Below are 57,671 nucleotides of genomic sequence, written 5' to 3'. Positions count from 1 at the left end.
AGTACTACAAAGAGCTGATCGAAGCTGAAGGTACTGAAGTTGAAGTTATTTTCTCTAACAATCCTAAAACGATTCTAGACTATACGAAGAGCGTATTAACTTGTGATATTCACTCTCGCTTCCGTACAAAACGAATTTTAACAGCAAACGGCGTTGAAAAGATTTTCGGTTTAGATAATATTTTAGCTGAATCTCACAACGGCTCAGGCTTTAACTCTGCATACGGTTTACTTGGTTCAAACAAATCAACTGAAGATAGCGTGAAATTATTCCCGGATAACTGCCAACCAATCGTCGATGACATCCAAGCAAAAATTTTAGCAGCTACAGGTAAATTAGTAGAAGTTATGATCTATGGTGATGGTGCATTTAAAGATCCAGTTGGACAAATTTGGGAGCTTGCTGACCCTGTTGTGTCACCAGCGTATACACCAGGTCTTGATGGCACACCAAACGAAATCAAGCTTAAATACTTAGCTGATAACGACTTTGCCAACCTTCGCGGCGAAGAATTAAAGGCTGCAATCTCTGAATACATTACCAACAAAGACGAAGACTTAACTGGTCAAATGGCTGCACAAGGTACAACACCTCGTAAATTAACTGACCTAATCGGTTCACTTTCAGATTTAACTTCTGGTAGTGGCGATAAAGGTACACCAATGATTTATATCCAAGGTTACTTCGATAACTATACAAAATAATTATCTTCCTATATCAAAAAGTGCGAGCTCATTGCTCGCACTTTTTTTATATATAAAATGTATAGTCTTCTGGCGTGACACGCTTTAAAAATTTCTTCGTACGTTCTTCCTTTGGCTTAACAAAAATATCTTGTGGGCTACCTTCCTCAACAACAACACCACCATCCATGAAAATGACACGGTTCGCAACATCCTTCGCAAAGCTCATTTCATGCGTTACGACAAGCATCGTTGTACCTTCAGCTGCGATATTTTTCATAACCGTTAGGACTTCCCCTACAAGTTCTGGATCAAGTGCCGATGTTGGTTCATCAAATAAAATAATATCTGGATTTAAAGCCACTGCACGTGCAATACCAACACGTTGTTGCTGACCGCCTGACAATTGGCTCGGATATGCATCATATTTTTCTGACAACCCAACTTTATCGAGCGCTTTTTTACCGATTTCAATCGCTTCCGCCTTAGCTACTTTACGACCAACTATAAGCCCCTCTGTGACGTTCTCTAAAGCTGTTTTATTTGTAAATAGATTATAGTTTTGGAATACGAAAGCGACGCGCTGACGAATGGCGTGGATGTCTTTTTTCTTAGCATTATGTAGATACACATCGATATCACCAAATGTTGCATGCCCTTCATCCGCTTTTTCTAAAAAGTTAATGCATCGCAGTAGTGTTGTTTTCCCCGAACCACTTGGGCCTAAAATTACGACCACATCGCCCTTATCAATCGACAAATCGACACCTTTTAGTATTTCATTATCACCAAATGATTTGTGTATATTTTTTATTTCTAACATAACTCCACCCCAGTTTAGGCATTCGCCGCTTTGTATTTGCTCAAATGTTTTTCATATAATTTAAATAAGTACTCCACTGTACTACATAAAATTAAATACACTATAAAAATATCAATATACGCTTCAACATAGTTGTAACCTACGTTCGCAGCAACCTTTGCCTTTAGCGTAATTTCCGGTAATGACATTGCATAACCCAAAGATGTTGCTTTAATAAGATTGACTGTCGCTGTGCAAATATTCGGCATTGCGACCACTAATGCTTGTGGAATAATAATGCGGCGATATGCTTGGAATGTCGTTAAACCAACTGCATGCGCTGCCTCTAACTGACCTTTTTCAATCGTACCCAGCGCCGAGCGGAATACTTCAATTAAGATAGCCGTCGTACTAAAGGCAAATACAATAAATGCATACCAAATGGGATGTATTTTATAAATGTCATAGGCAATATTATATTTTTCAAAAATAATTTTTAATAATAACGGAACACTGCTATAAATAATGAAAATCTGAATGATTATCGGTGTACCACGTACAAATGATACATAAATTTTCGCTAACTGCTGTATGACTGGAATTTTATTGATGCGTGTTAAAGCTAATAAAAATCCTAGTGGTAAAGCAACAAGTAAAGCGACGATCGTCACAAGGAGCGCGATTGGCACACCTGATAATGCCACAAAAAACGTGTCGAATAAAAATTGATAATTTAGTCCATCTGACATAATTCACGCCTCCTCACGTCGTCTCTAACGTCTTTTTACCCTTACTAAAATACTTTTCTAGCATAGCAAATAATTTCTCAATAATAATTGAAAGCACCCAATAAACTAGTGCTAATGCAATGAAAATTTCTAAAGCATGTGCATTAATATTGCTCGCAATAATTAAGTTGGCCTTACCCACGATATCGATCAAACCAATTGTATAAGCAAGTGCACCTTCCTGTAATAGCGCAATCATGCCATTCCCGAAGTTTGGTAAGGCAATCACAAGGGCTTGTGGGAAGATAATTCGTCGATACGCTTGAAACGGTGTTAGCCCTACACTTACTGCCGCTTCAAATTGTCCTTTGTTAACGGCTAAGTATGCCGAGCGAATTACTTCAGACATAATTGCTGCAAACTGCAATGTAAAAGTCACGACCACAAAAATCGCTGTATCAATTGCGTGTAGATTTAATCCCACGTTTTCTGCTAACGCTGGCACCCCGTAATATACAAGGAATAATAGTACGATGGATGGCGTACAGCGCATAATTGTCGTATATAAATTTGCAAATGTTTGCAAAATCTTTTTAGTGCTAAGCTTTGCAGTTGCCAATAACAAACCAAGAATTGTGCCTAGTACAATGGAAGAGCCTGCAACTAAAAATGTTACTTTTAAAAACGGCAATAATACGGGAATTGTGTTCCAAATGTACGATGCATCAAAATACTTATCCATTTCCTCACCAACTTCATGTTTTATTAGGAAAGGCTGCTGAGCTTTAAAAACTCAACAACCTTTTATGTGATTATCGATGTACACTCTCTAACACTTCAAATAAGTCACGACCATAAAATTCTGTACTGATTTCATTTGTTTTCTTTTGTTCTTTCACTTGTGCTATAGCTTTGTCATAAGCATCCGCAAATTCCTGCTCTTTTTTATTAAATAGTGGCCATGTTTTAATAACTGCAAATTCGTTGTACACTACTTCATCTTTCAAGTTATAATAAGATCCATCTTCTGCTAATACCTGCGCCTGGTACTGGCCTTCAATCATCACCCCACCATCAACACGACCTTCATTTACCCATTGCACTACATCAACTGAAAATGTATCACCAGCTTGTAATTTTACTTCGTTATCTGGGTTTTCTTTGTTGTATTCGTCAATAATTGTGTATTGTGCATTATTAGCTGCAATTGGAGCTAGTGAATAGCCTTTTGTCGCAAAGTCAGCTAATGTTTTCACGCCTTTATCCTCTTTACGTAACACTAGACCTGCACTACTTAGCCCTAAAAATTCTTTCGGGAAAATAAATTTCTCTGTGCGTTCTTGTGTAAAGAATGCATTTTTCACACCTACTTGGTATTTCCCTTGCTCAACACCAATCAATAAATCATCATTTGTCGTTCCTACATATTCAAATTTATAATCAGGCAATAATTCGTCTACTAGTTTCATAACTTCAACATCATAGCCTGTTGGATTCCCTTGATCGTCAATATAGCTTATTGGTTTTGATGCTTGATCATAAGCAACCTTTATTGTACGTACCTCTACTCCGTCTTCAGTCTCTTTTTTTGAAGCCTCCCCTGAACTGCATCCTGCTAAGATGGCAATTGATGCTAGGCCAATTGCAGCAAATTGGAATACTTTTTTCTTTTGTTTGAACATATGTCATTTCCCCTTATCCTTAATGATTTTGTTATTGTTTTTCGCTATTTTTTTGTTGCTCGATCGCAGATGTTGCTAATTTAATAATTGTCATGTCGTCCATCGGGGGATTATGTAATCCTGCACGGACATTTCGGTAATAACGTTGTAATGGGTTTGAGAGCTGTAAGCTTTTTGCACCTACCACTCGCATCGCCTTATCAACAATATCAATCGCGATATTCGTCACAGTATGCTTAGCTACAGCTATTTCATTTGTTAATCTATCTCTTCTTGCCAGATCATCATAGGCTTCTGCTACGCCATAAATAACAAAGCGTGCCTGCTGTAATTTGAGTTCAATCTCACCTAGTAGCTGTTGTACATTTGGTAATGTGCTAATCGGTGCATTCAAACTATTTGGTTGATGATGATTTGCAAAATGTAGTGCATAATCACGTGCAGCCTGTGCAATGCCTAAATACGTTGCTGGGATATGCAGTAACCAGCCATTTATCTTGCCGCCACTTGGATGATTTGGTAGTTCCACTAAATACTTATGAGGTACAACCACATCCTGTAACACTAAATCATGACTACTAGTTCCTCGCATTGCAGACATTTCCCAGTTTTCTTCAATAGACAAGCCTGATACATCTTTGTGAATGAGGAAAAAACCGACTTGACCTTTTTCCTCTACCCAAGCGGATGTTAAAAAATAATCAAGTACTGGTGAAGCTGTCGTGAAAATTTTACGTCCATTTAACAACCAGCCCTCTGTTGTCGATACAGCATTTGTGCCAGGGCGGCCACCACGTGTTGGGCTACCTGTCGCCGCTTCACTCGCTGCTCGGTTAACTATTGCCCCTGCTTTTACTTCTTGTGCGAATGCTTGCAGTAAAGCTTCAGCCCATAATTTTTTCTCGTACAGTTCACCAATGACGCCTAATGTCCACCCTAGTGAAAGTGAAGTATTTTCATCATAGCTCGCTAACGTTTCTTGGATTAGTACCATATCATAAACTGTTAACCCTTCACCGCCGTATTCTTTCGGTAATGTTAGCTTTGGATAATCAATTTGTTGCAGCAATTTATGTGCTTCAAATGGAAATCTAGACTGTTCATCAACTTCTCTTGCCTCGGCTTTAATTGGTTCAGCAATCGATGCTAACCGCTCTAACCAATAACGTTGTTGTTTTGTTTTAACGAATAATTCCTTCACAAAAATCCCCTTCTTTCTAATATATATAAAACAAATAAATTTACTTGGTATTAGTGCCTTAAAAAATCTCCAGCTACATTTTGTGTAGTGAGATACTAAATTTTCTGATTAATTTACACAATCATACTTCCAGTAAAATTAAATGTCAATACTTAATCTCTAGTTTTTTTGTAGGAATTATTCATTTTCGATTTTCAACTTCAATTTTTTCATGCACCAACACACTATTTTAACATATGCTAAAAGGGAGAAAGAGGTGTATAGATGAACAATGGCATGAATATAACTCCAGGTTTTATGCCAAATCCACAAATGACTCCGCAAATTATTCAAACGAAATTTGGGGATGTCGATGGTGATGGCTTTTTCGATACTGTACTCTTGACCGGGATCCAAAAACCAGATAGTCCACTATGGCAACATCTGACACTCGGTATTTTTTATGGACGAACGCAACAAATTGAACAAATTGCACTTAAAGAAAATATCGGATACAATCCAACCATTTTTCTAGGCGATTTTACCGGCAATCATGTAGAAGATATTTTAGTCATTTCAGATACTGGTGGTAGCGGTGGCATTATTAACGGGGCAATTTATTCGTTTGTAGACGGGAAAATGCGGAAAATATTTGATGCAGAATCGTTTAGTGATCAGCTAAAATATACTGTGAATTTCCAAAATCATTACCAAGCGACTGTGCAAAGTATGTCTCCCCAAAAACGTTATACACTAGATTTAACGTATAAAGGAAAAGAATACTTAGCAGAAATCTACAATTCAGATGGGACATTAAAGGAGCCAATTGCAGGTTGGGTAGACCCCATTAGTGGTCTTTATCCAATCGATTTTGATCGCGATGGAACATATGAACTGTTAACTATGCAAAGAATCTCTGGGAGATACCACGCAGACGGCTTAGGCTTCGTGGAAAATGTACTTACATGGGATGGACACAAGTTTACCGTTGACCGGCAGAATGTCTCAATCGAAGGGGAAGATTTAACATAATAGGCGCAAATTAAAACGACTATGCATACATAGTCGTTTTAGTTTGGCATTAGTTTTTTTCTATAACCGCGAAGTAGTTGTTCTCATCATCAGCAAAATTAAACACTTTGCCCATAGGCATTTCTACTAAATCTCCGACTGTTATACCTTTTGCTTTGTAGTCCTCATACATTTGCTCTAAATCGCTTGCGTAAAACATTAGCGAAGGCGTTGCTAAATTTAACTCCGGCTGCATTTTAGCAATTAGCTCTTTATTATGCAAAACAAAACTTGTCTCTGCATTCTTTGTAGGTGCAACTTCTATCCAACGCATCCCTGCCTCAGCATGCTCAGCTATTACTATAAAGCCAACCTTCTCTGTCCAAAACTTAACTGCTGCATCCTGATCATTTACATACAACATAATTTGCCCAATTCGTTGGATCACTGTCATTCCCCCCTACTTAAGTTGTCATTAATATTATATCCAAAATCCCAGTGTTTTTATAAGATTTAGCAACCTTCTCTACATCATATATCTAACCTTCGTACTGTATTTATGAAGAAAAACACAATAACGAGGCTATATATGTCTCATTATTGTGCCATATTTATTAAAGAATCATCATTTTTGATCTTCAAGATTAAACTGCCATTCAATTCCAAACTTGTCCGTAACAGCACCGTAGCATTTACTCCAAAATGTTTCTTGCAGCTCCATTACAATCTTTCCGCCCTCTTTTAATCCTTCATAAGCAGCTCGTAACTTCGCTTCATCATTTACAACAATTGCAAGTGTTACGTTATTTCCTATTGTGAATGGTGAACCTGGAAACACGTCTGAAAACATTATATTACTCCCCAAAATTGAAAGTCGAGTATGCATAATCAGTGCTTTTGCTTCTTCTGGCAATTGATGTTCTGGACCCATTTCAGCATCGCCAAAAGTCATTAATTGCGTATTTTTCACATTAAAAACTTTTTCATAAAACGCTACAGCTTCTCGACAATTCCCATTAAACGTAAGATACACATCTACCGCCATTACCAACACTCCTTTGTTATAACGAACACATATATTGTAGCATTTGTACATATTATGCCGTCAAATTGGGATACTAATTTATAAAATTAAAATAAAGAGTTTGACATTTACTCAAAAATCATGTAAATTACCAAATGGCGAACAATTTAAATTAAAACTTAAAAAATATTCGTATTTTAGGAGTGTATATAATGGATAACGTATTTGATTATGAAGATATTCAACTAATTCCCGCAAAATGTATCGTAGAAAGCCGTTCTGAATGTGATACTTCAGTCACTTTAGGTGGACATACATTTAAACTACCTGTCGTACCTGCAAACATGCAAACAATTATTGATGAAAACGTAGCTATGCAGCTTGCTGAAAACGGTTACTTTTATATTATGCACCGATTCAACCCTGAAAAACGTGCTGATTTCATCCAAGATATGCACAGCCGTGGCTTAATTGCATCTATTAGCGTAGGCGTAAAAGAAGAGGAATATACTTTTGTAGAAGAACTTGCGCTCAATAATCTGGTACCTGAATTTATTACGATTGATATTGCACATGGTCACTCAAATGCTGTTATCCGTATGATTCAACACATTAAAAAACATTTACCAAACAGCTTTGTTATCGCTGGTAATGTAGGTACACCAGAAGCTGTACGTGAGCTTGAAAACGCTGGCGCTGACGCAACAAAAGTTGGTATCGGACCAGGAAAAGTATGTATTACAAAAATCAAAACAGGTTTTGGTACAGGCGGTTGGCAACTTGCAGCGCTTCGCTGGTGTTCAAAAGCTGCTACAAAACCTATCATTGCTGACGGTGGTATCCGTACAAACGGTGACATCGCCAAATCAGTACGTTTTGGTGCTTCAATGGTGATGATCGGCTCACTATTCGCTGGTCACGAAGAATCTCCAGGCGAAACGATTGAAATCGACGGCAAGCTAGTTAAGGAATATTTCGGTTCAGCTTCTGAATTCCAAAAAGGCGAAAAGAAAAACGTTGAAGGTAAAAAAATGTACGTTGAGCACAAAGGTAGCTTAAAAGATACACTTACTGAAATGCAACAAGACCTTCAATCATCAATCTCTTACGCAGGTGGTAACAAGCTAGACGCTATCCGTACTGTAGATTATGTCATTGTAAAGAACTCAATCTTCAATGGTGATAAAGTATACTAAGATTTCACAAATAAAAATCCCAGCCAATGCTATTAGTGCTTGGCTGGGATTATATAGTTTTTAACTCACCTAAAAAATGTCCTAGCCATGTGCAAATAAAAAAATGCCACAGGCACTCTGTAGCATCTTCATGTAGATATTCTATTTATATCCGAAATATTGATGTAGATATAGCCTTACAGTTTATTAATCACGGCTTGTAAAGTTTCTTTTAATTCTGCATCGTGATCAGAAAGTTGTACTAAGTTACCTAAACGTTCACGTAATACAGGACGTTCAATAACTAGTTTCTCATCAAGAACATTTACTAATAATTCGATGATTAAACGATCACGCGCATTTAATGCTTCTTCTAAACGCTCTGGTGTAATTATTGCTTCTTTTGATACTTTTGCCATTTTAAAAACCCCTTTATTTTATATTTATGCAAATCTATTTTAGCATATCGCCCAAATTTTTTGGAAATTTTCTTAAAATATTAATAAAAGGAATAGCCTTAACTTTAAACGCCTCCCACCCCATTTATTTCACTTTACATTCTATTCTAATAAAGAATTCTCATCTTTTTTTTATTTCCGTCATAACCTATACAGTAATCTTAGAAACTAAGAAAAAACTGATAGGAGGGCTTGAATGAATCGAAAGATAATGGGCTACCCAAAGCTTATAAAAGCAATTCCTAAAGGCCTGCAAGTATTTTTGAATATCTGCCTCGTGCTTTTAGCGCTCATTTTATCGTTCCTACTTATTAAAGAACTACTTGAATTTTTAAGAATTTTTGTAGAAGGTAGTAGCAATGACTATAAGCTTTTCCTTGCAAATATACTTATTTTCTTCTTGTATTTTGAATTTATAACGATGATTATTAAATATTTCAAAGAGGATTATCATTTTCCTTTGAGGTACTTTATATATATTGGTATAACAGCTATGATTCGGCTAATTATTGTAGAGCATGATCACCCTGTAAATACGCTTATATATTCACTCGTTATTTTAGTCCTCATCGTTGGGTACTATATTATTAATATAACGCCATTAGAAAGACCTACTCGTGCCAATTACGCTCTAAATAAAGAGGAAATCGAAACCTTTAAGAAGTAAATTAAGTTCTTTATTCTAATTTTATTACTATTCCAGTTAGCAAAATATTATTTCAATAAAGTAAAAAAGAGACATCCTAATAAAAGGATGCCTCTTTTTTATGGTTACTTCATTAAAAATTAAAGTTTTACGATGTTTGTAGCTTGTGGTCCACGTTGACCATCTTCTACTGAAAATTCAACTTTTTGACCTTCGTCAAGTGATTTGAAACCGTCACCTTGGATAGCTGAGAAGTGAGCGAATACGTCGTTTCCGCCTTCTACTTCGATGAATCCAAAACCTTTTTCTGCGTTAAACCATTTTACTGTACCTTGTTGTGTCATTTAAATGACCTCCATTAATTGTATTAAATAATATCATAATTCCTCAAAAGAAAAAATTCACATATTACAAAAAGTATCGAACAAAACACGATTACTCTTTGTAATATGTGAATTCATTGTATCCTTGCAAACGATCTTATTACATTTAGTATATAATAAAAAACCATATTTGTCTAGTACAAAATTAATTTTATTAACTATGAACAGTATGTTCATAGTTTTTGATTATACTTCAGAAGCAAGTACCCCTCAATCGTCCCTATCGAAACAACCTATTATCCACCTTTACTTGTTGCTGCCTTCGCGCAATTACGTCAAGGCTACCTTAATCTTCAATCTCCTATCTGGAAAAAGTAATGCACATAAAAAATCCCCTCGGTCCATTTGCTTTCCGAGGAGGTTTACACGTTTATCTAAATACAATTTTGTTTTTCAACAGTGTGATCAAATTATCTTTATCCAATATTTTTTGTACAAGCCTCAAGTACCATTTCACAAATAGTACAAAGCAAAAATAACTTTTTTATATAAAAATGTAACACATATTATTATTTATTATATAATAGTGTATAATATACAGTATAAAAAATGAGGTGATGAATATGAGTTCTTTGTTGGATTCATTCACAACAGAATTACGACGCGGGACATTAACACTTGCCGTATTAAGCCAATTACGTACACCTCAATATGGATACTCTCTAGCTCAACGTCTCGAGCAAGCTGGAGTTGTTATTGAACAAAGCACCCTATACCCCTTGCTTCGCAGATTAGAGAAACAAGAACTTGTAACGAGTAGCTGGGATACAACTGAAAGTAGACCGAGAAAATATTATGTAATTAGCGATTATGGCATTGAGATTTACAAGCAACTAAAAAGCGAATGGATGGCTATGACAGGAGAATTGAACACATTATTAAAAGGAGATGAGCGAAATGAAGCTAATTGAAGCCTATATCTATGAAGTAACTAGAAGGCTACCCGAAAAAATGCGTGCTGACATTGCCTTAGAACTCCGTTCAACAATTGGAGATATGCTACCTGAAAATTATTCAGAAATGGAAGTGAAAAACGTCCTTTCAAAACTCGGCAACCCAGTTGAGCTTGCTGCAAGCTACCGTGATACACCTAGATATTTAATAGGCCCACAAGTATACGATGCCTACATTAGCACGATAAAACTAGTTGCACCTTGGGCGATTTTAATCACATTAGCAGTTAACATAGTAGAAAGCATTGTGTTATTTACAGGAGAAGGAGCACTTTTTACCGCCATCATAAAGGCCTCCTCAATAACCTTTGCCCACATCATTACTGTGTTATTACAAGTACTATTTTGGATTACTATTGCCTTTGTCATCATGGAACGCACTGGTGGATTAAAAGGCAACTTCCCTATGTTTAATAATAACGATGAGTGGACTCCAGATGATTTAAAAAATATTACAATTATCCCCAAAGAAAAGAATATACCGGTACGTGACATTGCCTTTAGCCTTATTGGGTCGGTATTATTAGCAATTCTCTATTTTAATGCTGATCACTTTGCTGGCATCTATCAAACCGATGAGACCGGTAAATTGATATTCACTACACCTTACTTTAATCAAGAAACCTTGCTGTCTTACTGGCCAATCATACTATTCCTTATTTCCTTAAGAATTATGGTTAGCCTATACAAAATAAAAGTACGTAAATGGACGATACCGCTTGCAGGAATAAATACAATTGTTCATCTATTAAGCACCATCGTATTTATCGTTATTGTCAGTAATCCAAACTTAATTCACGATCCATTTATTCCGCAAATGGCTGACACAATCCAAACTTCGCCTTCCACTGTATCTACCTTCATCGATCGACTCATTTGGGTTAGTATAGCAACCATCATCGTTACAAACATAATCGATATTTTCAATAGTTTCCGTAAAGCAAATATTCGCTAATAAACAATATGCGAATACTGTTGAACTATATAAATAAATAGGAAATTTCCACTTAATATGACTTAAATATAGATTTATTATTACACAGTACTGAGAAATCATTTTTAGTGCTGTGTATTTTTTATGTGATAAAAAAGTTGTTTCAATGCCATATTAAGAAGAATCCAAAACGAAAGGAGAATTCATCATGGGAAGAGACAATAAACAAGGGAAAAGCCAGAACAAAGGTTCACTACCTCAAACACCTAAAAATCAAAAAATTGCGCCAAACAAAGTAAGTGAGGAGTTTTCTCAAGAGTTAACTGACCTTGTAAAATCGATCACTAATACAAAACCTAAAAAATAGGGGGGCTGTGAATGGAATATCAACGTGCGCAAGAAATTGTTGCCTCTCCAGCAGAGTATGAAGTCAGCTATAATGGTGTTTCTGTATGGATTGACAAGGTACACGATGATAAAAAAACAGCAACTGTCCATTTAAGACGTTCTTTAGAAGAAAGATCTGAAGTGGATATTTCTGAACTAAAAGAAGAAACCCTAATACAATAATAAATTTACCCCACTAGAAAAAAGGCGAATGTACAAGGCTGCTACTACAAAAAGAATATAAAGAAAAGGTTGTTTGCAATTTTAATTTTGCAAACAACCTTTTTTTATGCTTTTACAGATAACAACAAATTTAGAATTGTTAAATCCTTTATTTTATTTTTTCTGGAGCAGGGTAGTCAAAACCCTTCGTATCCACTTCGACCTTTTTCATTTGCTGATCTTCTAACGGCTTATCTGCACCATCTCGTTCAGCGGAAACGATAGCATCAACTGTTTCCATACCCTCAATTACTTTCCCAAAAGCAGCATAATCTCCATCAAGATTTGATGATTGTTCTACCATAATAAAAAATTGCGATCCCGCTGAATTTGGATCATTTGTGCGTGCCATTGAAATGACACCGCGTTCATGTTTCAGATTATTTTCAAAACCATTATTAGAAAATTCACCTTCAATAGAATATCCTGGTCCACCTGATCCATTTCCTGAAGGATCTCCCCCTTGGATCATAAAGCCAGGGATTACTCGATGGAAAATAAGGCCATCATAATAACCTTCTTCAACTAAAGAAATAAAATTGGCTACCGTATTTGGAGCTGTAGAAGGCTCTAATTCAATAACGATTTTTTCATCATTGTTCATTGTAATCGTCACAATTGGATTTTCTTTCACAGCTGATGAATAATCAGTTTTTTGATCTGATTCCTTCACCGTATCCCCCTCTGATTGCCCACTTTCTGTTGATGTTCCACAACCCGTCAAAATAAAAGCTACCGCCATCAAGCTAAAGACAAAATAAAATACTTTATATCGCGCGAACATATTCTTTTCCAACTCCTCTATGTAATCAGTTTATTAATTATATAACTTTAAGATAATTTAAGACAACTCATTAAAATATGCATTGCATGAAAACATTATCTTCCTAATTCAAAAAAACCACACCTACTTATGGTACGGTTCACTGTAATAGGCTTAAGTGCGATTTTTATACAACGCTTAAATATAAATCGAATATGTCCTCAGTTTTATGTATTCTGTGTAACGTATACACAGAATACATAATTAATTAATATATCACAGGTTGCTATGCTATATTAAATAAGTAGTAAACAACAATTATTGACACTGAATAATGGTAATTTTAGATTGAGCAAATTAGCATTATTGGGTGCCAAACCCATTAGAGTTCTTCAGGAACAAAGAATTCTACCGCAGCATCTCCTTGTGAGATGTTGCCTTTTTTGTTTCCATGAAATTTTTGGGGGCTATCAATTAAACTCATGAACAAAAGCGCTTTGCCATAAACGTAAATAATAGCATTTTCAATGTTACCTTCTGCGAAAATTTATACTTTCTTACTCAATAAATTAAAACCACCTAAGACGTTCCAAATTCAACGTCCTAAATGGTCTTTTTTGAAACCGCACCTACTTATGGTACGGTTCACCCTTCATAATTCGAAAACTTCTATAAATCTGCTCCACTAACACCAACTTCATTAGCTGGTGCGGTAATGTCATCTTGCCAAATGACTGCTTTTCATCAGCACGTTTTAGCACATCATCATGCAAACCAAGTGAGCCACCAATAACGAAAGCTATTTTACTTTTACCATAAGTCATTAACGATTCGATATCAGCTGCCATTTCTTCAGAGGTTTTCATCTTGCCGTTGATGGCAAGAGCAATCACATGTGTATCTGGACCAATCTTGGAAAGAATACGTTCTCCCTCTTTTTTCTTAACAATTTCCATTTCAGCATCACTTAATTGCTCTGGGGCTTTTTCATCTGGTACTTCGATTAAGTCCATTTTTGCGTATCCACCAAGACGTTTAACGTACTCTTCAATTCCCATTTTTAAGTACTTTTCTTTTAGTTTCCCGACTGATACAATCGTTATATTCACACGTTATCCACCTTTAGATTTTATTTACAAACAAATTATCCACAAAAGTTATCAACATATCCACAACCAACTTCTACATATAGTGTAAAGTTATTTACTTGATACAATATATTCTGCTGGCTCTTCACAGTAACTACATTTTGTGGATAACTTTTTTTCCTCATTTACTTTATCCATAATTGGAAACTCTTTTTGCTCCGCAACAAACATGTCTAAAGCTTGATCTATATGCTTTTCACAACTGTATTTTTCCATTTTTACTCGTCTCCTTATTTTCCGAAATTTCCACAAACTTATTCACAATCTTGTCTATGTTATCCACAACCTATTGTAACAAAGGAAAAGCGAGTAGGGAAGAACAGGCTTTCTTCCACTACTCGCTGGGCAAATTAATTATTCACAATTTTCTAGTTATCCACACCATTAAAGTGAATCACTATTTGTTAATGTCATTTTCAGCTCTACCAATTGACCCTGGCGATATACTTTCATTGTTAAACTATCCCCAGTCTTTTTCTCATTATATAAATGTTTGCGGAGGTCAATTGACGATTCAATTTTTTCGCCGTCCATTTCTACAATAACATCGTATTGTTTTGCACCTGCTTTTGCAGCTGGTGAATTAGCAATCACATCTGTAATCACCACACCTGTTGTTACTTCTTCAGGTAAACGTAAAGTTTGTTGTTGGTAGATTGCTGGGACGTCTGTTACATCTACTAATGAGATGCCCATTGTTGGTCGCTTCATCTCACCTGTTTTCTCTAGCTCTGTGATAATTGGTATCGCTGAGTTAATTGGTATCGAGAAGCCTAAACCTTCTACAGAGGATTCCGCAATCTTCATGGAGTTAATACCGATTAATTCACCTGCTAGGTTAACAAGTGCCCCCCCACTGTTACCTGGATTAATGGCTGCATCCGTTTGCAATACTTCTTGTTGCCAATCTTCCGTACCATCTCCGTTTAGATCAACTGGTACTGAGCGGTCCTTACCTGACACAACTCCTGTTGTAACAGATCCGTAAAAATCTAAGCCTAGCGGATTACCAATTGCGATTACTGTTTCTCCCTGCTTTAACACATCAGAGTTACCAAACGTCGCAACTGTTTTAACATTTTTAGAGCTAATTGAAATAACCGCTAAGTCTGTCCAAATGTCACTACCGACTAATTGAGCCTCTTCTTTCGTTCCATCTGGCATCGTCACTTCTACTTGCTTTGCACCTTCAATGACGTGGTTATTGGTTACAATAAAAGCTTTGTCTCCTTCGATTTTGTATACAACACCAGAACCGCTCCCTGCTTCCTGTGTTGTTGTCGTTGGTTGACTCCAAAAGCCACCGTTTGTTACCTCTTGAATATTCGTTATACCGACAACAGCTGCGGAGGCTTTATCAACTGCTTTTGTCACATCAGTTGTTACTTCCGTTGCAACTTGGTCAATTTCTGTTTTATTATTACTTGAATTATTTGTTGTTCCTGGCATTTGATTGACCAAGCCTGGCATCATCAGCCAAACGAGTAATGCTCCAATAATAACACCCACAAGACCACTAAAGAAATAACCGCCTTTGCTGCCGCCACCTCTCTTTTTCGAACGCTTCGATTGCTTTTCTAGTTCATCGCGCTCTAACCGTTCTTGCAACGGTGATTTCTGTGGCTCATTATTTTCTGATAAATTTTCACGTTTATCGTCATCTGAAAAATAACTCATTTCCATCATCCTTTCACGAACTACTATTAGTTAATTGTTACCCTTATCATACATTTCAAACATTAAAATTAGATGAAAAATGAATAAAATGAATATAAAAAAGAATCCCACACAGGGTGGAATTCTTAGACTGTCACTAATTTGGTTGGTTCATCCGCATCTGTATCTAATAAATGCACATACTCTCCTGCAATAATGCCACAAGATTGCAAAGTTTGCGTTACACTCATACGCGCCAATTCTTTCATATTATTATCTTTACTTAAATGTGATAAATAAATATTGGTCGGCTTTTCAAAAACGACCTCACTCATGGCAACAGCGGCATCCTCATTCGACACGTGACCAACATCACTTAAGATACGACGCTTTACCGACCACGGATAACGTCCCATTTGCAGCATATTCACATCATGATTACTTTCAAAAACATAAGAATCTGCCCCGCGAATAATCCCTTTCATACGATCGCTCACATAGCCTGTATCTGTAATGACAACGAGCTTACGCCCATCCTCATGAAATGTATAAAACATTGGATCTGCCGCATCATGTGATACTGCAAATGATTCAATATCAAGTGAACCAAAACTTTTTACCGTATCCATACTAAATTCAAAACGCTGCGCTGTTGGAATCTCACCAATGAGCCCATCCATTGCCTGCCAAGTTTTTTTATTTGCATAGATTGGTACATTATATTTTCGTGCTAGTACGCCAATTCCTTTTATGTGATCGCTATGCTCATGTGTTACTAGAATACCGCTTAGCTTTTTCATATCCCGATCAATTTTAGAAAACAGTTGCTCCATCTTTTTACCACTAAAGCCGGCATCGACTATAAACGCATGCTCATCGTTTTCTACATAGATTGAATTACCTGTACTACCACTTGCTAAAACACTAAATCGCATTGTTAAACTCCCCAGTCTTCTTCTTCAGCCTCTTGCTTGTCCTCTTGAATTTCGATGACTTTCCCCTCAACAGCATTGACGAAATACTCCTCAATCTCTCCATCAGGCAATTTCACACGCACTTCCCAAGTCGGTACTAATACTTGTGTCTTTGTTAAATAGACAAGCGTCGAGTAGCCTAGCTTCATCTGCATTATGCGAGAATCTGGCTTTAATAACCCTTTTGAATACAGCGCTTGAAAAATTTGAAGTGGAGGTAGAATACTTTCTTGTTGCTCCATTTCTTCAATATTATCAATCATTGTTTGCTCATACATGGTCACTTCATCGTTCTCATTCCAGTGTACTTTAAGTACGCCATTCATATTATAATAAAGGATTCGGTTATTTGTCTTTTGGAAAAATATTGCGACACGTTCCTCACGGTCAACTTCCCATAATGAATAGGAGGCACCTTCTTTAATATTTGTTTGAACAAATTCTGTAAAACTTGCATCTTCACTTACATCTTTTAGTTTAACAGGTTTTGAAAAAACAACATGTGCCTTTGATCCATCAGAATAATTAACTTGCTGTTCCATATCTTTAAAATCAGCATCTGTAAAATTGTGCACTTTACCGGAAATGTATGCAGCTGATTCAATATTACTCGGCAACGTTACATACGTAATATTGTCGTCCTTTAATCGTGCTTCAATCGTTTTCTCCCCTAATACCCCAAGATTCTGTGAATCATTATAACGATTCACATACAACGAGTATAAGAAAATATCCAGGATTAAAAAAACAACGATGAAAATAGATTTTGTTCTATTCCAATCTATTTTCAACACCCCCTAGCATTTCTGGAGTTAGCAGCTTCCAAGTGCCTTTATGAACTAAAAACCAAGCTGGTTCGAGCTTAAATAACTGTTGATTTTCATCCTGTGTTAAATAATAGCCGACAACAATTTCATCTACATCCGATAAAGCAATAGTATCTAGCTTCCGAACTTTTTCAATAATTTCTGTACCTGAAGGCAATCCCTTAATCTCTTTTTCTGACGCAATATCCATATCTAATGAAAAATACGGGCGCTTGTAACCAAAAATACGATTATCACCCCAGACGGTTGTAATACGGGTTGTTATTTGATCACTATACACAGGGAACCCTTCTAAATACAATTGATAATCCATTTGGTTTTTGCTAGGGTTCATCGATACATAACGATAATCTGCTGTAAAGCCTCCATGCTCATTCACGAAGTCAAAACTATCCTTTACAATCTTAGAAGGAATAGCTCGTACGCTACTTTCTGCTGCAGGATAAACATAATTCAGTGATTTGAAATGTGTGTCTACTGTCATTAAAGACATACCATCTGTATATTTTTCAACAGTTGCACTTCCTTCATTTCGCTTAACAACATTAGGGTCTGCAAACAACACATTTTTAAACTTTTCTAGTGCAAGCTCCTCTGATAGCTTCTCGTTAACATACGTATATTTCAACATTTCAACTTTTTCATCAACTACATAAAGTGATGCATAGCCATCTCGCTCTACCTCTTTAAACATATTATACTTTTTTGATGGCTCAATAATCTCTTCTATAAATTGATTACCGTCTGGAATCCTTACACGAGAATGTAAAAGTGATGTATTATTATCACTTACAAAGAATAAATCCAATTCATTATTGTTGTACTTATCCCAGTCAATAATAATGCGATTAAATGTTGTTTCTGGTAATTCTTTATCGTCAAAGTGTAATACCGAATTGAACACAGGAAATGGTACTTCACCCGCAAAAAATACTGTTAATCGATTATTTGTACGCACAATTTCATTTAAATAATTCGGTGAAACATTACCGTTTATTAGTTCTAAACCAGACGATTCCCATTCATCAAAAGCATTCATTAAATCTCTCATTGCCCCGCTTGAAGCTGTCCCTGTCCACTTATCTTCTGCGCGAAAGATAGCTTTATATGGTTTGATGACATCATCAATAGCCTTCTTTGTACCAACCGCTATTTCCTCTTTACCTTCTATTTTTTCAACATATTCATAATCCGGCGAGTATGTCCAGATGAGGAATGTTAATACCACGCTTAGTATGACGAATACAAACAAAACGACTGATTTTACTGGTTCAATATATTTCATTCCCACTCACCTTCCTCATCGAATTCATCTAAATCATAAGGTAAAGTGAAGAAAATCGTTGTACCATACCCTTCTTCACTTTCTGCCCATATCTTCCCTCCATGTGCTTCAATCATTTCACGGGCAATCGCCAGACCAAGACCTGTCCCACCCATAGAGCGAGCTCGTGCACGATCAACACGGTAGAAACGGTCAAAAATACGTGTCACATTTTCTTTTGGTATACCCATACCATCATCAGAAATCATAACTTTCAACATTTCACCTTGAACGGTAAAACCAAATCGAACACTCCCACCATCCGGTGAATATTTAATAGCATTCGAAATAATATTATCGATTACTTGTGTCACCTTATCAGTATCAATTTCTACATAGTAAGATGCTTCTGGTAATAGACGCTCAAATGTAACATTTTGCGACTTGGCCATTTCAAAGCGATCAATAATGCTATTAAAGAACGAATTAAATAATACAATGTCCTTTTTCAATTCATAATCTTGACTATCCATCCTCGATAACTGTAGTAAATCATTTACCAAACGAATCATACGCTCTGTCTCGGTTTGTGTGACATTTAAAAAAGATGGAGCAATGCTTTCGTCTTTCCATGCACCATCTGCTAATGCTTCTAAATAACTTCGCATTGTCGTTAGTGGTGTACGTAGCTCATGTGATACATTGGATACAAATTCCCGGCGCTCCATTTCAATCTTCTCTTGCTCTGTAATATCGTGTAATACAGTGATTAATCCATTAATAAAGCCTGTTTCTTTTTGAATAACTGAGAAATTCGCACGTAAAATGTACGGTGCTTCTGCTGTACTAAAATTCAAATTCACCGCATCATTCATATGAATTAAATCTTCAAAATTATATTCTTGTTCAATTCCTAAAACCGAAGCAATCGGGCGACCCAATGTCACGTCCCTTGAAATGTGTAACAGTTCTAAAGCTGGATCATTAATAAGAATAATACGTCCTTTTCGATCCGTTGCAATTACGCCATCTGTCATATTACTTAGAACAGAGTCAAGTTTTCGCCGCTCTGCCTCTGTAGTAGATGTCGCTTCTTGTAAACGATTGGTTAAATGATTAAAGGTAATGGCAAGTTGTCCAATTTCGTCCGTTCCATAGACACGAACTTTTCGAGCGAAGTTCCCTTTTGCCATAGCCTGTGCTTGTTTTCGCATATCCGCAATCGGCTGAGTAATCGTACGTGCAACTAAAATACCTAGGAAAATTGTAATTACTAAAGACACCGCTGTCCCACCTAGGAAAATAGAATTGATGTCACTCACCTGTCCAAAGACCGTCTCAATATCAGAAATAATATAGAGAACGCCAATAATTTCATCCTCAGGGCCCGCGCCGTCCCGAATAGGCGTTGCTAATTCCCATACTCGATTTCTTGTTTTTTTATCAAGCGAAATCAAATCGAATGCTGTTTCTGCTGAAATAGCACGGCGCACAGTATCTGTATTTGAACTTTGCCCGATTAAGTTTTGATTGTTAGACTCTGAAGTCGCCAAGATGCGATATCTGTTATCAATCACACGAATCTCAAGAATATCTCCTGTCGAAAATTCCTTTACGATGGAATTCAAACTTTCCTCGAGCGATGGCATAGTATCGTCTCGTTCTTTCAAAATTTCTTCACGAATACTGTATTGCATTAGATCGACACGTTGATAAATCGATTGTTGAAAGTTACTTTTTAAATTTTGCTCCAACTCTCGCGAAAAATAAATCCCTATTATTTGTAATGCAAGTAGTATTAATAAAATATAAATAAGTACGAGCTTCACATGAATGGATTTAAAAAAACTTACCTTATGCATGTCATTTACTCCTGTTCAGGATTTCGCAAATAATATCCTACACCTCGACGCGTCACAATCCATGCTGGATGACTTGGGTTATCCTCAATTTTTTCACGTAGACGACGAATTGTTACATCCACTGTACGGACATCACCAAAATAGTCATATCCCCATACAGTTTGTAATAAGTGCTCACGTGTCATAACTTGACCAATATGTTTGCCTAAATAATGCAATAATTCAAACTCTCTGTGTGTTAATTCAATTGCTTCGTCTCGCTTTAGCACAAGATAAGCATCTGGTTGAATAATAAGCGAACCTATAACGATGTCATTCGATTCCACCTCAGTTTCCTCTGAAGGTGGTGCGACTTGCAGGCGACGCATATTTGCCTTTACACGGGCAATTAACTCACGTGTACTAAATGGCTTTGTTACATAATCGTCTGCGCCCATCTCTAAGCCTAAAACCTTATCAATTTCTGACCCTTTGGCTGTTAGCATTATAATCGGAAAATCATATTTTTTACGTATTTCACGGCATACTTCCATACCATCACGTTTCGGTAACATTATATCTAATAACATTAAATCCGGTTGTTCTTCCTCAACCTTTGCTAATGCTTCATCTCCATCATAAGCACAAATTACTTTGTAGCCTTCTTTAATTAAATTAAACTGTAAAATATCTGCGATTGGTTTTTCATCATCAACAACTAAAATTGTTTTGTCCATTTATTCTCTCCCTTTCGCTTTTTCATCTATATATTAATATTCTGTACTTGTAAATATCACTACTCTTAACTCTATCATGCTTTTCAATTCCATGCATTATTATTGATATTCACAATAGTGTCCTGCACATTTATTTCTTGGGAAATACTATATTCATCCCAAAAGATACGAAAAAGGCAGCCCATGTTTGGACTGCCTCTCACAAGATTATATCATCGGCTTACATATGCTAATGGATTTACAAGCGCACCATTTTTCTCAATCTCGAAATGCAAATGTATCCCCGTAGAATTACCTGTAGTGCCCATAATACCAATTACTGAGCCTTTTTCAACTACTTGTCCAACTTCCACATTAATTGAAGATAAATGGCCATACAACGTTGTATAACCGTTGTTGTGGTTAATCATGATACGATTACCATAGCTTCCTGAAAAGCCAGTCGCTACAACAACACCATTATCAGCAGCTAGAATATTGTAGTTGCTTGGACGAGCAATATCGATACCGCGGTGCTGTCCACCCCAACGTTTCCCCATATTACTAGAAATATAGCCACCTACTGTTGGCCATGTGAAGTCTCCTGAACCACGAGATGGAATCACCTTTGTACCAACAACTTCAATATTCTGTGTTGGCTCTTGGAGTATATTCTCTTCTTTAGGGGTTTTTGATGTCTGCGTTCCATTTTCAGAAGTTAGTAAGTAAGTAATCTCTTTTTTACCCTCCACACCTCGTTGCTTTGTTACAGACTCACCCTTAGGCATCGTTGGATCTTTTTCTATAACTTTTTCGAAAGGAATTGTATCCGTAATTTTCTTTTCCCTCTCCACCTCAATAGTTACAAAAGGCTTAGCCACTGTAACATTTAACGGTTGTCCAATTTGTAAAACTGTATCAACAGTAATCTCTGGGTTTAATGCTAGTAACTCTGCCGTTGTTAAACTATGCGCTTTCGCTACTGATCCTAACACGTCACCAGGCTGAATTTGATATTGTTGTTGTTCAATAGAACCTGTCATTAATACTTTCACAGCATCTTCTGGAGATAAAATTTCGTTTGGTGCTACTTTCTTTGTCACACCTGATACAACTTGTTTAAAAGATATATTAGTAATTCGGGATTCGCCCGATTGTAAAGTTGGTAAATTTTGAATGGTTTGTTGACTAGCATCCCAGCTTGCTAATTCTTGAGGAGAAACATACTGTAATTTAAGCAAACGAATCGTTTCTTCATAATCGTTAGCATCCTTCAAATAAGCAATTGGTTCATTGTCTACCATCAATGCAAATGCAGGTGTTTGCGCAACCAATGTTTGTTCTACCTTTGCCAATGTCTCCGAATCATCTGTTTCCTTACTAAACACTTGCTCTGGTATAATTTTTACATTTTCACTAGCATCCACCGAATATTCTTTATACTGAATGCTAGCTGCCCGTTCCTTCTCTTCAATTATTTCTCGAACAGCTGTCGAATCTGATACAGCCCCCATATATTCATTACCTACGTAAACGTGGTAAATTTTATTTAATGATTCTTTGTTGTTATTTTCTGCAGCGAACCCTATATTTAGTGTCAAACTTACCATTAATACAGTAAGGATTGATACTTTTTTAAAAGAAGAAAGTTTGTAAGTTAACCTATCACTTTCCTCTTTTTTATGCCAAAACGAACTCATCAATAAAGCCCCTTCCAAATATATCCTGTTGCAGGTTTTCTTTTATGCCTAAATTGAGCACCCCTATAATGTACCATAAAGGAAATATCGAATGAATATTTTAATCTTTTTGTAATGAAACTGTATTATTTATCTATTACTTGTTACATAAATTATTAGTATTTAAATGCGACTAATAGACTTGTTTTATCATATTTATATTCAAAGTTTCACTTATTTATACATTTTTATACTTTTATTGTCTATTTTGAGTAGAATTTGACTTGTTTTGGACTCATAGCTATTTACTTTAGGTATAATTCGATAAAATATAACTAGATCAATACACTAATTGAATGGAGCGATTAATTTGAGTGATTTACAGACCGCTGCGATACAAAGTAAAGCAGCGAAGCCACAAAAGAAGAATAAAACCCGCCGTTTGATCATACGAACAATTATGGTCATACTTGGGGCAATAATTATGGCTGTAGCACTAGAACTATTTTTAGTACCTAACCACATTATGGATGGTGGAATCGTCGGTGTTTCCATTATTACTTCGCATTTATTAGAATTACCCTTGGGGGTCTTCATTTTCTTCTTAAACTTACCTTTTATCTTTTTAGGTTATAAACAAATCGGTAAAACTTTTGCACTTTCTACAGGACTTGGGATTACAGTTTTATCGATTTCAACTATTCTTCTACATAATATAGAGCCATTTACAAAAGATACATTACTGGCAACAGTTTTCGGTGGTATTGTTTTGGGGATTGGTGTCGGAATCGTTATACGTTATGGTGGTTCTTTAGATGGTACAGAAATTTTAGCAATTTTATTTAATAGAAAATCACCGTTCTCAGTCGGCGAAATTATTATGTTCATCAACCTGCTCATCTTTACAGTCGCAGGCTTTATTTTCACTTGGGAACAAGCAATGTACTCTATTTTAGCGTACTATATTGCCTATAAAGCCATTGATATTGTAATTCAAGGGATGGAAGAATCTAAATCTGTTTACATCATTAGCGATGAAATTGATGAAATCGGTCAGGCAATCATGGATCGTCTTGGACGTGGTGTAACATTCCTTCACGGTGAAGGGGCATATACAGGTAACGATAAGAAGGTTATCTTTACAGTTATTACACGTTTAGAAGAGTCAAAATTAAAAATAATAGTGTCTGAAATTGATGACAATGCCTTCCTAGCAATAGGTAACATAGCTGAAGTTAGTGGTGGCCGCTTCAAGAAAAAAGACATTCACTAAACATAAAAGAGCGCGTATCATAATGGATACGCGCTCTTTTTACACATTAAGAACGAATAATAAAACCCTTCATTCTCTTCATTTTGTTAGATTTACGCTTCCCAAACGTCTACTAACACGTTTGTTTGCTCACGAGCAGGACCTACAGAGAAGGTAGCAATTTGAATCTCTGATAATTCGCTCACGCGTTCCACGTAGCGACGTGCATTCTCTGGTAACTCTTCTAATGTTCGGCATCCTGTTACATCTTCTGACCAACCTGGAAGCTCTTCATAAATTGGCACACACTGTTCAATAATATGATTGTTTGCTGGGTATTCAGTAATTATTTGATCTTTATACTGATACGCTGTACAAATTTTCACTGTCTCTAAACCAGATAAAACGTCAATTGAGTTCAAGGCAAGATGGGTAATACCACTTACACGGCGTGAATGACGTACTACAACCGAATCGAACCACCCAACGCGACGAGGGCGCCCTGTTGTTGTACCGTATTCACGACCAACCTCACGAATTGTTTGACCAATCTCATCAAATAATTCAGTTGGGAATGGCCCGTCACCTACACGCGATGTGTAAGCTTTACATACACCTATTACACTTGTTACTCGTGATGGCCCTACACCAGCACCAATAGCAACACCGCCAGCAACAGGATTTGAGGACGTAACATATGGATAAGTACCTTGATCAACATCAAGCATAACACCTTGTGCGCCTTCAAATAGTACTTTGCCACCTTCATCTAATACATCATTTAACACTTTAGATGTATCTGTTACATACTTGGCAATTTCCTGACCATATCCGTAATACTCTTCGAAAATTTCTTCAAAAGTCATACCTTCAACTTCGTAAAATTTCTCAAATAATTTGTTTTTAATAGCAAGATTATGACGTAGTTTTTCTTCGAAGACTTCCTTATCAAGTAAATCCGCCATACGAATACCGATGCGCGTTACTTTATCCTGATAACATGGTCCAATACCCTTACATGTCGTACCAATTTTATTGTCGCCACGACTATTTTCTTCTGCAATATCTTGTTTAATATGATATGGCAAAATTACGTGTGCACGATTCGATATACGAAGATTATCCGTATTAATACCGCGCTCTTGTATGCCTTTCAATTCTGTTACAAGTGATTTAGGGTTCACGACAAGGCCGTTCCCAATCACAGAAGTTTTCTCTTTGTAAAAGATACCTGATGGAATTAAGTGTAACTTGTAAGTTTCATTTGCAATTTTAATGGTGTGTCCCGCATTATCGCCACCCGCAAAGCGAGCGATTGCATCTGCCTTTTGTGAAAGGAAATCAGTAATTTTACCTTTCCCTTCATCTCCCCACTGTGTTCCTACAACTACAACTGATGTCATAATCAGCACCTCCGTTAGATACGTTTTGCATCTCATTATCAAGCAATAATTATTGTAACAATGTTAGAAAGTCCTAGTCAACAGAAAAACAACTAAAACACGAACAAAAAATCACATATGTCAATTTAATGTTCGTGTTTATCGTGATTTGATATGGATATTATCTAATTTCTAGATAGTTTTATCTAATCCCTCGGTGGCGGCGGTGGTTGCTGAGACCAATCCACGTTAATAAACTTATTGAATTCTTTTTTAAAAGCAAGCGTTACCGTCCCTGTCGGACCATTACGTTGTTTGGCAATAATAATTTCAATCATATTTTTACTTTCCGATTCTTTATCGTAGTAATCATCTCGGTATAAGAATGCCACGATATCGGCATCTTGCTCAATACTTCCTGATTCACGCAAGTCACTCATCATCGGACGTTTATCTTGACGTTGCTCTACACCACGAGATAACTGTGATAATGCAATAACCGGTACCTTTAACTCACGCGCTAAACCTTTTAGGGAACGCGAGATTTCAGATACTTCTTGTTGACGGTTTTCCCCTGGCTTACCACTACCCTGAATAAGCTGTAAATAATCGATTAAAATCATGCCTAAACCATGCTCTTGTGACAAACGACGACATTTTGCACGAATTTCATTAACACGCACACCTGGTGTATCATCGATAAAAATCCCTGAATTCGATAAACTACCCATTGCCATCGTTAGTTTACCCCAATCTTCCGTTGTTAAAGCACCTGTACGTAAAACTTGTGCATCAATATTTCCCTCTGCACAAAGCATACGCATAACAAGCTGCTCTGCACCCATCTCCAGAGAAAAGATCGCTACATTTTCACGGGCCTGTACAGCTACACTTTGCGCCACATTCAATGCAAAGGCAGTTTTACCTACAGAAGGTCGTGCAGCAACAATAATTAAGTCATTACGCTGGAAACCGGCTGTTATGTGGTCTAAGTCACGGAAGCCTGTGGGAATTCCTGTAACATCGCCTTTACGAGATTGTAGTTGCTCGATATTATCGAATGTTTCAACCAAAACATCCTTCACATGTTTGAAGTCACCAGCATTTTTGCGGCTGGAAACCTCCATCATTTTTTTCTCTGCTTCGCTAAGTAATGCCTCTACCTCGTCTTCTCGAGTGTAACCGTCTTCTACGATTTTAGTGGCCACACGAATTAAACGACGTAATAATGCCTTCTCTTCGACGATTTTGGCATAATGGGCAATATTTGCTGCTGTAGGGACAGCATTGGCGAGCTCCAGTAAATAAGATAGCCCGCCAACGTCTTCTAACTCTTTTTTTGCAGATAATTCTTCAGTAACTGTAACAACATCTATCGCTTTCCCTCGGTCACTCAGGCTTAGCATCGTTTCAAAAATTTTCTTATGGGCGTTTTGATAAAAATCATCTGCCAATAAAATTTCAGATGCTGTGATTAATGCTTGCGGGTCAAGGAAAACCGCACCGATAACCGATTGCTCCGCTTCCCGGTTATGCGGTGGAACGCGGTCCATCATCGGATCGTTCATGGATAGTCGCCCCTTATTCTTCCGTTACATGTACTTTTAATGTAGCTGTTACTTCGTGGTGAAGTTTTACTGGGACATTTGTGAAACCTAATGCACGAATACCATCATTTAAAGTCATTTTACGTTTATCAATTTTAATGCCATGTACCTTTTGTAGTGCATCTGCAATTTGCTTTGTTGAAACTGAACCGAATAGACGGCCACCTTCTCCAGATTTTGCTTTTAATTCAATTGTTAAAGCTTCTAGTGTTTCCTTTAATGCTTGTGCTTCCGCTAATTCTGCTGCTGCATTTTTAGCTTCTAGTTTCTTTTGACCATCTAATTGACTAATGGCTTGCGCATTCGCTTCTGCTGCATAGCCATTTTTAATTAAGAAGTTGTGTGCATAACCATCAGCTACGTTTTTGATTTCCCCTTTTTTACCTTTACCTTTAACGTCTTTTAAAAATACTACTTTCATGATTCCAAACTCCCTTCGAGTACCTCTATAATGGCCTCTTCTAAATATTTTTTTGCTTCATCAATGGAATTTGCTTCTATTTGACATGCTGCGTTCGTTAAATGTCCGCCGCCACCTAGTTTTTCCATTATAAGCTGAACATTAACTTCACCAAGTGACCTCGCACTAATGCCAATTAACCCATCTGATCGATGGGCAATAACGAATGATGCATTAACACCCTTCATTGTTAGTAAAATATCTGCAGTTTGTGCAATTAGTACCGAGTCATATACTTTTAAATCTTCACCATTCGCAATCGCAACACCCTGCTTCACAAATTTCACAGTTTGCACAATTTTTGAGCGCTCAATATACGTATCTATGTCTTCCTTTAGTAAACGCTGAACTAACACCGTGTCTGCTCCATTTGTTCGTAAATAGGAAGCTGCTTCGAATGTACGAGCCCCAGTGCGGAGCGTAAAACTCTTCGTATCCACAATAATACCAGCCAGTAGAGCTGTTGCTTCTAGCATATTAATTTTAGCACGCTTTGGTTGGTACTCTAGTAACTCTGTCACAAGCTCAGCTGTAGATGAAGCGTATGGCTCCATATAAACTAGCGTTGGATTTTCAATAAAGTCCTCACTACGACGATGATGGTCGATAACTACGACTTTCTCCACCTTTTTCAATAAGCTTGGATCGATTACTAAATTTGGTTTATGTGTATCGACAATAACAAGCAAAGACTTCTCCGTCAATTTTGCCGATACCTCTTCCGGTGTTAAGAAGCTCTCATAGAAATCGGATTTCTTTTCGATTTCATTCATTAATCGAGTCACGCTACCATTTAATTCATCGAAATTAATGACTACATAGCCCTTTACATCGTTCATTTGTGCCATTTTTCGTACGCCTACAGATGCACCGATAGAGTCCATATCGGGGTTTTTATGCCCCATAATAAACACTTGGTCACTATCTTGAATCAAGTCACGCAACGCATGAGAAATTACACGGGCTCTCACGCGTGTACGCTTCTCTACAGGATTTGTTTTACCACCATAGAACTTCAACTTTCCAGTAGGCTGCTTAATCGCTACTTGGTCTCCACCTCGACCTAATACAAGATCTAGACTGGATTGTGCTAATTCGCCAAGCTCCACTAAAGACGAAGAACCAGCTCCGACACCAATACTCAATGTTAGTGAAAGATTTTTTTGTGCAGTCTTTTCCCGGATTATATCTAAAATAGCAAACTTTTTCTTTTCAAGCTCTGTTAGGATTGACTCATTTAATACGGCCATAAAGCGATCTGATGAAATACGTTTCATGAAAATCCCGTGCTCTGCCGCCCATTCATTGACAATAGAAGTTACCATCGTATTTGTTAAACTACGTGGTTGATCATCCATTGCCTGTGTAATTTCATCGTAATTATCCACGAATAAAATCGCTATGACAGTACGATCTGCAAAATATTGCTTTTCAATAGCAATCTGCTCTGTAATATCAAAGAAATACAGCAAGCGCTCCTCTTCCTTATAAAAGACGCGATATTTTCGGTCACGAAGCGTAATCGTTGCTTCTTTCTTTTCTTCTGTTTTCATAAATACATAAATGTCATCAGAAATATTAACAATTGATTCGCCTACTAACGATTCATTATTTAATACACCTTGCATATATGGGTTTGACCACTCAATTTCATATTCCTCACTCACAAGTAAAATACCAATTGGCATTTCAAGCAATGCTTCTTCTCCAACCTCTTTCATCCGGTAGGAAATCGATTCAATATGCTTATCTGTTTCATCAAAGGTTTTTTCTTCAACCTTCCATGTATAAACCATTAACATAGCAAAGCCTATACCATAACCAATACCTATTCCAATACTCCAAACACATAGAAGTACGAACGTCACGACACCGAAAATGGAAAGCGCAATAAGTGGATAGCGGATTGGTCGTTTTCTAAAAGTCCCCATTTGATCAGCCCCTTATTATTTAGTCTTTCCTTTCATAAGTGAACGTACGTCAAAACCTAAATCTATAATACCTAATAAAATAATGAATGATGATAATGGAATTGCTAAAATTGTGGCTATCCATTTCACAGCATTTGGCATCCCTTTTGATGCGATAAAATAATGGATTAAGGAAATCCCTTGTAGGATTAATAATATCCATAAAATATAAGAAATATTTAATACAATAACGTCTAGCATAGACCCGGATTCTGGACGTATAAATAAATTAATCGTTAAAACGGCCATGTAATACCAAAGAATCGCACGCGGTAGGCGCATTTCTTGAAATGGTGCAAACTTTGGTACAGTTAAACCTAGACGTTTTAATAGTGGTATATTTACCGTAACAACTACAAATGCTCCTAAAAAAGCCGTTATTGTTATAGTTGCTGGAACTGTAAGCTCCATTGTTTTAAACATAATATCCAATTGTTCTGGTGTAATTGTTAATTGGCCCGGCAAATCCTTTGTCATTTCTATAGACTTTTCATAACTTTTACGTGCAATATCTAAACTAATTTGCACAATATTTATTCCCGCAATAAACATATAACAAAGATAGACAAGTGCTGATGAAAACAACATGGCTATTCCTGAAGACATAAATAAGAATAGCTTACTCTTCCTTAGACGAATTGCATCACCTATTACTACTCCAAGTAACGCCATAATAAAGGCGAACGGCAGCATAAATATGCCACTTGTTAAAATTGTTAATAGACAGCCTACAATAGCTACCAGTATCGATGAGGAACGCTTGTAATTTGCGCAATACCAAGCAATTGGTAGTGGGGCAAATAACAGGGCTATCATAAAGATAAATGGTATATACGCAGACATAGTCATTAATATAGTAAAAATCGCGACCATCATTGAGCCTTGTACAAGCGCCTTGGTTTGATTATTCGGCATTGAAAACCTTCCTTTTTGTCAGTCAAACTTTCCAACGTTTATTGTACCATTTTTTCGCGTTATTGAACAAAAAACGCTAAGTTTATTGGTTTACTACACTTGGGAATTGCATTGATTTATGTATAAAAAAACCAGCATATACCGATACGAATATCGAAATACACTGGTTGTAAAGTTTGATACAAGATTTACATCTTGATAAATATCAATCTTATTTGTCTTCTGATACGAATGGAAGTAATCCCATGATACGAGATACTTTGATAGCAGAAGTTAATTTACGTTGGTACTTAGCGCTAGTGCCAGTTACGCGACGAGGAAGAATTTTCCCGCGTTCAGAGATGAATTTTTTTAGTAAATCTACATCTTTATAGTCGATATTCGTAATGTTATTAGCAGTGAAGTAGCAAACTTTACGGCGTTTGCGGCCTCCGCGACGTGGTGCCATAGTTGTGTCTCCTCCTTTTAAGTTTTAGTTTTGTAAATGGAAGTCATTAGAATGGTAAATCATCTTCTGATACTTCGATTGGTCCTTTGCTGTTAGCAAATGGATCTTCATCTACACGTGTATAGTTTGGCTGATTCATAGGAGGCTGATTTTGCTGATAAGAACCGCCGCCAAATGAACCTTGCTGAGGCGCTGCGCCACCAAACTGTTGTTGTGGTTGACCACCGCCATATGACGGTTGGCTATTTGCGTAAGACTGTCCACCGTATTGGTTAGATGCCGGAGCACCTCCACCACTACGAGGCTCTAAGAACTGTACGCTATCCGCAACAACATCAGTTGTATAAACGCGCTTACCATCTTGTCCTTCATAACTACCTGTTTGGATACGACCTTCCACTCCAATCAAACTTCCTTTTTTCATGAAGTTCGCTAAGTTTTCAGCCTGTTTGCGCCAAGCAACACAGTTAATGAAATCTGCTTCTTTTTCACCTTGTTGGTTTGAGAATGTACGATTGACAGCAACTGTAAATCGAGTAGACGCAATACCATTTGGTGTGTAGCGTAGCTCGGGATCTTTTGTTAGTCTTCCAACTAATACGACACGGTTAATCATCAGAATACAACCTCCTTTTTCAGCATTTTGTTAATATTAAGCTTCTTGACGAACTGCAATGTGACGAATGATATCTTCGCTGATGTTAGCAAGACGTGTGTATTCGTTGATTGCTTCTGAAGTAGCGTTGATTTTCACGATTTGGTAGTAACCTTCGCGGAAGTCTTTGATTTCGTAAGCTAAGCGGCGTTTGCCCCACTCTTTTGCTTCGATGATCTCAGCACCGTTTGAAGTTAAGATTTCGTTGAAACGTTCAACTAAAGCTTTTTTCGCTTCATCTTCAATGTTTGGACGTACGATGTACATTAATTCGTATTTTCTCATCTGTTTACACCTCCTTATGGACTCAGGCTCTCCTGTTTTCAGGGAGCAAGGAGTAAGTAATAATTATTACTCACATCAATGAATTGTACCACATGGCTACATAGCTTTCAAGTCGCAAACAAACAAATCATTCGATATAATCAATTATAGAAGTTTTTAAAGGGGTGAATATTTTATGCTACAAGACACAGAACCAATCATCATAGAATTAGATATAAAAAAGTTAATGGTTGATAATATTGTTATAACAATAGGTTTAGCCATTTTATTTATAGCCATTCAATATATTTGTTTAAAAGATTTTCAATTTTCTTTTTTTCAAATGATTATCGGAATTATCCTTTTTATCTTGCTTTATATTTTGTTTGTAATATTACACGAAGCCTTTCACTTAATTGGTTTTATGATTTTCGGTGGGGTACCCTTTAAATCCTTAAAGTATGGCGTCAATTTAGAGCTTGGTGTTGCGTACGCCACAACAGAAATGCCCCTCCCAAACCATGCTATGAAAAAAGCGTTGCTATTACCGTTTTGGACGACCGGTGTTCTTCCTACTATTGCTGGATTTTATATTAACAGCACGGCATTACTATTAGTGGGCGCCTGTTTAATAGCTGGTGCTGTTGGTGATTTTGCCATGTACAAGGAGCTTCACAAATACCCAAAAAATGCAATTGTGAAAGACGACCCAAATCTTCCAAAACTATATGTATATATTAAATAAAGCAGAGAGACGTGAATTGACGTCTCTCTGCTTTCATTTTTTATACGTTAAAACGGAATAACATGATATCGCCATCTTGCACGACATAGTCTTTACCTTCAAGGCGTACTTTACCAGCTTCTTTTGCTGCTGCTTGTGAACCCGCTTCTACTAAATCATCGAAAGCTACAGTTTCCGCACGAATAAAGCCGCGCTCAAAGTCTGTATGAATAACACCGGCACATTGTGGAGCTTTCATGCCTTTACGGAATGTCCAAGCACGAACTTCTTGAACACCTGCAGTGAAGTATGTTGCAAGACCTAGTAAATCATAAGACGTACGGATTAATTGGTCTAAACCGGATTCCTTGATCCCTAATTCTTCTAGGAACATTGCTTTTTCTTCATCTTCAAGCTCTGAAATTTCTTCCTCGATTTTCGCACAGATTGTAATAACTTGAGCACCCTCAGCAGCTGCATATTCACGTACTTTTTGTACATATTCATTATTGTCTGCATCAGCCACTTCATCTTCTGAAACATTAGCTACATATAGCATTGGCTTAATTGTTAATAGGTGAAGACCTTTTACAATTTTCAGCTCATCTTCTGAAAGCTCAGCAGCACGTGCTGGACGGCCTTCTTCTAGTTCAGCTTTAATTTTAAGAAGAATTGGCTCTTCCACCATAGCTTCTTTATCTTTTTGCTTCGCCATTTTGCTTACACGTTGAATACGTTTGTCGACAGATTCTAAGTCAGCTAAAGCAAGTTCTAAGTTAATAACTTCAATATCATCGATTGGGTCTACTCCACCCGAAACGTGTGTAATATTTTCATCTACGAAACAACGTACGACTTGGCAAATTGCATCTACTTCACGAATGTGCGCAAGGAATTTATTCCCTAAGCCTTCTCCCTTAGAAGCCCCTTTTACAATCCCCGCAATATCCGTAAATTCGAATGCTGTTGGGACAGTTTTCTTTGGTGTAACAAGCTCTGTTAGCTTTTCTAAACGAGCATCTGGTACTTCAACAATGCCTACATTTGGATCGATTGTTGCGAATGGATAGTTTGCTGCTAATGCGCCAGCTTTTGTAATTGCGTTAAATAATGTCGATTTCCCTACGTTCGGAAGACCTACGATTCCAGCTGTTAATGCCATGAATGGACACGACCTTTCTATTTTCAAATACATAGTGTTCGTTTTATAAATTTTGCCCCGGCGCTAAAATATCACCTGAAGCCTTATCTTTAGTTAGCAAATATTTATACCAACCGTTTCGCTTTAGGTACTCTAAAACATGTGCCAAATAAAGTTAAACCAGAGTCTATTATATGGATAAGTGAACGAAAAGTCTAATGACTATCTATTCGTCAGCACGTTTCAAAATCTTCTTCATTTTTTTCTCAAATTCCCTTCTAGGAATCATAACGCTATGCTGACAGCCTTCACATTTAATGCGTACATCTGCGCCCATACGAATAATTTTCCACTCGTTCGTGCCGCATGGATGTTGTTTCTTCATTTCAACTACGTCATTTAAACTAAATTGCTTTGCCTCCATTTATTAATTGCCCCCTTCATTTTTACCTAGTCCACCGTATAACATCATTTTCGGATACGCAATTGGAATGCCATGCTCCTCGAACAACTTCGTCACATCTCGACGGATCGTTCGCGCTACCCCATATTGCTGTTGTGGCAAGGTTTCTGCTGCAATGCGAATTGTCACTTCTGCTCCTGTAACATTTTGTACACCTAAAAACACAGGTGCAGCAACTAACTCTTGATGTACTTCCGGTAAAGTACTTAAATATTCATTAATTATCTTCTCAGCTTTTTCAAAATCCGCATCTGTCGTCATTTGTAAATCTACAAATATTTTCGAGTTATTTACAGAATAGTTCACAACATCACCAATTGCACCATTCGGAATAATGTATTGCTCTCCTGTTACCCCATTGATTTTGGTCGTACGAAGGCCTATTTCGATAACTGTCCCCTCAGCCATATTAATTTTAATATAATCACCGACACCAAACTGATCTTCAAAAATAATAAAGAACCCTGTAATAAGATCTTTTGCCAAGCTCTGTGCACCAAAACCAACGGCTAAACCGACAATTCCAGCTCCTGCAAGAAGACCTGCTACATTAATATTCAACGAAGCGAGAATTGCAATGATTGCCGAGAAATACACTCCATAAGAAAGAACACTGTGTAGTAATTTTAAAATCGTCTTCTGACGACGTTCTGAAGGATTTAATGGTGTACGCATACGTATTTTAAATACTTTATTGATAATTTTTTTACCTATACGTATGACAAGCCATGACACAAATAAGATTAGAATAATTTCAATAGTTGTATCTATCACTTTTTCCCAAAAGCTCTCTGATGTTAGCTTATCCCAATATCGCTGTATCACCTTTTCATTAAATTCCACTTTTTTTCACCTCTTGAATAACTTTCTATAAACTGACGTATACTGCATAAAACTTGAACACTTCCCTAAAAATAAATATGAAAGTGAGTTATTTATGAATACTATACCAAATTCAATACTGCCCTATTCCATTCATCATGAGAGTAAAAATGCGATATGGCATTTGAGTACGTTGTTTTTAGAGCATATTCCCTTTCATCACGAACGCCTTATTTTTTGTTGCATTGGTAGCGACCGCTGTACGGGGGATACACTTGGTCCATTAACAGGTAGCTTCCTGAGTAAATCAATTAGCTTTCCCTATGAAATTGTTGGAACGCTTGAAAACCCACTGCACGCACTTAATTTAGACTCAACATTACAAGAACTACACCATCATACTACGAAACCCTTTATTATTGCGATTGATGCATGCCTAGGAAATGAAAATGCAGTTGGTCATATTGCTGTGCAAAACGGTCCTATTTTGCCCGGAAAGGCTGTAAAAAAGCAATTACCCCCAATCGGTGACATCTCCGTGAAAGGCATTGTCAATGTTGGAGGATTTATGGAGATGCTTGTTCTACAAAATACAAGATTGCACATTTCATATGCCATGGCTGAAAAACTAGCTAGAGCATTTATACTTGCTGCGCATCGTTATTCATTGAAACGGGTAGATGAGGGCGACCAGAATACCGACAATGAATATACCCGGCAACAAGTTAGCAGCCTTGATCTTCGTTAGGCCTGCTATGTTTAAACCGATGGCCATAATCATAACACCGCCAGTAGCCGTCATTTCTGTAATGAACATTTCTAATGCAGCATCTGGAATATATACACTAATAGTGCCCGAAAAAAGAGCAATTATTGCCTGGTAAATAAATACGGGTATTGCCGATAATAATACACCTATCCCTAATGTAGATGCTAAAATAATTGACGTAAACCCATCGATTATACCTTTTGTGATTAGTACATTGTGATCATTACGTAAACCACTGTCTAGAGCACCTATGACTGCCATAGAACCAATGACAAAGATGAGTGAAGCTGTCACGAATCCTTCGGCAATACTGATTTGATTATCTTCACTCCGGCCTTTTCTAAATAATGATTCCACCCACTGCCCCAGTCTATTCATTTGTTTATCTAAATCTAACCATTCACCAATTACTGTACCCACAACTAAACTAACAATTAAAACAATAAAGTTATCACTTTCGAAGCCCATCTTAATCCCTAATAACGCCACCGCTAAGCCAATAATTGATAATACAGTGGCCTTCATTGACTCGGGAATATTTTTGAAAATACGCCCTATTAATGCACCTACTATGATTAGTAGCGCATTAATAAATGTCCCTAATAATATCACAGCCTAGCCTTCTTTCTCCCCATATAGAAAAATAGAGAGCGCCACTATTTTGGCGCTCTCCTTTTTGAAAAGCAAATTCACTCTTCTTGCAAATTTAATATTTCTAAGATCCGTTCCAAATCGTCTTCGGAGTAAAATTCAATCTCTATTTTCCCTTTATTATTTGCTTTTTTTATTTGTACATTTGTTCCAAAGTAATCACGCAATTGCGATTCCTTCGCTGTAACAAAAATGTCCTTTTTCTTCGGCTGCACTGTTTCACGTGAAACTTCTTCATTCAACGTTTGCACAAGCATTTCCACTTGGCGCACATTCAACCCTTGCTTGATCACTTTACCAGCAATCTCTACTACCTTTTTTTTATTTTTCAATCCAAGTAAAGCACGGCCTTGTCCCATAGATAACGCACCATCATTCATCAGTTTACGAACAGCCTCTGGCAACATTAATAAACGAACATGATTGGCAATATGCGGTCTACTCTTACCTAAACGCTTTGATAGCTCTTCTTGCGTGAGATGTAAGTTCTCCATTAGATTTTGATAAGCTTCCGCTTCTTCAATTACTGTTAAATCTTCTCGTTGAAGGTTTTCTAATATAGCCAGTTCCATCATTTGTGCATCCGTCAGGTCTTTAATAATTGCTGGAATAACTTGTAAGCCCGCTAACTGCGCAGCTCTAAAACGTCTTTCACCAGCAACAATTTCATATTTCCTGATTTTTTTCCGTACTGCAATTGGCTGTAAAATACCGTGCTCTATTATTGAATCTGCTAATTCTTGCAGTGCCTCTTCATCAAAAATTTTACGTGGCTGAAAAGGGTTTGCGACAATTTGCTGTAATTGTATTTCTTCTACTTGACCAGAATGCTCAAGCGACTCTCCAGGAAATAAAGCACCAATCCCTTTACCTAATCCTTTAGCCATTTTTTATCACTTCCCTCGCCAACTCTAAATAAACTTCCGCACCTCTAGATCTTGCATCATAAGTAATAATTGGTTCCCCATGACTTGGTGCCTCACTCAAACGTACATTACGCGGAATAATTGTTTTATATACTTTATCTTGAAAGTACTTCTTTACCTCATCAATAACTTGTAACCCTAAATTTGTTCGAGCATCCAGCATCGTTAATAGTACACCATCAATAAATAACTGCTGATTTAAATGCTTCTGTACTAAACGGACTGTCGATAATAACTGACTTAACCCTTCTAATGCGTAATACTCACACTGTACTGGGATTATAAGCGCATCCGAGGCTGTTAAAGCATTAATCGTTAATAATCCTAAAGACGGGGGACAATCAATAATTATGTAATCATAGTCGTCTTTTATATCTTGTAGGGCATGCTTTAAACGAACCTCTCTGGAAATTGTTGATACTAACTCGATCTCTGCCCCGGCAAGTGAAATTGTCGCGGGTACAATTGATAAGTTTTCAATTTTAGTTACCTGAATAACACTTTCAACATTTTCATCATCAATTAAAACATCATAAATACAACTTTGCACTTCACCTTTATCAATACCAACACCACTTGTTGTATTGCCTTGTGGATCGGTATCGATTAACAGTACTTTCTTTCCTAAGTATGCTAGACAAGCGCTCAAATTGACCGATGTCGTTGTTTTACCTACGCCACCTTTTTGATTGGCGATTGCTATAATTCTACCCATTTAAAAGCACCTGCTTTCATCCATCAAAGTTTCCTATGACGAGCCCATTTGTGAATTTTTTTATTTCATTTCGCTATCTAGTTCTCATTCTATCAAAAAAAATGAATAGAGTTGTATAAAATATTAAGAATATATACAAAATTCCCCTTATGCACACACTTTGCACAAGGGGAATCCGTTAAGCTTTTTTCTTTTTTGGAATTTTAACAGTGATTTGATAGTATTCTTCTGTATCTTCTTCTTCAGTTTTTACAGTAATACCGCTCTTTGTCACCATCGATAGCGATTGTTTAATCGTATTCAAGGCAATACGTAAATCTTTGCTAATCGCTTTACGTTTGGGTTTTACTTTTTTCACTGCTACTTCTTCTTGCTCCGCTTCCTCTGGATGTAATAGCATATGAATTTGTTCTTCTAGATTACGCACATTCCAATCATTTTCAAGCGTCTGTTGTAACATTTGCAATTGCAGAGGACGATCTTTAATCGCAATTAAAGCACGCGCATGTCTTTCAGAAATTTCCCGTTTTAAAATAGCTTGTTGTACTTCTTCAGGAAGCTTTAATAAGCGTAATTTATTTGCAACCGTGGATTGTCCTTTTCCCAGTCGTTGGGCAAGTGCTTCTTGTGTTAGCTCATGTAGCTCTAATAATTTTTGATAGGCTACAGCTTCCTCTATCGCTGTTAATTCTTCACGCTGAAGATTTTCAATTAACGCAATTGAAGCTGTTTCTTTATCACTTAAATCACGGACAATGGCAGGGACTTCTGTCCATTGTAATTTTTTCATTGCGCGGTAACGTCGCTCACCGGCAATAATCTCATATTGATTGTTAGCTGTGCTACGTACAACAATTGGTTGAATTACACCATGCGTATGAATGGTTCTTGATAATTCTTCAATCTTGTCATCATCAAAAATAGTACGCGGCTGAAAACGGTTCGGCACAATTTTATCGATTGGGAGTTTAATTACTTCTTCTGCTGCATGCACCGCTTCTACTATTGCTGCTTCTTCTACTTCATTTTTCACACTAGGCTCAGCTTTATTTCCGCCTCCAAAAAAACGTGAAAAAGGACTTTTCATCCAAGTGGCACCACCTTTAGGAAACTATCTTGCTCCGTGTCATTCTATTATTATTTATTATATTTCTTAAAATGTATATAGTTCATAGATGTCATTTGCGTGAACCATGCCTAACTAGTATGTATGCTCAAAACAGCAAAATTATTTTCCTGTTTCGAGAAGTTTCACATGAAACACTAATTATTGAATCGGCGTTTTGTTTGGTACACCAGGTTTTCGAGGATATTTTTTTGGTGTTCCTTTTATTTTATCAAATACATATAAAGTTCGCTCACTATCTTCAATTGGTAAATGGAATGCGAACTCCTCTTTTAGAGCTACACCTAAAGTTGTTAATGCTTTTTTTGCATCTTTTAATTCTTCTGCCCCTGCTGCTGCTTTAAGTGCCACAAAGTATCCATCTGTTTTTGCTAACGGTACACATAACTCCGATAAAACGGAAAGACGTGCAACCGCACGAGCTGTTACAACATCAAATTGTTCACGATACTTCACGTTTTGACCAAATTCCTCTGCGCGTGCATGCACAAAATTCATATTGTCTAAATGTAATTCTTCGCTTAAATGATTTAAAAATGTAATACGTTTATTCAAAGAATCGACTATCGTTACTTGTAAGTGTGGGAAACAGATTTTAATCGGAATGCTCGGGAAACCTGCACCTGCTCCAACATCACATACAGTTATAACTTTTGTGAAGTCAAAGTAAAAAGATGGACTAATTGAATCATAGAAATGCTTTAAATAGACGCCCTCTAAATCTGTGATAGCCGTTAAGTTCATTTTTTCATTCCACTCAACAAGCAGTTCAAAGTATTTTTTAAATTGTGCGATTTGCATTTCAGAAAGTACAATGCCTTTTTCCTTCAACGCATCGATAAATTGTTGTTCGTTCATGTAAAGTCTCCTTTTTTAAGAAAAGCGTCTTCACTCAAGATTGTCTAATGCATTCTAGTGTGTGCGCTTCTACGTAGACATGTATATTAAAATTTTTATTGCAAAAATAGGAAGCGGGCACAAAGGTATGCCCGCCTCTTATTCTCTTTGTCGATACTATTATTCGCCGCTCACACGTGCAATTTTCCCTTGTTCGATATAAACAAGTAAAATTGAAATATCTGCTGGATTAACCCCTGAAATACGTGAAGCTTGTGCGATAGAAAGCGGTATTACTTGTTTCAATTTTTGTCGAGCTTCTGTTGCTAATCCTGAAATTGCATCATAATCAATGTTTTCGGGAATTTTTTTATTCTCCATTTTACGAAGCTTTTCAACTTGTTGTAATGCTTTTTCAATATATCCTTCATATTTCAGTTGGATCTCAATTTGTTCTTGCGCTTCTTCTGTTAATTCAATTTCAGTTGGAATTAATGATGCCACTAGATCATAGTGTACTTCAGTACGTTTTAGTAAATCAGCACCCCGAATACCATCTTTTAACTCGCTACCACCAACAGAACGAATAGCTGATTGAGTAGCCTCATTTGGTTTGATGATTACTTCACGCAAACGTGCAATCTCATTTTCAATGGAAGATTTTTTCTCTTTAAATTGCGCATAGCGCTCCTCTGAGATCATACCAACTGCGTTAGCGCGCTCAACTAGACGTAAATCTGCATTATCATGTCGTAATAATAGACGATACTCAGCACGAGATGTTAATAAACGATACGGCTCATTCGTTCCTTTAGTGACAAGATCATCGATCAATACCCCGATATAAGCTTCTGAACGGCTTAAAATTAACTCTTCTTTACCAAGTGCGTTAGCAGCGGCATTAATACCTGCCATTAAACCTTGTCCTGCCGCTTCTTCATAACCAGAAGTACCGTTAATTTGACCTGCAGTATATAAGCCTTTAATACGTTTTGTTTCTAATGTTGGCCATAATTGCGTTGGTACGATCGCATCGTACTCGATTGCATAACCTGCACGCATCATTTCTGCATTTTCTAAACCAGGAATTGACGTCACTAAACGCTTTTGTACGTGCTCAGGTAAGCTTGTTGATAATCCTTGTACATATACTTCACGCGTATTACGACCTTCAGGCTCTAAGAAAATTTGGTGACGTGGTTTATCATTAAAACGTACAACTTTATCCTCGATAGATGGGCAATAGCGTGGCCCCGTCCCTTTAATCATGCCTGAATACATCGGAGAAAGATGTAAGTTCGCCTCAATAATTTCATGTGTTTGTAGACTTGTATATGTTAACCAGCAAGGTAATTGATCCATAATGAATTCAGTCGTTTCAAAACTGAATGCACGTGGTACATCATCTCCTGGTTGAATTTCTGTTTTTGAATAGTCGATTGTTCGGCTATTTACACGAGGAGGCGTACCTGTTTTAAAGCGTACAAGGTCAAAGCCTAGCTCTTTTAGGTTATTCGCAAGGCCAATCGATGGCTGTTGGTTGTTTGGACCACTTGAATATTTCACATCGCCAATAATAATTTCGCCGCGTAGGAATGTACCTGTTGTCACAATAACTGTTTTGGCACGATAAATCGCACCGACTTGTGTAAGTACACCTTTTACTTCCCCATCTTCGACGATTAATTCTTCAACCATCGCTTGGTGGATCGTTAGGTTTTCATTTTCCTCTAATAAGCGTTTCATTTCTTGTTGGTAAAGAACCTTGTCCGCTTGCGCTCGAAGTGCACGTACAGCAGGTCCTTTCCCTGTGTTTAACATACGCATTTGAATATGCGTTTTATCAATAACTTTCCCCATTAAACCGCCAAGTGCATCAATTTCACGCACGACAATCCCTTTTGCAGGACCGCCTATTGATGGATTACATGGCATAAAGGCAATCATATCTAAGTTAATTGTTAACATGAGTGTGTTGGCACCCATTTTGGCAGCAGCATGTGCAGCTTCAGAACCTGCATGACCTGCACCAATGACAATAACATCATACGTACCTGCCTCATATTGTGTTGGCATGCTCATTTCTTCCCTTCTTTTGTTGATTATTTCCCTAAACAGAACTGTGAAAATAGTTGGTTTATTAAGCTCTCTTGCACTGTATCACCAATAATCTCACCAAGAATTTCCCATGTTCTCGTAACATCTATTTGTACCATATCTACTGGCACTCCAGCTCTTGCAGCATCAAGTGCATCCTCTACTGTTGCTTGTGCTTGATGCAATAATGCAATATGGCGTGCGTTCGATACATATGTTAAATCGCCTGATTCGATTTGCCCTTCAAAGAATAGCGCAGCAATCGCTTCCTCTAACTCCATCACACCTTCTTCTTGTAACAATGAAGTCGTGACAATACGATGGTTGCCTGCTAGCTCTTTCACTCTGGCTAAATCGATTTTTTGCGGTAAATCTGTCTTGTTAACCACAACGATATAGTCCATCGCTTCAATTGTTTCAAATAGACGTTCGTCCTCAGCTGATAACGCTTCGCCGTAGTTTAAAACAAATAAAATTAAATCTGCCTCGCGTAATACTTGGCGTGAACGCTCTACACCAATACGCTCTACTATATCCTCTGTTTCACGAATACCTGCTGTATCCACTAAACGAAGCGGTACACCACGCACATTGACATACTCTTCTATAATATCACGAGTTGTCCCGGCGATATCCGTCACAATTGCTTTATTTTCTTGTACTAAACTATTTAAAAGTGAAGATTTCCCAACGTTTGGACGGCCTAAAATAACTGTCGATAAACCTTCACGTAAAATTTTTCCTTGAGATGATGTTTGTAAAAGTTTAATGATTTCATCGCGGACCCACGCACATTTCTCTAGTAACACAGGCACAGTCATTTCTTCTACATCATCATACTCCGGATAATCAATATTAACCTCTACTTGTGCCAATGTCTCTAGTAAAGCTTGGCGCAAGTCACCGATAAGTCGTGATAATTTCCCATCCATTTGACCTAGTGCCACGTTCATCGCACGATCTGTCTTGGCACGTATTAAATCCATAACCGCTTCTGCTTGGGATAAATCGATACGTCCATTTAAAAACGCACGCTTCGTAAACTCACCCGGCTCAGCTAATCGTGCACCATTCGTTAATGCTAATTTCAATACACGGTTCACAGATACTAAACCACCATGGCAGTTAATCTCTACTACATCTTCACGTGTAAATGTTTTTGGAGCACGCATTAACGATAGCATTACTTCCTCTACTATCTCATCCGTTCTCGGATCTACTAAATGGCCATAATGAATTGTATGTGATGCCTTCTCAAGCAAACTCTTGCCACCAGGCGATTTGAATATTTTATCAGCAATTGCTACTGCATCATCCCCACTTAGGCGAACAATCGCAATAGCTCCTTCACCCATGGGTGTGGATATCGCAGCAATTGTATCAAATTCCATATAATAACCTCCTAAATACATCATTATCCACATGTGGATAACCTAAACCGTTCAACACTTTCTAACAACTTAGACTAACATATTTTCACTGAAATCTAAAGTAAGTGTAATTTTCCTACTACAGACGAAAAAAACGGCCGCTTTCACAACTAAAGTGAAATGACCGCTTTAAAACTATTTGTCTGTATGTTTTTATGTTAAGGAACCACATTAGCTATCTTACTGGTTCGATGACTAAATAACGATTAGGTTCTGTTCCCTCTGAATATGTTTCAATATCAAGACGATTTGCCAATTGATTGTGAATAATTTTTCGCTCATATGACTGCATTGGCTCAAGTTCCATACGCTGATTTAAACGTAATGCCTTATCAGCCATACGATCTGCCAGTTGTTCCAATGCAACTTGGCGACGCTCACGGTAATTTTCTACATCTATTTTCACAAGTAAAAACTGTTTTGCACTTTTATTTAACACCAATTGTGTTAATTGCTGTAAGGAATTAAGCGTTTGACCACGTTTCCCGATTAATAGTGCTGCTTTTTCACTTTCTAATTGAAATAAAACATATTTACCTTCGCGTGTTGTTTCGATTTTAAGATCTTGAATATCCATATTCGTTGCTATGCTTATTAAATAAGCTTTTGCTTCTTCAATTGGATCTTCTGTAGCATCTTCTTTGTTTTCTTCTAACACGTTTTCTTGTACAGCTTCGATGTCAATTGGTTGTTCAGAAACTTGTGAACTTTCGTTATCAATATCCTCTACTACTGCTGCTTCGACAATGTCTGTCGCTTTTTCTTGTTGTCTATCAACATCCACTTGAGTCACTTGCACTTCTTTAACTGTCACACGTACTTCAGCAGCACGTGTTCCAAAACCTAAAAATCCTTTTTTGCCTTCTTGTAAAACTTCAACATCTACTTGTTCACGGGTCTTGCCAAGTTTCTGTAACGCCAATGAGATCGCTTCATGTGTTGTTGCGCCTATTTGCGTAAGTTGTTTCACTTTTTAGCCCCTCCATTTTGAGCAGGTTCAGTTTTATTCTTTTCCCAAGGTTTGTAAATATAAAGGTTTTGGAGAATCGAGATAATATTCCCGATTACCCAGTAAAGAGATAAAGCAGCTGGTAATGCGATACCAAAACCAATAATCATAAATGGCATAATGTACATCATCATTTTCATTTGAGGATTATCCATTGCTGGGCCCGTACGTAGAACAATAAATTGCATTAAACCTGCAAGAATTGCTAGTACCGGTGCTGGATCTGCTAATGGGAAGATGAAAAAGTTTCCTAAATCAAAAGCAGGTGTCGCATTCATACGGCTAATTGCATGATAGAAGCCAATTAAGATTGGCATTTGAATGAGCATCGGTAAACATCCAGCAAGTGGATTTACACCAGATTCGCTCATTAGTTTCATCATCTCTTGTTGGTACTGCTGTTGTGTTTGTGCATCCTTAGAAGCGTACTTTGCTTGCAATTCCTTCATCTTCGGTTGAATTTCTTGCATTTTTTTAGAACTCTTCGTTTGCTTAATCATTAATGGGAGAATTGCTAAACGAATAATAATTGTTACTGCGATAATCCCCCATGCATACGTACCCAAAAGATCAGCAAAGAATTTAATGGCTGATACTAGTGGCCAAACGATGAATTCATTCCAGAAGCCTTCGCTATCTTTGGAGATTGGTGCATTGAATTCTGTACAACCAGAAAGTAGTAGAACTACAGATACTAGCGACAAAATTAACCAAAGTCGTTTTTTCAACTTTCTTCCCCCTACAAAAACTATTAAATTTTCTAAAATAAAACACCTAGGCGTTTATTTAGTCGGCGTTTAACCACCACTAAATAAAGTTATCAATTATTTTATCATGCAAATAAGCTTTCACTCTACAAAATGTTCCAACTAAATATGCATACTCAGTAATAGAAGTTACTAAATTAGCAACAGCTGCGGTGGAACCTTGCGTTAAAGTGTGCTCCATAGCCACTTTTTTGCGTTATATATTACGCTTTCTGTAATACTTTAGCGATGCGTAGTACATGTTGCAAACTTTGTTTCACCTCATGAAAATCCATAGTGGCCGCCGGATGTCTGGCGATAATAACATAGTCCATATTCGGCTTGAGTTCATCTTTTAATTCATGAATGCTTTGGCGAATATAGCGCTTAATTTGGTTGCGTATTACCGCATTACCAAGTTTTTTACTCACTGATATACCCACACGTAGCTCAGTTTGTCCCTCTTTCGGTAAAAAATAAACAACAAACTGGCGATTTGCAAAGGATTTACCCTTTTTAAACACCTTCTGAAAATCTTCATTCTTTTTCACTCTTTGGCGTTTTTTCATTTCTTTCACCTGCTAGCCATAATATCAATTAATCCTTATTTTAAATTTTCAACCTAAAATAAAGAAAAAAAAGACCACTGATGTGGCTCAGTGGACTTATTTTATGCTGATAGAACTTTTCTGCCTTTACGACGGCGAGCAGCAAGAACATTACGACCGTTTTTCGTGCTCATGCGTGCGCGGAAACCGTGTACTTTGCTGTGCTTACGTTTCTTAGGTTGGTAAGTACGTTTCATGTATATAGACACCTCCTGAATGAAAGTTGAATTTTTCAACATACAGACTTGCATATTATATAAAGTAAATAGCTATTTTGTCAATGAATTTCATAAATTTCTTTCCTGTAGCAAATTTCTTCACGACTATCTTTCTCTACAAACTTATCCACAAAATAATTATTCTTTTTGCACACACCTGTGTATATTATTTTCCGTCCCTTTTTTTATCCACAGACGTTGTCTACAACTTTTTCACATAAGCAGTGCTTGTGGACAACTTTAAAGTGCATAAATAAATATCGTGTGGATAAGTTTCTTAAGCTATTGAAAAACCTTGATTTTTTTGTTACGCTATCTGTGCTTCACTTTGTTGAAAACTAAAACTGACTTTTCTTTTATCCACAACTGTTAATATGCTGTGGATAATTTTTATCACAGCCTTTGGGTAATACTTATCCCCAGTTTGTGATTTTGTGGATTAGTTATGAATTATTCGTATTAGAGAAAAATAAATGAGATAAATTTTATTTTTAAACATGGACTGAATTGTAAAGGAGAATAGCAGCTTGGAACATTTAGAAGAACTATGGAATAATGTCCTGGCTCAAGTTGAACAAAAAATTTCTAAACCTAGCTTTGAGACGTGGCTTAAGTCGACAAAACTACTTTCATTAAGTGCTACGACAGTAACAATTGCCGCGCCTAATTCGTTTGCTCGTGACTGGCTTGAGAATCATTATATTCATTTGATTACAGGTATATTAACGGAGCTTACTGGAGAAGACTTGCTTATTAAATTTGTTGTTCAAAAAAATCAGGATTCGGACGATTTTGACTTACCAGCGCCGATTATCCAAGCTAAAAATAACGATCAGCACGATATTTCACCTGGTATGTTAAACCCGAAATATACATTTGATACGTTTGTCATTGGCTCTGGAAACCGCTTTGCACATGCAGCATCACTTGCTGTTGCAGAAGCGCCCGCAAAAGCTTATAATCCCTTCTTTATATATGGGGGGGTTGGTCTTGGCAAAACCCATTTAATGCATGCGATTGGCCATTATGTACTCGAACATAACCCGAATGCGAAGGTTGTGTACTTATCATCAGAGAAATTTACGAATGAATTCATAAATTCAATTCGTGATAACAAAGCTTTAGATTTTCGCAATAAATATCGTAATGTTGATGTACTGCTAATTGATGATATTCAATTTTTAGCCGGAAAAGAATCAACTCAGGAAGAATTTTTCCATACATTTAATACATTACATGAAGAATCCAAGCAAATTGTTATTTCAAGTGATCGCCCGCCAAAGGAAATTCCAACACTTGAAGATCGCCTACGCTCTCGATTTGAGTGGGGCTTAATTACAGATATTGCACCACCAGACTTAGAAACACGTATTGCAATTTTACGTAAAAAAGCAAAAGCAGATGGTCTTGATGTGCCTAATGAAGTGATGCTGTATATTGCGAACCAAATTGACTCCAACATAAGGGAGCTTGAGGGTGCGCTTATTCGTGTCGTGGCATACTCATCACTTGTCAATAAAGATATTTCAGCTACTTTAGCAGCTGAGGCCCTTAAAGATATTATTCCAAATGCAAAACCACGTACCGTATCAATTTTAGACATTCAAAATGCTGTTGGAGAACATTTTAATATTCGATTAGAAGACTTTTCCGCAAAAAAACGTACGAAATTAATTGCATTTCCTCGTCAAGTTGCCATGTTTTTATCACGTGAACTTACAAACTTCTCTTTACCAAAAATCGGAGAGGAATTTGGAGGACGAGATCATACAACTGTTATTCATGCACATGAGAAAATTTCTTCTATGTTGAAAGAAGATGTTCAATTACAACAAGATATTAAACAAATTCGGAGCATGCTTGGCAAATAACCTTGTGGATAATCTAGTATTTTAAACACAAACTTATGCACAGTCTATCTACATGTGGATAGACTGATTTTGTTGACTTAAAGTCACTTATCCACAAATCCACAGGCCCTATTACTATATCTTTTAATTTTTTATAAATAAATAATATAAATATGTGAGGTAAAACTAATGAAATTTAATATTCTACGTGACCGTTTATTAGATGGTTTAAATGATGTTATGAAAGCTGTAAGTTCAAAAACAACAATTCCGATTTTGACAGGAATTAAAATCGATGTAACAAACGAAGGTATGCGTTTAACTGGTAGTGATGCAGATATTACAATTCAAACATTTATCCCAGTAGAAGAAGATGGACAAGAAATAATTCAAGTAGCAGAGACAGGATCTATAGTTGTACAAGCACGTATGTTTAACGAAATTGTTCGTAAATTACCTACGAATGAGGTTGAAATTCAAGTAACAGCAGGTTTACAAACGCATATTCGTTCAGGAAAATCAGTATTCCATTTAATCGGCTCTGATGCTGCAGAATACCCACTTTTACCTGAATTGACTGAAGATCAACAATTCACAATACCAGCTGATTTATTAAAAACAATTATTCGTGAAACAGTTTTTGCGGTGGCTACATCAGAAAGTCGTCCTGTGTTGACAGGTGTAAACTGGAAAATTAAAAACGATGAACTAATCTGTATTGCAACAGATAGCCATCGTTTAGCAAGAAGAAAAGTAAGCTTAGAAGATTTACCAGAAGTAGAACATAGTGTTGTAATCCCAGGTAAGAGTTTAAACGAATTAAATAAGGTTTTAGAAGATTCTACAAACCTTGTACGAATTGTTATTACAAACCAGCAAGTATTATTCAAAACAGGGGATGTATTATTCTTCTCTCGTTTGCTTGAGGGTAATTACCCAGATACATCACGTTTAATTCCAGAAGAATATCAAACAAATTTAACGATCAATGGTAAAGCATTATTACAAGCAATCGATCGTGCATCATTAGTGGCTCGTGGTGATCGTAATAATGTTGTTCGTTTTGAAATTTTAGATGGTCAATCAGTTGAAGTTTCATCAAATTCACCAGAGATTGGTAAAGTACAAGAAGAGATTCCAGTTGAGGCATTAGAAGGTGAAAGCTTAAAAATTTCTTTCAGTGCAAAATACATGATGGAAGCATTAAAAGCTATCGATGGTCAAGACGTTGTTATCCAATTTACAGGTGCAATGAGACCATTTATTTTACGCTCAGTACATGATGACGCCATCCTGCAATTGATATTACCTGTACGTACTTACTAAATTTCTATTTGAGAGTCTTTAGGAGATAGTCGCTCGTTGCGGCTATCTTTTTTTACTTATGTGTATTTTTTAGGTATGATAGAGAGATAGAGATTCAGTATTTGGAGGGTGACTAGGCCGTGAAAGACATCAAAATTGACGTAGAATTCGTCACATTAGGACAACTATTAAAAATAACAGACGCTATTAGCTCAGGTGGAATGGCAAAATGGTTTTTACAAGAACATGATGTATATGTAAATGGTGAGGTAGAAGATCGTCGTGGTCGCAAATTACGTGACGGAGATGTCATAAATATTCCTGGGTGCGGAAGATTTCGCATTGTAGGACCAACTGGACAATAAATATGCACATTGAGCAGTTAAAACTTACAAATTATCGTAACTACGATTCCTTAGCTTTAGACTTTTCGCCAAAAATTAATGTTTTTATTGGTGAAAATGCCCAAGGGAAAACAAATGTTATGGAATCTATTTACGTATTAGCTATGGCGAAGTCTCATCGCACAACAAACGATAAAGAATTAATACGTTGGGAATCAGACTATGGTAAAATAGAAGGGGCCGTTCAAAAAAAATATGGTACTCTCCCAATTGAGTTAACGATATCAAAAAAGGGTAAAAAGGGTAAGATAAACCATATAGAGCAAAGTCGACTTAGTCATTATATTGGTCAAATGAATGTGGTTATGTTTGCGCCTGAAGATTTAAATCTTGTAAAAGGTAGTCCGCAAATTCGACGACGTTTTATTGATATGGAGATTGGACAAATTTCGCCAGTCTACTTACATGATTTATTAACCTTTCAAAAAGTTTTAAAGCAACGTAATCATTATTTGAAAATGCATCAAGGTAAAAAAATAATGAATGATGTAATGTATGAGGTCTATAATGAGCAGTATATTCATGCGGCCATTCAAATAATACAAAAAAGATTTCAATTTATGGATTTATTGCAAGAATGGGCAGAGCCAATTCACGCTGGTATTTCTCAAGGAAAAGAAACTTTAATAATCAAGTACCGCACAGTGGGCGGTATAGAGAAAAATTTCACACCGAGTGAAATGGAGCAACTTTTGCAAAAGAAATTACTTGAAGTGAAGGATCGCGAGTTTGAACGTGGTGTTACATTAGTCGGTCCACATCGCGATGATTTGCAGTTTTTAGTAAATGGCTATGACGTCCAAACTTACGGATCTCAAGGACAGCAGCGTACAACAGCCTTATCACTAAAGCTAGCTGAGATTGAATTGATTAAACAAGAAACGAACGAAACACCTATTTTACTTTTAGATGATGTATTGTCAGAGCTCGATGATTATCGTCAATCGCATTTACTAAATACGATTCAAGGTGAAGTTCAAACGTTTGTAACAACTACAAGTGTCGACGGAATTCATCACGAAACAATGGAACACGCGCAACTGTTCCACGTGAAACAAGGTGCGATAGAGAAAAGTTAACCAGTGTTTTTAAAATAAAGAATGAAAACTAATTTTATATATAAGCAAAAGCGCGAAATTCTTAAACTCACTTCTGAATTTGAGATGAAGATTAAATAAGGTATCTTTATTTCAATTTTTTTAATGCTTTAAGGATATGCTAGGCCCACACATAATATAAGTTAGCATGTAGTAAGAATGCGGTGTTTAAGTTAACAGAAATGTGAATGGGCAATTAAATGCTTTACTTAGATTACGAACGAATGGTAATAGTCAGCTCGGTTGACTGTTCATTCATTTACACACAATGATGTTATGAAGGAGTAGATGGACACCGTGGCTATAGAAAACGAAGGTTTACAAAATCAAGCTTATGAGGCCGATCAGATACAGGTTCTTGAAGGATTAGAAGCGGTTCGTAAAAGACCGGGGATGTATATTGGTTCTACAAGTTCGAAAGGGCTTCACCATTTAGTATGGGAAATCGTTGATAATAGTATTGATGAAGCACTAGCGGGATTTTGTACGGATATCAAAGTAACAATTGAGAAAGAAAACTGGATTCGTGTTGAAGATAATGGACGTGGTATTCCAGTAAGTATTCAAGAGAAAATGGGGAAACCAGCTGTAGAAGTTATTATGACAGTCTTACATGCTGGTGGTAAGTTTGGCGGCGGCGGATATAAAGTATCAGGTGGTCTTCACGGAGTAGGTGCTTCAGTTGTAAATGCCTTATCAGAGCAAACAATTGTCCAAGTGCATCGTGAAGGACATATCCATGAAATCAAATTTGAACGTGGGAAAACAGTTCAAGAATTAATGGTGATTGGTGATACTGACTATAACGGGACAACAACTCGATTTAAAGCAGACCCTGAAATTTTCAAAGAAACTACGGTTTATGAATTTGATATTTTAGCTCATCGTATTCGTGAATTAGCTTATTTAAATCGCGGAATTCGTATTACTATTGCGGATGAACGTGAAGGGGAAGAACGTTCTACTACATATCATTATGAGGGCGGTATCCGTTCTTATGTAGAACATTTAAACAAAACAAAAGAGCCAATTCATGAACCGATTGATGTTTTGGGTGAAAAAGATGGTATTACAGTTGAAATTGCTATGCAATATAATGCTGGCTTCTCTTCAAATATCTTTTCATTCGCTAACAACATTAATACGTATGAAGGTGGTACGCATGAGTCTGGTTTCAAAACAGCTCTTACACGTGTCATTAATGATTACGCTCGTAAAAATGGCTTGTTAAAAGAAGCAGATACGAATCTTACAGGTGAAGATGTGCGCGAGGGTTTAGTAGCTATTGTCTCTATTAAGCACCCTGACCCACAGTTTGAAGGGCAAACAAAAACAAAGCTTGGAAACTCAGAGGTAAGTCAAATTACGAACTCTTTATTCTCTGAAGGTTTTGAGCGGTTTATGTTAGAGAACCCTACAGTAGCTCGAAAGGTGATTGAGAAAGGCTTGATGGCAGCGCGAGCACGTGTTGCAGCGAAAAAAGCACGTGAATTCACACGTCGTAAATCAGCGCTTGAAGTATCAAGCTTACCAGGTAAACTTGCGGACTGCTCTTCGACAAATCCAGCTGAATGTGAAATTTACATTGTAGAAGGTGACTCTGCCGGAGGTTCGGCAAAATCAGGTCGTGATCGTCACTTCCAAGCAATTTTGCCGTTACGTGGGAAAATTTTAAACGTTGAAAAAGCACGTTTAGATAAGATTTTATCAAATGCAGAAATTCGAGCAATGATTACAGCTTTCGGTACAGGGATTGGTGAAGAATTTAATTTAGAAAAAGCACGTTATCATAAAATTATTATTATGACGGATGCCGATGTCGACGGTGCACATATCCGTACTTTGCTATTAACATTCTTCTTCCGTTTCCTTCGTCCGCTTATAGAAGCAGGCTATATTTATATTGCACAGCCACCGCTTTATCAAGTGAAACAAGGTAAACATATTGAGTATTGCTATGATGATGTTGTATTACAACAAATTTTAGAACGTTTACCTAAAATGCCGAAACCAAATGTACAGCGTTACAAAGGACTTGGTGAAATGAATGCAGAACAGCTTTGGGACACAACAATGGATCCCGAGTATCGTACTCTGTTACAAGTAGAAATGGATGATGCAATCCAGGCAAACCAAGCATTTGAGCGTTTAATGGGTGATGAGGTTGAACCGCGTCGTCAATTTATTGAAGAAAATGCGGTATACGCAAACTTAGATATTTAATTTTCTCTCGAGAGGAGATAAACACTGTGTCAGAACAAGAACGCTCCGGTATTAAAGGAATTAATATAACAAAAGAGATTGAAACATCTTTTCTTGATTACGCAATGAGTGTAATCGTGTCACGTGCATTACCAGATGTACGTGACGGTTTAAAACCTGTACATCGTCGTATTTTATATGGCATGCAGGAACTAGGAAACACAGCTGATAAGGCATATAAAAAATCAGCACGTATTGTTGGGGACGTAATGGGTAAGTATCACCCACATGGTGACTCTTCTATTTACGATGCAATGGTACGTATGGCGCAAGATTTTAGTTATCGTTATATGCTAGTTGATGGTCACGGTAACTTTGGTTCTGTCGATGGTGACGGTGCCGCTGCGATGCGTTATACGGAATCTCGTATGTCACGTATTGCAATGGAAATGTTACGTGATATAAATAAAAATACAATTGACTATACAGATAACTATGATGGCTCTGAAAGAGAACCTGTTGTTTTACCAAGTCGTTATCCGAACTTACTTGTTAATGGTGCTGCTGGGATTGCCGTTGGTATGGCCACTAATATTCCACCACATCAGCTAGGTGAAACGATTGATGGTGTCTTAGCACTATCTGAAAACCCTGCAATTACGACGGAAGAATTGATGGAAATCATCCCTGGTCCGGATTTTCCGACTGGTGGTTTAATTCTAGGTCGTAGCGGTATTCGTCGTGCATATGAAACGGGCCGTGGCTCTATTGTTATTCGTGCTAAAGTGGAAATTGAACAAAAAGCGAACGGTAAGGAGACAATTCTAATCCATGAACTTCCTTACCAAGTGAATAAAGCGAAGTTGATCGAAAAGATTGCTGAGCTTGTGCGCGATAAAAAAATTGATGGCATTACTCATTTACGTGATGAATCTGATCGCCGTGGTATGCGAGTTGTCATCGAAATCCGTAAAGATGCCAATGCTAATGTTGTATTAAACAATCTATATAAACAAACTGCTATGCAATCAAGCTTTGGTATTAATATGTTGTCACTTGTTAATGGACAACCAAAAGTAATGGGCTTAAAAGAAATGTTGTATCATTACTTAGAGCATCAAAAAGTCATTATTCGTCGTCGTACGGAATTTGAGTTAAAGAAAGCTGAAGACCGTGCACATATTTTAGAAGGTTTACGTATTGCACTTGATCATATCGATGAAATTATTGCGATTATTCGTGGTTCTCGTAGTGGTGATGAAGCGAAGCCATTATTAATGGAGCGTTTTAATTTATCGGAACGTCAATCACAAGCTATTTTAGATATGCGTCTAGTTCGTTTAAGTGGTTTAGAACGTGAGAAAATTGAATCGGAATATCAAGAACTACAAGTGCTTATTGCTGAGTTAAAAGAAATCTTAGCAGACGAAGCAAAAATTGTTGATATCATTCGAACAGAAATTTTAGAAATTAAAGAACGTTTCAATGATAAACGCCGTACTGAAATTACTTCAGGTGGTATGGAAATGATTGAAGATGAGGATTTAATTCCGATAGAAAATTCAGTTGTGACTTTAACACACAATGGCTATATCAAACGTTTAGCTGCGAATACATACCGTAGTCAAAAACGTGGTGGTCGTGGTGTACAAGGTATGGGTACCAATGATGATGATTTCGTAGAGCATCTCATGAATACATCTACACATGATACAATTTTATTCTTCACATCAAAAGGTAAAGTATTCCGTGCCAAGGGCTATGAGATACCTGAATATGGTCGCACAGCGAAGGGCTTACCTATTGTTAATTTACTGAATATCGATAAAGGCGAAAAAGTTACAGCAATGATTCGAGTGGACTCATTTGATGCAGATGCTTACTTTATCTTTACTACGAAAACGGGTGTTACAAAACGTACACCAGTGTCAAATTTCGCTAATATCCGCACAAATGGCTTAATTGCAATTAGTTTGCGTGAAGATGATGACTTAATTGCTGTTCGTTTAACGGATGGCTCTAAGCAAATTATTATCGGTACACGTGATGGTATGCTCGTACGTTTCCAAGAAGATGATATTCGTTCAATGGGTCGTACAGCAGGTGGTGTGCGTGGTATTAAGCTACGTGAAGGCGATGAAGTAGTTGGTATGGAAATCGTTGAGCCGGGTCAAGAAATTTTAGTTGTAACTGAAAAAGGCTATGGTAAACGTACTTCTGAAGAAGAATACCGTTTACAAAGTCGTGGTGGTGTAGGATTGAAAACAATCCAAATCACAGATAAGAACGGTCCTATGGTAGCTGTAAAAACAGTCGATAATACTGAAGACTTAATGCTAATTACTATTAATGGTATGTTAATCCGTATGGATGTTAATGATATTTCGTTAATTGGTCGTAGTACACAAGGTGTTCGTTTAATTCGTTTAGGTGACGATGAACTTGTTGCAACAGTTGCGAAAGTAGAAAAAGAAGAAGATGTGCCTGAAGATGAGACAGATGAATCTTCTGGGACTGAACAAATAGAAGAATAAACTATAAAAACCGATGATTGCACAAGATACTTGTAAATCATCGGTTTTATTTATTCCAAATCTATGAAAAATAAGTAATTTGTTTATAGTTCATGATAATATATAGAAAAGCCTTAATTTTATGTAAATAAAGTCACGTAGGGGTGGTAATTTCATGGAAACAACGCAAGTTCCTATATCAGAATTACGCTTAGGTAGGGTTATTTCTGAAGATATATTTTCTAATACTCAATATCCAATCTTTTTTAAAGGTACAGCAATATCTTATGAACATTTACATGTGTTTAATGTGTTTAATATTTCCGAAGTACCGGTATATAAAGAAACAGAAAATAGTAATTCAACAGCAGTGATAGATGAATCACTTTCTGCAGCACAACCAGAGGCTGTATTAACTTTTAAGACAATTTACTTTAATGCTGTGGAGCAGTTTAAAAGGGAATTTAAAAATTGGGAAGCCGGCGCAAAGGTAGATATTACAAAAGCGCGAGCAATTATTTTACCGTTGATCGATATTGTATTAGAAGATCGTACAATTATTTTTGATTTAAATGAATACTCTAACCCTAAAGATTATTTATATCATCACTGTATAGCTACTGGGATGATATCAGCGGTGCTTGCTCAAAAATTAAATTGTGATAGAGGCCTTACGTTACAAATTGCAATAGGGGGATTATTAGCTGATTGTGGCATGGCTAAAATACATCCACGTATTCGAGATAAGAAAACGACTCTAACAGAACAAGAATTTAATGAAGTACAGAAGCACCCAATATTTAGTTTTAATATGATTAAAGATCTGACTATTTTAAAAGAGACAATTAAAGAGGCAATCTTCCAGCATCACGAACGATTAAACGGTAGTGGCTACCCTAAAGGTGAAAGAATAGCAAATATATCAATGTTTGCTCAAATCATTGCTGTAGCTGATGTTTTCCATGCAATGACGAGCGAACGACTATATCGTTCGAAACAGTCGTCTTTTAAAGTCATTGAAATGATTAATGAATCTGAATTCGGCAAATTTGATATTAAGGTAGTGCGTGCTTTAATTGATGTTGTCGCAGATTTACCGATTGGTACAATTATAGAATTGTCCAATTTAGAACGCGGGGAAGTAATGTTTGTGAATAAGTTCGCGCCAACACGTCCACTTATTAAATTAAATAGTACTGGTGAAATATTTGATTTAGGAAAAAATCGTACGTTCTATATTTCTCGTATCATTACAAATGAATAGTGTAGTATTATTAAAAACGACAATTGAAGAATTAACTGGTTGTCGTTTTTCATTTTCATGGTTTCAAACAATATTGTTTTGTACGAATCCAGGTTATAGGATATGAATAGCAACATACTTTAACATTTGCATTTTAAGAAAAACTTTTTATTAATATTAATTCAGATAAAATGATTTATATAAAACGTTGCAATCTAATATTGTAGTGACGAATTTTAGCATGTAGTTTGGGTAAAGTATTTATAGTTTAATGTTTCAGTATAATAATTCATTAATTTACATAGGTTTATTCTGTACACCTTTTAAAAGTTATTAAATGTCCTAATAGCCTATAGAAAGATCGGTAAATAGGTGTGTTTTAGAAAATGATAAAATGATTTAAATTTTTTTATCAGAAAGTGTTGACATTGTTTTTATATATTGATATTATAAGTGAGTCGCCAAGAGGTGACGCGTTAAACGAAACAAAATGAACCTTGAAAACTGAACAAGCAAAACGTAATCAATAACGTTTTTTAGTAGCTAACTTTGTTAGCGAACGAAACACAAGTAATAAATAGATATCAACTATTAGTTGATACGCTAGCAAAGCTAATGAGCTTTCAAACTACTTTTATGGAGAGTTTGATCCTGGCTCAGGACGAACGCTGGCGGCGTGCCTAATA

Annotated in this window: 59 protein-coding genes (1 of these 59 running past the window's edge); 18 read left to right on the top strand and 41 right to left on the bottom strand. The window is 36.9% G+C overall.

The window, feature by feature from the left end; translation table 11 throughout:
- A protein-coding gene (locus ACIQ2D_RS16770; RefSeq protein ID WP_402866028.1) for a coenzyme F420-0:L-glutamate ligase crosses the window boundary here: on the top strand, window positions 1–704 show its 3' portion. Its footprint begins 487 nt before the window's first position; the window shows 704 of its 1,191 coding nt (coding positions 488–1,191); the start codon falls outside the window, past its left edge; it ends in the stop codon at window positions 702–704.
- Window positions 705–750: 46 nt separating this feature from the next.
- Here ACIQ2D_RS16770 and ACIQ2D_RS16765 read toward each other — a convergent pair whose 3' ends face one another.
- From ACIQ2D_RS16765 to ACIQ2D_RS16745, 5 genes are all read right to left on the bottom strand, one after another.
- On the bottom strand, window positions 751–1,506 hold the full coding sequence (locus ACIQ2D_RS16765; protein WP_402866026.1) for an amino acid ABC transporter ATP-binding protein: 756 nt from the start codon (window positions 1,504–1,506) through the stop codon (window positions 751–753).
- A gap of 14 nt (window positions 1,507–1,520) precedes the next feature.
- Window positions 1,521–2,234, bottom strand: coding sequence for an amino acid ABC transporter permease (locus ACIQ2D_RS16760; protein ID WP_402866024.1), 714 nt, complete (start codon window positions 2,232–2,234; stop codon window positions 1,521–1,523).
- Between the two features lie 13 nt (window positions 2,235–2,247).
- Window positions 2,248–2,955, bottom strand: coding sequence for an amino acid ABC transporter permease (locus ACIQ2D_RS16755; protein WP_402866022.1), 708 nt, complete (start codon window positions 2,953–2,955; stop codon window positions 2,248–2,250).
- Between the two features lie 70 nt (window positions 2,956–3,025).
- Complete coding sequence (locus ACIQ2D_RS16750; protein WP_402866020.1) at window positions 3,026–3,895, bottom strand: transporter substrate-binding domain-containing protein; 870 nt, start codon at window positions 3,893–3,895, stop codon at window positions 3,026–3,028.
- A 31-nt stretch (window positions 3,896–3,926) separates the two neighbouring features.
- The gene (locus ACIQ2D_RS16745; protein WP_402866018.1) at window positions 3,927–5,096 is read right to left on the bottom strand and encodes an acyl-CoA dehydrogenase family protein; all 1,170 of its coding nucleotides are present in this window, start codon (window positions 5,094–5,096) and stop codon (window positions 3,927–3,929) included.
- Between the two features lie 264 nt (window positions 5,097–5,360).
- Between ACIQ2D_RS16745 and ACIQ2D_RS16740 the strand changes: the two genes are divergently transcribed.
- Window positions 5,361–6,107 (top strand): hypothetical protein, encoded by a 747-nt coding sequence (locus tag ACIQ2D_RS16740; protein ID WP_402866016.1) that lies wholly within the window; start codon window positions 5,361–5,363, stop codon window positions 6,105–6,107.
- Between the two features lie 49 nt (window positions 6,108–6,156).
- On the opposite strand, the gene ACIQ2D_RS16735 is transcribed toward ACIQ2D_RS16740, so the two are convergent.
- Window positions 6,157–6,534, bottom strand: coding sequence for a VOC family protein (locus tag ACIQ2D_RS16735; RefSeq protein WP_402866012.1), 378 nt, complete (start codon window positions 6,532–6,534; stop codon window positions 6,157–6,159).
- A gap of 177 nt (window positions 6,535–6,711) precedes the next feature.
- A complete protein-coding gene (locus ACIQ2D_RS16730; RefSeq protein ID WP_402866010.1) occupies window positions 6,712–7,131 on the bottom strand; it encodes a VOC family protein in 420 nt (139 codons plus the stop codon).
- Window positions 7,132–7,322: 191 nt separating this feature from the next.
- On the opposite strand from ACIQ2D_RS16730, the gene guaC reads away from it, so the two are divergent.
- Window positions 7,323–8,306, top strand: coding sequence for a GMP reductase (gene guaC, locus ACIQ2D_RS16725; RefSeq protein ID WP_402866008.1), 984 nt, complete (start codon window positions 7,323–7,325; stop codon window positions 8,304–8,306).
- Window positions 8,307–8,482: 176 nt separating this feature from the next.
- On the opposite strand, the gene ACIQ2D_RS16720 is transcribed toward guaC, so the two are convergent.
- Window positions 8,483–8,704 carry a phosphate-starvation-inducible protein PsiE gene (locus ACIQ2D_RS16720; protein ID WP_402866006.1) on the bottom strand — a complete coding sequence of 74 codons (222 nt, stop codon included), beginning with the start codon at window positions 8,702–8,704 and terminating at the stop codon, window positions 8,483–8,485.
- Window positions 8,705–8,939: 235 nt separating this feature from the next.
- Here ACIQ2D_RS16720 and psiE point away from each other — a divergent pair, with 235 nt between their 5' ends.
- Window positions 8,940–9,410 (top strand): phosphate-starvation-inducible protein PsiE, encoded by a 471-nt coding sequence (gene psiE, locus ACIQ2D_RS16715; RefSeq protein ID WP_402866004.1) that lies wholly within the window; start codon window positions 8,940–8,942, stop codon window positions 9,408–9,410.
- 119 nt (window positions 9,411–9,529) lie between these two features.
- Here psiE and ACIQ2D_RS16710 read toward each other — a convergent pair whose 3' ends face one another.
- Window positions 9,530–9,733, bottom strand: a complete 204-nt coding sequence (locus ACIQ2D_RS16710) for a cold-shock protein (RefSeq protein WP_053582012.1) — start codon at window positions 9,731–9,733, stop codon at window positions 9,530–9,532.
- Between the two features lie 602 nt (window positions 9,734–10,335).
- On the opposite strand from ACIQ2D_RS16710, the gene ACIQ2D_RS16705 reads away from it, so the two are divergent.
- The 4 genes from ACIQ2D_RS16705 (at window position 10,336) to ACIQ2D_RS16690 (ending at window position 12,229) form a co-directional block, all read left to right on the top strand.
- Entirely contained in the window at window positions 10,336–10,683 is a 348-nt protein-coding gene (locus tag ACIQ2D_RS16705) for a PadR family transcriptional regulator (RefSeq protein WP_402866002.1), read from the top strand.
- A complete protein-coding gene (locus ACIQ2D_RS16700; protein ID WP_402866000.1) occupies window positions 10,670–11,680 on the top strand; it encodes an HAAS signaling domain-containing protein in 1,011 nt (336 codons plus the stop codon). The genes ACIQ2D_RS16705 and ACIQ2D_RS16700 overlap by 14 nt, the downstream gene beginning before the upstream one ends.
- Before the next feature lie 187 nt (window positions 11,681–11,867).
- Window positions 11,868–12,026: a YfhD family protein gene (locus tag ACIQ2D_RS16695; RefSeq protein WP_402865998.1), complete on the top strand. Its 159-nt coding sequence runs from the start codon at window positions 11,868–11,870 to the stop codon at window positions 12,024–12,026.
- An 11-nt stretch (window positions 12,027–12,037) separates the two neighbouring features.
- Window positions 12,038–12,229 carry an H-type small acid-soluble spore protein gene (locus tag ACIQ2D_RS16690; protein ID WP_402865997.1) on the top strand — a complete coding sequence of 64 codons (192 nt, stop codon included), beginning with the start codon at window positions 12,038–12,040 and terminating at the stop codon, window positions 12,227–12,229.
- 148 nt (window positions 12,230–12,377) lie between these two features.
- Here ACIQ2D_RS16690 and ACIQ2D_RS16685 read toward each other — a convergent pair whose 3' ends face one another.
- The 10 genes from ACIQ2D_RS16685 to ACIQ2D_RS16640 all read right to left on the bottom strand — a co-directional run bounded on the left by ACIQ2D_RS16685 (window position 12,378) and on the right by ACIQ2D_RS16640 (window position 23,157).
- Window positions 12,378–13,052: a peptidylprolyl isomerase gene (locus tag ACIQ2D_RS16685; protein ID WP_402865996.1), complete on the bottom strand. Its 675-nt coding sequence runs from the start codon at window positions 13,050–13,052 to the stop codon at window positions 12,378–12,380.
- Window positions 13,053–13,660: 608 nt separating this feature from the next.
- Window positions 13,661–14,140, bottom strand: a complete 480-nt coding sequence (gene rlmH / locus ACIQ2D_RS16680) for a 23S rRNA (pseudouridine(1915)-N(3))-methyltransferase RlmH (RefSeq protein ID WP_402865994.1) — start codon at window positions 14,138–14,140, stop codon at window positions 13,661–13,663.
- Window positions 14,141–14,230: 90 nt separating this feature from the next.
- Window positions 14,231–14,395 carry a CxxH/CxxC protein gene (locus ACIQ2D_RS16675; RefSeq protein ID WP_402865992.1) on the bottom strand — a complete coding sequence of 55 codons (165 nt, stop codon included), beginning with the start codon at window positions 14,393–14,395 and terminating at the stop codon, window positions 14,231–14,233.
- Window positions 14,396–14,563: 168 nt separating this feature from the next.
- The gene (locus ACIQ2D_RS16670) at window positions 14,564–15,856 is read right to left on the bottom strand and encodes a S1C family serine protease (RefSeq protein WP_402865990.1); all 1,293 of its coding nucleotides are present in this window, start codon (window positions 15,854–15,856) and stop codon (window positions 14,564–14,566) included.
- Between the two features lie 125 nt (window positions 15,857–15,981).
- On the bottom strand, window positions 15,982–16,770 hold the full coding sequence (locus tag ACIQ2D_RS16665; protein WP_402865988.1) for an MBL fold metallo-hydrolase: 789 nt from the start codon (window positions 16,768–16,770) through the stop codon (window positions 15,982–15,984).
- 2 nt (window positions 16,771–16,772) lie between these two features.
- On the bottom strand, window positions 16,773–17,594 hold the full coding sequence (locus ACIQ2D_RS16660) for a two-component system regulatory protein YycI (protein WP_402866175.1): 822 nt from the start codon (window positions 17,592–17,594) through the stop codon (window positions 16,773–16,775).
- Entirely contained in the window at window positions 17,581–18,921 is a 1,341-nt protein-coding gene (locus ACIQ2D_RS16655) for a YycH family regulatory protein (RefSeq protein ID WP_402865986.1), read from the bottom strand. Before ACIQ2D_RS16655 ends, ACIQ2D_RS16660 begins: the two co-directional genes overlap by 14 nt.
- Window positions 18,918–20,762: a cell wall metabolism sensor histidine kinase WalK gene (gene walK / locus ACIQ2D_RS16650; protein ID WP_402865984.1), complete on the bottom strand. Its 1,845-nt coding sequence runs from the start codon at window positions 20,760–20,762 to the stop codon at window positions 18,918–18,920. Before walK ends, ACIQ2D_RS16655 begins: the two co-directional genes overlap by 4 nt.
- Window positions 20,763–20,767: 5 nt before the next feature.
- Entirely contained in the window at window positions 20,768–21,478 is a 711-nt protein-coding gene (yycF, locus tag ACIQ2D_RS16645) for a response regulator YycF (protein ID WP_402865982.1), read from the bottom strand.
- 212 nt (window positions 21,479–21,690) lie between these two features.
- Window positions 21,691–23,157, bottom strand: coding sequence for a peptidoglycan DD-metalloendopeptidase family protein (locus ACIQ2D_RS16640; RefSeq protein WP_402865980.1), 1,467 nt, complete (start codon window positions 23,155–23,157; stop codon window positions 21,691–21,693).
- Between the two features lie 439 nt (window positions 23,158–23,596).
- Between ACIQ2D_RS16640 and ACIQ2D_RS16635 the strand changes: the two genes are divergently transcribed.
- Entirely contained in the window at window positions 23,597–24,409 is an 813-nt protein-coding gene (locus tag ACIQ2D_RS16635; protein WP_402866173.1) for a YitT family protein, read from the top strand.
- 92 nt (window positions 24,410–24,501) lie between these two features.
- Here the strand turns inward: ACIQ2D_RS16635 and ACIQ2D_RS16630 are convergent, their stop codons facing one another.
- The 8 genes from ACIQ2D_RS16630 to rpsF all read right to left on the bottom strand — a co-directional run bounded on the left by ACIQ2D_RS16630 (window position 24,502) and on the right by rpsF (window position 32,110).
- Window positions 24,502–25,791, bottom strand: a complete 1,290-nt coding sequence (locus tag ACIQ2D_RS16630) for an adenylosuccinate synthase (protein WP_402865978.1) — start codon at window positions 25,789–25,791, stop codon at window positions 24,502–24,504.
- A 185-nt stretch (window positions 25,792–25,976) separates the two neighbouring features.
- A complete protein-coding gene (dnaB, locus tag ACIQ2D_RS16625) occupies window positions 25,977–27,338 on the bottom strand; it encodes a replicative DNA helicase (RefSeq protein ID WP_402865976.1) in 1,362 nt (453 codons plus the stop codon).
- A 13-nt stretch (window positions 27,339–27,351) separates the two neighbouring features.
- Entirely contained in the window at window positions 27,352–27,798 is a 447-nt protein-coding gene (gene rplI, locus ACIQ2D_RS16620; RefSeq protein WP_402865974.1) for a 50S ribosomal protein L9, read from the bottom strand.
- Complete coding sequence (locus tag ACIQ2D_RS16615) at window positions 27,795–29,768, bottom strand: DHH family phosphoesterase (RefSeq protein WP_402865972.1); 1,974 nt, start codon at window positions 29,766–29,768, stop codon at window positions 27,795–27,797. The genes rplI and ACIQ2D_RS16615 overlap by 4 nt, the downstream gene beginning before the upstream one ends.
- Before the next feature lie 15 nt (window positions 29,769–29,783).
- Complete coding sequence (locus tag ACIQ2D_RS16610; protein WP_402865970.1) at window positions 29,784–30,722, bottom strand: YybS family protein; 939 nt, start codon at window positions 30,720–30,722, stop codon at window positions 29,784–29,786.
- Between the two features lie 211 nt (window positions 30,723–30,933).
- Window positions 30,934–31,170 carry a 30S ribosomal protein S18 gene (gene rpsR, locus ACIQ2D_RS16605; RefSeq protein WP_402757269.1) on the bottom strand — a complete coding sequence of 79 codons (237 nt, stop codon included), beginning with the start codon at window positions 31,168–31,170 and terminating at the stop codon, window positions 30,934–30,936.
- Window positions 31,171–31,216: 46 nt separating this feature from the next.
- Entirely contained in the window at window positions 31,217–31,786 is a 570-nt protein-coding gene (ssb, locus tag ACIQ2D_RS16600) for a single-stranded DNA-binding protein (protein WP_402865968.1), read from the bottom strand.
- 36 nt (window positions 31,787–31,822) lie between these two features.
- Window positions 31,823–32,110 carry a 30S ribosomal protein S6 gene (rpsF, locus tag ACIQ2D_RS16595; protein ID WP_402865966.1) on the bottom strand — a complete coding sequence of 96 codons (288 nt, stop codon included), beginning with the start codon at window positions 32,108–32,110 and terminating at the stop codon, window positions 31,823–31,825.
- Between the two features lie 175 nt (window positions 32,111–32,285).
- On the opposite strand from rpsF, the gene ACIQ2D_RS16590 reads away from it, so the two are divergent.
- Window positions 32,286–32,834 (top strand): DUF3267 domain-containing protein, encoded by a 549-nt coding sequence (locus tag ACIQ2D_RS16590; protein WP_402865964.1) that lies wholly within the window; start codon window positions 32,286–32,288, stop codon window positions 32,832–32,834.
- A gap of 40 nt (window positions 32,835–32,874) precedes the next feature.
- On the opposite strand, the gene ychF is transcribed toward ACIQ2D_RS16590, so the two are convergent.
- From ychF to ACIQ2D_RS16575, 3 genes are all read right to left on the bottom strand, one after another.
- Window positions 32,875–33,975, bottom strand: coding sequence for a redox-regulated ATPase YchF (gene ychF / locus ACIQ2D_RS16585; RefSeq protein ID WP_402865962.1), 1,101 nt, complete (start codon window positions 33,973–33,975; stop codon window positions 32,875–32,877).
- A 205-nt stretch (window positions 33,976–34,180) separates the two neighbouring features.
- Window positions 34,181–34,378: a DUF951 domain-containing protein gene (locus ACIQ2D_RS16580; protein ID WP_402865960.1), complete on the bottom strand. Its 198-nt coding sequence runs from the start codon at window positions 34,376–34,378 to the stop codon at window positions 34,181–34,183.
- 3 nt (window positions 34,379–34,381) lie between these two features.
- Window positions 34,382–35,260 (bottom strand): mechanosensitive ion channel family protein, encoded by an 879-nt coding sequence (locus tag ACIQ2D_RS16575; RefSeq protein ID WP_402865958.1) that lies wholly within the window; start codon window positions 35,258–35,260, stop codon window positions 34,382–34,384.
- A 94-nt stretch (window positions 35,261–35,354) separates the two neighbouring features.
- Between ACIQ2D_RS16575 and yyaC the strand changes: the two genes are divergently transcribed.
- Window positions 35,355–35,987, top strand: a complete 633-nt coding sequence (gene yyaC / locus ACIQ2D_RS16570) for a spore protease YyaC (protein ID WP_402865956.1) — start codon at window positions 35,355–35,357, stop codon at window positions 35,985–35,987.
- Here the strand turns inward: yyaC and ACIQ2D_RS16565 are convergent.
- The 11 genes from ACIQ2D_RS16565 to rpmH all read right to left on the bottom strand — a co-directional run bounded on the left by ACIQ2D_RS16565 (window position 35,904) and on the right by rpmH (window position 46,350).
- Window positions 35,904–36,620 carry a DUF554 domain-containing protein gene (locus tag ACIQ2D_RS16565; RefSeq protein ID WP_402865954.1) on the bottom strand — a complete coding sequence of 239 codons (717 nt, stop codon included), beginning with the start codon at window positions 36,618–36,620 and terminating at the stop codon, window positions 35,904–35,906. The two genes, yyaC and ACIQ2D_RS16565, sit on opposite strands and share 84 nt — an antisense overlap.
- A gap of 77 nt (window positions 36,621–36,697) precedes the next feature.
- Window positions 36,698–37,546: a ParB/RepB/Spo0J family partition protein gene (locus ACIQ2D_RS16560; RefSeq protein ID WP_402865952.1), complete on the bottom strand. Its 849-nt coding sequence runs from the start codon at window positions 37,544–37,546 to the stop codon at window positions 36,698–36,700.
- Window positions 37,539–38,300: a ParA family protein gene (locus ACIQ2D_RS16555; RefSeq protein WP_402865947.1), complete on the bottom strand. Its 762-nt coding sequence runs from the start codon at window positions 38,298–38,300 to the stop codon at window positions 37,539–37,541. Before ACIQ2D_RS16555 ends, ACIQ2D_RS16560 begins: the two co-directional genes overlap by 8 nt.
- 178 nt (window positions 38,301–38,478) lie before the next feature.
- Entirely contained in the window at window positions 38,479–39,387 is a 909-nt protein-coding gene (gene noc, locus ACIQ2D_RS16550; protein ID WP_402865945.1) for a nucleoid occlusion protein, read from the bottom strand.
- A gap of 180 nt (window positions 39,388–39,567) precedes the next feature.
- Window positions 39,568–40,284, bottom strand: a complete 717-nt coding sequence (rsmG, locus tag ACIQ2D_RS16545; protein ID WP_402865943.1) for a 16S rRNA (guanine(527)-N(7))-methyltransferase RsmG — start codon at window positions 40,282–40,284, stop codon at window positions 39,568–39,570.
- Window positions 40,285–40,443: 159 nt separating this feature from the next.
- The gene (gene mnmG, locus ACIQ2D_RS16540) at window positions 40,444–42,339 is read right to left on the bottom strand and encodes a tRNA uridine-5-carboxymethylaminomethyl(34) synthesis enzyme MnmG (RefSeq protein WP_402866171.1); all 1,896 of its coding nucleotides are present in this window, start codon (window positions 42,337–42,339) and stop codon (window positions 40,444–40,446) included.
- Between the two features lie 26 nt (window positions 42,340–42,365).
- Window positions 42,366–43,751, bottom strand: a complete 1,386-nt coding sequence (mnmE, locus tag ACIQ2D_RS16535; protein ID WP_402865941.1) for a tRNA uridine-5-carboxymethylaminomethyl(34) synthesis GTPase MnmE — start codon at window positions 43,749–43,751, stop codon at window positions 42,366–42,368.
- 214 nt (window positions 43,752–43,965) lie between these two features.
- A complete protein-coding gene (gene jag, locus ACIQ2D_RS16530; protein ID WP_402865940.1) occupies window positions 43,966–44,760 on the bottom strand; it encodes an RNA-binding cell elongation regulator Jag/EloR in 795 nt (264 codons plus the stop codon).
- Complete coding sequence (gene yidC, locus ACIQ2D_RS16525) at window positions 44,757–45,527, bottom strand: membrane protein insertase YidC (RefSeq protein ID WP_402865938.1); 771 nt, start codon at window positions 45,525–45,527, stop codon at window positions 44,757–44,759. The genes jag and yidC overlap by 4 nt, the downstream gene beginning before the upstream one ends.
- 242 nt (window positions 45,528–45,769) lie before the next feature.
- Window positions 45,770–46,114: a ribonuclease P protein component gene (gene rnpA, locus ACIQ2D_RS16520; RefSeq protein WP_402865936.1), complete on the bottom strand. Its 345-nt coding sequence runs from the start codon at window positions 46,112–46,114 to the stop codon at window positions 45,770–45,772.
- 101 nt (window positions 46,115–46,215) lie between these two features.
- Window positions 46,216–46,350, bottom strand: coding sequence for a 50S ribosomal protein L34 (rpmH, locus tag ACIQ2D_RS16515; RefSeq protein WP_099425702.1), 135 nt, complete (start codon window positions 46,348–46,350; stop codon window positions 46,216–46,218).
- 548 nt (window positions 46,351–46,898) lie between these two features.
- Here rpmH and dnaA point away from each other — a divergent pair.
- The 7 genes from dnaA to ACIQ2D_RS16480 all read left to right on the top strand — a co-directional run bounded on the left by dnaA (window position 46,899) and on the right by ACIQ2D_RS16480 (window position 57,006).
- A complete protein-coding gene (gene dnaA, locus ACIQ2D_RS16510; protein WP_402865934.1) occupies window positions 46,899–48,242 on the top strand; it encodes a chromosomal replication initiator protein DnaA in 1,344 nt (447 codons plus the stop codon).
- Between the two features lie 168 nt (window positions 48,243–48,410).
- On the top strand, window positions 48,411–49,547 hold the full coding sequence (dnaN, locus tag ACIQ2D_RS16505; RefSeq protein ID WP_402865932.1) for a DNA polymerase III subunit beta: 1,137 nt from the start codon (window positions 48,411–48,413) through the stop codon (window positions 49,545–49,547).
- Between the two features lie 119 nt (window positions 49,548–49,666).
- Window positions 49,667–49,891 carry a S4 domain-containing protein YaaA gene (yaaA, locus tag ACIQ2D_RS16500; protein ID WP_402865930.1) on the top strand — a complete coding sequence of 75 codons (225 nt, stop codon included), beginning with the start codon at window positions 49,667–49,669 and terminating at the stop codon, window positions 49,889–49,891.
- Between the two features lie 2 nt (window positions 49,892–49,893).
- On the top strand, window positions 49,894–51,009 hold the full coding sequence (recF, locus tag ACIQ2D_RS16495; RefSeq protein WP_402865928.1) for a DNA replication/repair protein RecF: 1,116 nt from the start codon (window positions 49,894–49,896) through the stop codon (window positions 51,007–51,009).
- Between the two features lie 306 nt (window positions 51,010–51,315).
- Window positions 51,316–53,250 carry a DNA topoisomerase (ATP-hydrolyzing) subunit B gene (gene gyrB / locus ACIQ2D_RS16490; RefSeq protein ID WP_402865926.1) on the top strand — a complete coding sequence of 645 codons (1,935 nt, stop codon included), beginning with the start codon at window positions 51,316–51,318 and terminating at the stop codon, window positions 53,248–53,250.
- A 26-nt stretch (window positions 53,251–53,276) separates the two neighbouring features.
- Window positions 53,277–55,763 carry a DNA gyrase subunit A gene (gyrA, locus tag ACIQ2D_RS16485; RefSeq protein ID WP_402865924.1) on the top strand — a complete coding sequence of 829 codons (2,487 nt, stop codon included), beginning with the start codon at window positions 53,277–53,279 and terminating at the stop codon, window positions 55,761–55,763.
- 154 nt (window positions 55,764–55,917) lie between these two features.
- Window positions 55,918–57,006 carry an HD-GYP domain-containing protein gene (locus tag ACIQ2D_RS16480; RefSeq protein WP_402865922.1) on the top strand — a complete coding sequence of 363 codons (1,089 nt, stop codon included), beginning with the start codon at window positions 55,918–55,920 and terminating at the stop codon, window positions 57,004–57,006.
- Window positions 57,007–57,671 lie beyond the last annotated feature (665 nt).

Origin of the sequence: Lysinibacillus sp. NPDC097287, assembly GCF_044761695.1 — a bacterium.
Classification (GTDB): domain Bacteria; phylum Bacillota; class Bacilli; order Bacillales_A; family Planococcaceae; genus Lysinibacillus.
Note: the sequence above shows the minus strand (reverse complement) of the source record. Positions and strands in the feature narration are given on the sequence as shown.

Coding starts and splice junctions, on each gene's coding strand:
- ACIQ2D_RS16765 (WP_402866026.1), bottom strand. CDS start 1,506: ATGTTAGAAATAAAAAATATACACAAATCATTTGGTGATAATGAAATA.
- ACIQ2D_RS16760 (WP_402866024.1), bottom strand. CDS start 2,234: ATGTCAGATGGACTAAATTATCAATTTTTATTCGACACGTTTTTTGTG.
- ACIQ2D_RS16755 (WP_402866022.1), bottom strand. CDS start 2,955: ATGGATAAGTATTTTGATGCATCGTACATTTGGAACACAATTCCCGTA.
- ACIQ2D_RS16750 (WP_402866020.1), bottom strand. CDS start 3,895: ATGTTCAAACAAAAGAAAAAAGTATTCCAATTTGCTGCAATTGGCCTA.
- ACIQ2D_RS16740 (WP_402866016.1), top strand. CDS start 5,361: ATGAACAATGGCATGAATATAACTCCAGGTTTTATGCCAAATCCACAA.
- ACIQ2D_RS16730 (WP_402866010.1), bottom strand. CDS start 7,131: ATGGCGGTAGATGTGTATCTTACGTTTAATGGGAATTGTCGAGAAGCT.
- guaC (WP_402866008.1), top strand. CDS start 7,323: ATGGATAACGTATTTGATTATGAAGATATTCAACTAATTCCCGCAAAA.
- ACIQ2D_RS16720 (WP_402866006.1), bottom strand. CDS start 8,704: ATGGCAAAAGTATCAAAAGAAGCAATAATTACACCAGAGCGTTTAGAA.
- psiE (WP_402866004.1), top strand. CDS start 8,940: ATGAATCGAAAGATAATGGGCTACCCAAAGCTTATAAAAGCAATTCCT.
- ACIQ2D_RS16710 (WP_053582012.1), bottom strand. CDS start 9,733: ATGACACAACAAGGTACAGTAAAATGGTTTAACGCAGAAAAAGGTTTT.
- ACIQ2D_RS16705 (WP_402866002.1), top strand. CDS start 10,336: ATGAGTTCTTTGTTGGATTCATTCACAACAGAATTACGACGCGGGACA.
- ACIQ2D_RS16700 (WP_402866000.1), top strand. CDS start 10,670: ATGAAGCTAATTGAAGCCTATATCTATGAAGTAACTAGAAGGCTACCC.
- ACIQ2D_RS16695 (WP_402865998.1), top strand. CDS start 11,868: ATGGGAAGAGACAATAAACAAGGGAAAAGCCAGAACAAAGGTTCACTA.
- ACIQ2D_RS16690 (WP_402865997.1), top strand. CDS start 12,038: ATGGAATATCAACGTGCGCAAGAAATTGTTGCCTCTCCAGCAGAGTAT.
- ACIQ2D_RS16685 (WP_402865996.1), bottom strand. CDS start 13,052: ATGTTCGCGCGATATAAAGTATTTTATTTTGTCTTTAGCTTGATGGCG.
- ACIQ2D_RS16675 (WP_402865992.1), bottom strand. CDS start 14,395: ATGGAAAAATACAGTTGTGAAAAGCATATAGATCAAGCTTTAGACATG.
- ACIQ2D_RS16670 (WP_402865990.1), bottom strand. CDS start 15,856: ATGAGTTATTTTTCAGATGACGATAAACGTGAAAATTTATCAGAAAAT.
- ACIQ2D_RS16665 (WP_402865988.1), bottom strand. CDS start 16,770: ATGCGATTTAGTGTTTTAGCAAGTGGTAGTACAGGTAATTCAATCTAT.
- ACIQ2D_RS16655 (WP_402865986.1), bottom strand. CDS start 18,921: ATGAAATATATTGAACCAGTAAAATCAGTCGTTTTGTTTGTATTCGTC.
- walK (WP_402865984.1), bottom strand. CDS start 20,762: ATGCATAAGGTAAGTTTTTTTAAATCCATTCATGTGAAGCTCGTACTT.
- yycF (WP_402865982.1), bottom strand. CDS start 21,478: ATGGACAAAACAATTTTAGTTGTTGATGATGAAAAACCAATCGCAGAT.
- ACIQ2D_RS16640 (WP_402865980.1), bottom strand. CDS start 23,157: ATGAGTTCGTTTTGGCATAAAAAAGAGGAAAGTGATAGGTTAACTTAC.
- ACIQ2D_RS16635 (WP_402866173.1), top strand. CDS start 23,597: ATGGTCATACTTGGGGCAATAATTATGGCTGTAGCACTAGAACTATTT.
- ACIQ2D_RS16630 (WP_402865978.1), bottom strand. CDS start 25,791: ATGACATCAGTTGTAGTTGTAGGAACACAGTGGGGAGATGAAGGGAAA.
- dnaB (WP_402865976.1), bottom strand. CDS start 27,338: ATGAACGATCCGATGATGGACCGCGTTCCACCGCATAACCGGGAAGCG.
- rplI (WP_402865974.1), bottom strand. CDS start 27,798: ATGAAAGTAGTATTTTTAAAAGACGTTAAAGGTAAAGGTAAAAAAGGG.
- ACIQ2D_RS16615 (WP_402865972.1), bottom strand. CDS start 29,768: ATGGGGACTTTTAGAAAACGACCAATCCGCTATCCACTTATTGCGCTT.
- ACIQ2D_RS16610 (WP_402865970.1), bottom strand. CDS start 30,722: ATGCCGAATAATCAAACCAAGGCGCTTGTACAAGGCTCAATGATGGTC.
- rpsR (WP_402757269.1), bottom strand. CDS start 31,170: ATGGCACCACGTCGCGGAGGCCGCAAACGCCGTAAAGTTTGCTACTTC.
- ssb (WP_402865968.1), bottom strand. CDS start 31,786: ATGATTAACCGTGTCGTATTAGTTGGAAGACTAACAAAAGATCCCGAG.
- rpsF (WP_402865966.1), bottom strand. CDS start 32,110: ATGAGAAAATACGAATTAATGTACATCGTACGTCCAAACATTGAAGAT.
- ACIQ2D_RS16590 (WP_402865964.1), top strand. CDS start 32,286: ATGCTACAAGACACAGAACCAATCATCATAGAATTAGATATAAAAAAG.
- ychF (WP_402865962.1), bottom strand. CDS start 33,975: ATGGCATTAACAGCTGGAATCGTAGGTCTTCCGAACGTAGGGAAATCG.
- ACIQ2D_RS16580 (WP_402865960.1), bottom strand. CDS start 34,378: ATGGAGGCAAAGCAATTTAGTTTAAATGACGTAGTTGAAATGAAGAAA.
- yyaC (WP_402865956.1), top strand. CDS start 35,355: ATGAATACTATACCAAATTCAATACTGCCCTATTCCATTCATCATGAG.
- ACIQ2D_RS16560 (WP_402865952.1), bottom strand. CDS start 37,546: ATGGCTAAAGGATTAGGTAAAGGGATTGGTGCTTTATTTCCTGGAGAG.
- ACIQ2D_RS16555 (WP_402865947.1), bottom strand. CDS start 38,300: ATGGGTAGAATTATAGCAATCGCCAATCAAAAAGGTGGCGTAGGTAAA.
- noc (WP_402865945.1), bottom strand. CDS start 39,387: ATGAAAAGTCCTTTTTCACGTTTTTTTGGAGGCGGAAATAAAGCTGAG.
- rsmG (WP_402865943.1), bottom strand. CDS start 40,284: ATGAACGAACAACAATTTATCGATGCGTTGAAGGAAAAAGGCATTGTA.
- mnmG (WP_402866171.1), bottom strand. CDS start 42,339: ATGCCAACACAATATGAGGCAGGTACGTATGATGTTATTGTCATTGGT.
- mnmE (WP_402865941.1), bottom strand. CDS start 43,751: ATGGAATTTGATACAATTGCTGCGATATCCACACCCATGGGTGAAGGA.
- rnpA (WP_402865936.1), bottom strand. CDS start 46,114: ATGAAAAAACGCCAAAGAGTGAAAAAGAATGAAGATTTTCAGAAGGTG.
- rpmH (WP_099425702.1), bottom strand. CDS start 46,350: ATGAAACGTACTTACCAACCTAAGAAACGTAAGCACAGCAAAGTACAC.
- dnaN (WP_402865932.1), top strand. CDS start 48,411: ATGAAATTTAATATTCTACGTGACCGTTTATTAGATGGTTTAAATGAT.
- recF (WP_402865928.1), top strand. CDS start 49,894: ATGCACATTGAGCAGTTAAAACTTACAAATTATCGTAACTACGATTCC.
- gyrB (WP_402865926.1), top strand. CDS start 51,316: ATGGACACCGTGGCTATAGAAAACGAAGGTTTACAAAATCAAGCTTAT.
- ACIQ2D_RS16480 (WP_402865922.1), top strand. CDS start 55,918: ATGGAAACAACGCAAGTTCCTATATCAGAATTACGCTTAGGTAGGGTT.